This window comes from Streptodolium elevatio (genome assembly GCF_053592165.1).
Map to the genome: position 1 here is coordinate 1 of NZ_JBSFVE010000035.1, position 57,671 is coordinate 57,671.

General features: G+C 72.6%; 47 protein-coding genes, 3 pseudogenes and 1 riboswitch (1 of these 51 running past the window's edge). Of the genes and pseudogenes, 29 read left to right on the forward strand and 21 right to left on the reverse strand.

Annotated features, from left to right (window positions below; translation table 11 throughout):
* Positions 1-207 precede the first annotated feature (207 nt).
* Positions 208-354 carry a hypothetical protein gene (locus ACWD12_RS37750; protein WP_450103401.1) on the forward strand — a complete coding sequence of 49 codons (147 nt, stop codon included), beginning with the start codon at positions 208-210 and terminating at the stop codon, positions 352-354.
* A gap of 21 nt (positions 355-375) precedes the next feature.
* On the opposite strand, the gene ACWD12_RS37755 is transcribed toward ACWD12_RS37750, so the two are convergent.
* From ACWD12_RS37755 to ACWD12_RS37765, 3 genes are all read right to left on the reverse strand, one after another.
* Positions 376-1,494 (reverse strand): acyl-CoA dehydrogenase family protein, encoded by a 1,119-nt coding sequence (locus ACWD12_RS37755; protein ID WP_450103402.1) that lies wholly within the window; start codon positions 1,492-1,494, stop codon positions 376-378.
* Between the two features lie 218 nt (positions 1,495-1,712).
* Positions 1,713-2,216 carry a nucleoside deaminase gene (locus ACWD12_RS37760; RefSeq protein ID WP_450103403.1) on the reverse strand — a complete coding sequence of 168 codons (504 nt, stop codon included), beginning with the start codon at positions 2,214-2,216 and terminating at the stop codon, positions 1,713-1,715.
* A gap of 575 nt (positions 2,217-2,791) precedes the next feature.
* Positions 2,792-3,562 (reverse strand): NAD(P)-binding domain-containing protein, encoded by a 771-nt coding sequence (locus tag ACWD12_RS37765; RefSeq protein WP_450103404.1) that lies wholly within the window; start codon positions 3,560-3,562, stop codon positions 2,792-2,794.
* 165 nt (positions 3,563-3,727) lie between these two features.
* Between ACWD12_RS37765 and ACWD12_RS37770 the strand changes: the two genes are divergently transcribed.
* The 4 genes from ACWD12_RS37770 (at position 3,728) to ACWD12_RS37785 (ending at position 7,142) form a co-directional block, all read left to right on the forward strand.
* A complete protein-coding gene (locus tag ACWD12_RS37770) occupies positions 3,728-4,219 on the forward strand; it encodes a hypothetical protein (protein ID WP_450103405.1) in 492 nt (163 codons plus the stop codon).
* Between the two features lie 75 nt (positions 4,220-4,294).
* A complete protein-coding gene (locus ACWD12_RS37775) occupies positions 4,295-4,612 on the forward strand; it encodes a DUF3759 domain-containing protein (protein ID WP_358350851.1) in 318 nt (105 codons plus the stop codon).
* Positions 4,613-4,932: 320 nt separating this feature from the next.
* Positions 4,933-6,168 carry an SUKH-4 family immunity protein gene (locus tag ACWD12_RS37780; protein WP_450103406.1) on the forward strand — a complete coding sequence of 412 codons (1,236 nt, stop codon included), beginning with the start codon at positions 4,933-4,935 and terminating at the stop codon, positions 6,166-6,168.
* 239 nt (positions 6,169-6,407) lie between these two features.
* Positions 6,408-7,142 (forward strand): rhomboid family intramembrane serine protease, encoded by a 735-nt coding sequence (locus ACWD12_RS37785; RefSeq protein WP_450103407.1) that lies wholly within the window; start codon positions 6,408-6,410, stop codon positions 7,140-7,142.
* Between the two features lie 155 nt (positions 7,143-7,297).
* Here the strand turns inward: ACWD12_RS37785 and ACWD12_RS37790 are convergent, their stop codons facing one another.
* The 3 genes from ACWD12_RS37790 to cynS all read right to left on the reverse strand — a co-directional run bounded on the left by ACWD12_RS37790 (position 7,298) and on the right by cynS (position 10,585).
* Positions 7,298-8,833: an MFS transporter gene (locus tag ACWD12_RS37790; RefSeq protein WP_358350859.1), complete on the reverse strand. Its 1,536-nt coding sequence runs from the start codon at positions 8,831-8,833 to the stop codon at positions 7,298-7,300.
* 75 nt (positions 8,834-8,908) lie between these two features.
* A complete protein-coding gene (locus tag ACWD12_RS37795) occupies positions 8,909-9,634 on the reverse strand; it encodes a TetR/AcrR family transcriptional regulator (RefSeq protein WP_450103408.1) in 726 nt (241 codons plus the stop codon).
* Between the two features lie 501 nt (positions 9,635-10,135).
* Positions 10,136-10,585: a cyanase gene (gene cynS, locus ACWD12_RS37800; protein ID WP_450103409.1), complete on the reverse strand. Its 450-nt coding sequence runs from the start codon at positions 10,583-10,585 to the stop codon at positions 10,136-10,138.
* 159 nt (positions 10,586-10,744) lie between these two features.
* Between cynS and ACWD12_RS37805 the strand changes: the two genes are divergently transcribed.
* The 3 genes from ACWD12_RS37805 (at position 10,745) to ACWD12_RS37815 (ending at position 13,172) form a co-directional block, all read left to right on the forward strand.
* The gene (locus tag ACWD12_RS37805; RefSeq protein WP_450103410.1) at positions 10,745-11,356 is read left to right on the forward strand and encodes a TIGR03086 family metal-binding protein; all 612 of its coding nucleotides are present in this window, start codon (positions 10,745-10,747) and stop codon (positions 11,354-11,356) included.
* 116 nt (positions 11,357-11,472) lie between these two features.
* Positions 11,473-12,414 (forward strand): ATP-binding cassette domain-containing protein, encoded by a 942-nt coding sequence (locus tag ACWD12_RS37810; RefSeq protein ID WP_450103411.1) that lies wholly within the window; start codon positions 11,473-11,475, stop codon positions 12,412-12,414.
* Positions 12,411-13,172 carry an ABC transporter permease gene (locus ACWD12_RS37815; protein WP_450103412.1) on the forward strand — a complete coding sequence of 254 codons (762 nt, stop codon included), beginning with the start codon at positions 12,411-12,413 and terminating at the stop codon, positions 13,170-13,172. The genes ACWD12_RS37810 and ACWD12_RS37815 overlap by 4 nt, the downstream gene beginning before the upstream one ends.
* A 79-nt stretch (positions 13,173-13,251) precedes the next feature.
* Here ACWD12_RS37815 and ACWD12_RS37820 read toward each other — a convergent pair whose 3' ends face one another.
* The 3 genes from ACWD12_RS37820 to ACWD12_RS37830 all read right to left on the reverse strand — a co-directional run bounded on the left by ACWD12_RS37820 (position 13,252) and on the right by ACWD12_RS37830 (position 19,039).
* Positions 13,252-16,398 (reverse strand): BTAD domain-containing putative transcriptional regulator, encoded by a 3,147-nt coding sequence (locus ACWD12_RS37820; protein ID WP_450103413.1) that lies wholly within the window; start codon positions 16,396-16,398, stop codon positions 13,252-13,254.
* A 178-nt stretch (positions 16,399-16,576) separates the two neighbouring features.
* Positions 16,577-17,860 carry a TerD family protein gene (locus ACWD12_RS37825; RefSeq protein WP_450103414.1) on the reverse strand — a complete coding sequence of 428 codons (1,284 nt, stop codon included), beginning with the start codon at positions 17,858-17,860 and terminating at the stop codon, positions 16,577-16,579.
* A gap of 174 nt (positions 17,861-18,034) precedes the next feature.
* Entirely contained in the window at positions 18,035-19,039 is a 1,005-nt protein-coding gene (locus ACWD12_RS37830) for an LLM class flavin-dependent oxidoreductase (RefSeq protein ID WP_450103415.1), read from the reverse strand.
* Between the two features lie 250 nt (positions 19,040-19,289).
* Positions 19,290-19,535: riboswitch (cobalamin riboswitch) on the forward strand.
* Positions 19,536-19,643: 108 nt separating this feature from the next.
* Here ACWD12_RS37830 and ACWD12_RS37835 point away from each other — a divergent pair.
* The 14 genes from ACWD12_RS37835 (at position 19,644) to ACWD12_RS37900 (ending at position 36,207) form a co-directional block, all read left to right on the forward strand.
* Positions 19,644-21,365 carry an ABC transporter substrate-binding protein gene (locus tag ACWD12_RS37835; protein ID WP_450103416.1) on the forward strand — a complete coding sequence of 574 codons (1,722 nt, stop codon included), beginning with the start codon at positions 19,644-19,646 and terminating at the stop codon, positions 21,363-21,365.
* On the forward strand, positions 21,362-22,399 hold the full coding sequence (locus ACWD12_RS37840; RefSeq protein ID WP_450103417.1) for an ABC transporter permease: 1,038 nt from the start codon (positions 21,362-21,364) through the stop codon (positions 22,397-22,399). The genes ACWD12_RS37835 and ACWD12_RS37840 overlap by 4 nt, the downstream gene beginning before the upstream one ends.
* 121 nt (positions 22,400-22,520) lie before the next feature.
* A complete protein-coding gene (locus ACWD12_RS37845) occupies positions 22,521-23,339 on the forward strand; it encodes an ABC transporter permease (protein WP_450103418.1) in 819 nt (272 codons plus the stop codon).
* Positions 23,336-24,265, forward strand: a complete 930-nt coding sequence (locus ACWD12_RS37850) for an ABC transporter ATP-binding protein (protein WP_450103419.1) — start codon at positions 23,336-23,338, stop codon at positions 24,263-24,265. Before ACWD12_RS37845 ends, ACWD12_RS37850 begins: the two co-directional genes overlap by 4 nt.
* On the forward strand, positions 24,262-24,942 hold the full coding sequence (locus ACWD12_RS37855) for an ABC transporter ATP-binding protein (RefSeq protein ID WP_450103420.1): 681 nt from the start codon (positions 24,262-24,264) through the stop codon (positions 24,940-24,942). Before ACWD12_RS37850 ends, ACWD12_RS37855 begins: the two co-directional genes overlap by 4 nt.
* Before the next feature lie 353 nt (positions 24,943-25,295).
* A complete protein-coding gene (locus ACWD12_RS37860) occupies positions 25,296-26,573 on the forward strand; it encodes an ATP-grasp domain-containing protein (RefSeq protein WP_450103421.1) in 1,278 nt (425 codons plus the stop codon).
* Complete coding sequence (locus tag ACWD12_RS37865; protein ID WP_450103422.1) at positions 26,570-27,496, forward strand: Rossmann-like domain-containing protein; 927 nt, start codon at positions 26,570-26,572, stop codon at positions 27,494-27,496. The genes ACWD12_RS37860 and ACWD12_RS37865 overlap by 4 nt, the downstream gene beginning before the upstream one ends.
* Entirely contained in the window at positions 27,493-28,557 is a 1,065-nt protein-coding gene (locus ACWD12_RS37870; protein WP_450103423.1) for a PLP-dependent cysteine synthase family protein, read from the forward strand. The genes ACWD12_RS37865 and ACWD12_RS37870 overlap by 4 nt, the downstream gene beginning before the upstream one ends.
* Complete coding sequence (locus tag ACWD12_RS37875) at positions 28,554-29,687, forward strand: dipeptide epimerase (protein WP_450103424.1); 1,134 nt, start codon at positions 28,554-28,556, stop codon at positions 29,685-29,687. Before ACWD12_RS37870 ends, ACWD12_RS37875 begins: the two co-directional genes overlap by 4 nt.
* Positions 29,684-31,057, forward strand: coding sequence for an MFS transporter (locus tag ACWD12_RS37880; RefSeq protein WP_450103425.1), 1,374 nt, complete (start codon positions 29,684-29,686; stop codon positions 31,055-31,057). Before ACWD12_RS37875 ends, ACWD12_RS37880 begins: the two co-directional genes overlap by 4 nt.
* Before the next feature lie 80 nt (positions 31,058-31,137).
* A complete protein-coding gene (locus tag ACWD12_RS37885) occupies positions 31,138-32,760 on the forward strand; it encodes an ABC transporter substrate-binding protein (RefSeq protein WP_450103426.1) in 1,623 nt (540 codons plus the stop codon).
* Positions 32,757-33,707, forward strand: coding sequence for an ABC transporter permease (locus ACWD12_RS37890; protein ID WP_450103427.1), 951 nt, complete (start codon positions 32,757-32,759; stop codon positions 33,705-33,707). The genes ACWD12_RS37885 and ACWD12_RS37890 overlap by 4 nt, the downstream gene beginning before the upstream one ends.
* Entirely contained in the window at positions 33,704-34,525 is an 822-nt protein-coding gene (locus ACWD12_RS37895; protein ID WP_450103428.1) for an ABC transporter permease, read from the forward strand. Before ACWD12_RS37890 ends, ACWD12_RS37895 begins: the two co-directional genes overlap by 4 nt.
* Complete coding sequence (locus tag ACWD12_RS37900; RefSeq protein ID WP_450103429.1) at positions 34,522-36,207, forward strand: ABC transporter ATP-binding protein; 1,686 nt, start codon at positions 34,522-34,524, stop codon at positions 36,205-36,207. Before ACWD12_RS37895 ends, ACWD12_RS37900 begins: the two co-directional genes overlap by 4 nt.
* 287 nt (positions 36,208-36,494) lie before the next feature.
* Here ACWD12_RS37900 and ACWD12_RS37905 read toward each other — a convergent pair.
* The 5 genes and pseudogenes from ACWD12_RS37905 to ACWD12_RS37925 all read right to left on the reverse strand — a co-directional run bounded on the left by ACWD12_RS37905 (position 36,495) and on the right by ACWD12_RS37925 (position 40,448).
* Positions 36,495-36,969, reverse strand: a pseudogene (locus ACWD12_RS37905) (YxiG-like protein).
* A gap of 330 nt (positions 36,970-37,299) precedes the next feature.
* Positions 37,300-37,650 (reverse strand): hypothetical protein, encoded by a 351-nt coding sequence (locus tag ACWD12_RS37910; RefSeq protein WP_450103445.1) that lies wholly within the window; start codon positions 37,648-37,650, stop codon positions 37,300-37,302.
* 65 nt (positions 37,651-37,715) lie between these two features.
* Positions 37,716-38,378: an RNA polymerase sigma factor gene (locus ACWD12_RS37915; protein WP_450103430.1), complete on the reverse strand. Its 663-nt coding sequence runs from the start codon at positions 38,376-38,378 to the stop codon at positions 37,716-37,718.
* Positions 38,379-38,729: 351 nt separating this feature from the next.
* Positions 38,730-39,656 (reverse strand): DUF4328 domain-containing protein, encoded by a 927-nt coding sequence (locus ACWD12_RS37920; RefSeq protein WP_450103431.1) that lies wholly within the window; start codon positions 39,654-39,656, stop codon positions 38,730-38,732.
* Positions 39,657-39,953: 297 nt separating this feature from the next.
* Positions 39,954-40,448, reverse strand: coding sequence for a hypothetical protein (locus ACWD12_RS37925; protein WP_450103432.1), 495 nt, complete (start codon positions 40,446-40,448; stop codon positions 39,954-39,956).
* A gap of 361 nt (positions 40,449-40,809) precedes the next feature.
* On the opposite strand from ACWD12_RS37925, the gene ACWD12_RS37930 reads away from it, so the two are divergent.
* Positions 40,810-43,692: an RNA polymerase sigma factor gene (locus ACWD12_RS37930; RefSeq protein ID WP_450103433.1), complete on the forward strand. Its 2,883-nt coding sequence runs from the start codon at positions 40,810-40,812 to the stop codon at positions 43,690-43,692.
* Between the two features lie 31 nt (positions 43,693-43,723).
* Here ACWD12_RS37930 and ACWD12_RS37935 read toward each other — a convergent pair whose 3' ends face one another.
* From ACWD12_RS37935 to ACWD12_RS37945, 3 genes and pseudogenes are all read right to left on the reverse strand, one after another.
* On the reverse strand, positions 43,724-44,449 hold the full coding sequence (locus ACWD12_RS37935; RefSeq protein ID WP_450103434.1) for a hypothetical protein: 726 nt from the start codon (positions 44,447-44,449) through the stop codon (positions 43,724-43,726).
* A gap of 80 nt (positions 44,450-44,529) precedes the next feature.
* A pseudogene (locus ACWD12_RS37940) lies at positions 44,530-45,433 on the reverse strand (serine hydrolase domain-containing protein).
* Between the two features lie 462 nt (positions 45,434-45,895).
* A complete protein-coding gene (locus ACWD12_RS37945) occupies positions 45,896-46,639 on the reverse strand; it encodes a methyltransferase domain-containing protein (protein WP_450103435.1) in 744 nt (247 codons plus the stop codon).
* Positions 46,640-46,944: 305 nt separating this feature from the next.
* Between ACWD12_RS37945 and ACWD12_RS37950 the strand changes: the two genes are divergently transcribed.
* The 3 genes from ACWD12_RS37950 to ACWD12_RS37960 all read left to right on the forward strand — a co-directional run bounded on the left by ACWD12_RS37950 (position 46,945) and on the right by ACWD12_RS37960 (position 50,268).
* On the forward strand, positions 46,945-47,985 hold the full coding sequence (locus tag ACWD12_RS37950) for a response regulator transcription factor (RefSeq protein ID WP_450103436.1): 1,041 nt from the start codon (positions 46,945-46,947) through the stop codon (positions 47,983-47,985).
* A gap of 99 nt (positions 47,986-48,084) precedes the next feature.
* A complete protein-coding gene (locus tag ACWD12_RS37955) occupies positions 48,085-49,185 on the forward strand; it encodes a class II histone deacetylase (protein ID WP_358350966.1) in 1,101 nt (366 codons plus the stop codon).
* 117 nt (positions 49,186-49,302) lie between these two features.
* Positions 49,303-50,268, forward strand: coding sequence for a hypothetical protein (locus ACWD12_RS37960; RefSeq protein ID WP_450103437.1), 966 nt, complete (start codon positions 49,303-49,305; stop codon positions 50,266-50,268).
* A gap of 58 nt (positions 50,269-50,326) precedes the next feature.
* On the opposite strand, the gene ACWD12_RS37965 is transcribed toward ACWD12_RS37960, so the two are convergent.
* The gene (locus ACWD12_RS37965) at positions 50,327-51,631 is read right to left on the reverse strand and encodes an enoyl-CoA hydratase-related protein (protein WP_450103438.1); all 1,305 of its coding nucleotides are present in this window, start codon (positions 51,629-51,631) and stop codon (positions 50,327-50,329) included.
* On the opposite strand from ACWD12_RS37965, the gene ACWD12_RS37970 reads away from it, so the two are divergent.
* From ACWD12_RS37970 to ACWD12_RS37980, 3 genes and pseudogenes are all read left to right on the forward strand, one after another.
* Positions 51,603-53,093, forward strand: a complete 1,491-nt coding sequence (locus ACWD12_RS37970; RefSeq protein ID WP_450103446.1) for a 3-hydroxyacyl-CoA dehydrogenase family protein — start codon at positions 51,603-51,605, stop codon at positions 53,091-53,093. The genes ACWD12_RS37965 and ACWD12_RS37970 overlap by 29 nt on opposite strands.
* A gap of 93 nt (positions 53,094-53,186) precedes the next feature.
* Positions 53,187-54,288, forward strand: a pseudogene (locus ACWD12_RS37975) (acyl-CoA dehydrogenase family protein).
* A gap of 22 nt (positions 54,289-54,310) precedes the next feature.
* Complete coding sequence (locus tag ACWD12_RS37980; RefSeq protein WP_450103439.1) at positions 54,311-55,369, forward strand: TIGR03617 family F420-dependent LLM class oxidoreductase; 1,059 nt, start codon at positions 54,311-54,313, stop codon at positions 55,367-55,369.
* Between the two features lie 54 nt (positions 55,370-55,423).
* Here ACWD12_RS37980 and ACWD12_RS37985 read toward each other — a convergent pair whose 3' ends face one another.
* The 3 genes from ACWD12_RS37985 to ACWD12_RS37995 form a co-directional block, all read right to left on the reverse strand.
* Positions 55,424-56,182, reverse strand: coding sequence for an SDR family NAD(P)-dependent oxidoreductase (locus tag ACWD12_RS37985; RefSeq protein ID WP_450103440.1), 759 nt, complete (start codon positions 56,180-56,182; stop codon positions 55,424-55,426).
* Between the two features lie 64 nt (positions 56,183-56,246).
* On the reverse strand, positions 56,247-57,296 hold the full coding sequence (locus tag ACWD12_RS37990) for a phosphotransferase family protein (RefSeq protein ID WP_450103441.1): 1,050 nt from the start codon (positions 57,294-57,296) through the stop codon (positions 56,247-56,249).
* On the reverse strand, positions 57,293-57,671 hold the 3' portion of the coding sequence (locus tag ACWD12_RS37995; protein WP_450103442.1) for an acyl-CoA dehydrogenase family protein. It continues 815 nt past the right edge of the window; 379 of the gene's 1,194 nt are visible here — the last part of the coding sequence; its start codon lies beyond the right edge, outside the window; the stop codon is at positions 57,293-57,295. Before ACWD12_RS37995 ends, ACWD12_RS37990 begins: the two co-directional genes overlap by 4 nt.

Consider the following 57,671-nt stretch of genomic DNA (forward strand, 5'->3'; position numbering starts at 1 on the left):
GCTCGGCCTGGGTTTGGCCGGGCAAGGTCCGCAACGCGGCGAGCGTGCGTGCCACGGCCCGCGGGCCCGGCGAGAATTTGAAGACACGACCTAGGCCGCCTCGCCCGCCTGCGCCGGTGTCGCGGCGCGGGTGGGCCGGGAGGCCGGTGCGCTCTAGTCCGCCGAACTGGCCGCAGCGCGCAAGCAGTTGGACGTCCGGGTGGCCGCATGCGCCAACTCCGGGCGGCCACCAGCGCCTTGGGGAGCCTCGTCGACTTCATCCTCATGCTGGAGCGGCTGGCGAACCGGCCGGCGGCGAGCACCGGGAAGACCGCATGCGTCCACGAATCGAGGATCAACTCGGCTCATTGGTAGAGCACTTCGCCCTCAGGGCGGCTACTGCGTCGTATCGGTCTGGCTGCCCATCAGGCGCTTGCCGAGCATGTCCCGGCAGACCTCGACCGAGAACGCCATGAGCGCGCCCGCCTGGGCGTCGCGGAAGTGCCGTTGGATCGGCGAGGACCGCAGATAGCCGGAGCCGCCCCCGACCCGAAGGCCGAACTCGGCGATGTCCTTGGCGACTTGGTTGGCGTAGAGCTTCGCCTCGACCGCCGCCTCCAGGGCACCCGGCGCGTTGTGGTCGGCGAGCCAGAGGGAGCGTTCCGCGAGCGTACGCGCGGCCAACAGCTTCACGTGCGAGTCGGCGGCGTCGAACTGCACCCACTGCAGGTCCCCGACCGGCTTGCCGGTGGTGGGTACGACGCGCTTACGCGCATGCTCGGTCAACGCGTCGAGGGCGGCTTCCGCGACGCCGATGGAGAGCCAGGGCAGGCCGAGCGCGATGATGTTCGGCGCGAGCGGGTCGGTGATCAGGCACCGATTCTCCTGGCGCAGCAGGGTGTTGCGGAAGTTCAGGAGCTGGCTGCGGGTGCCGCGCAGCCCCATCGAGTCCCAGATCGGCACCATCTCGACGCTGTCGTCGCTCGGTACGCCGAAGAACCCGGGGCCGTCGTCGAGCAGCGCGTTGACCAGGAAGTGGTCCGCGATCTCACACCCGGACACGAAGCGCTTGGCGCCGTCCAGCTCGTAGCCGCCGGCCACCGGTTCGGCCCGTTGGAGCGGCATCAGGAACAGGTTCCCGCCGGTGGGTTCGGACAACGCGTTGGCGAACCGCTTCCCGTCCCGCAACTCGTCGGCGTAGAAGTGCGGCCCGTACGTGACCAGGGCCTGCGCGGCCCCCAGGTGCATCATCCACACGCATGCGGTCGACGGGCAGGCCTTGCCGACGATGCGGAGGATCTCGCCGAGCGCCTGGTACGACAACCCGGCCCCGCCCCGGTCCACGGGCATCGCCGCCATGTCCAGCCCCGCTTTGTGCAGGGCCGTCAAGTTGGCGATCGGCAGTGTCGCTTCGCGGTCGTGCTCGTCCGCCGCCGCTGCGAACTGCGGGGCCAGGTCCCGCGCCGCGTCCACGAACCGCTGTTCGCCCTGGGAAACCGCAAACGGTGAGGTCACCGGCCCAGCTTAGGCGGAACTCCCGGCCGAGGACCGCAGGTCGGCCGAAGCCTCACCGGTGAACGCAAGCGCCCCGGCACATGCCGGGGCGCTTGCGTTCGAGATGGTCGATCGTCCGACGACGAACTCCGGTCCGTGGACGGGTCGTCCGTGTTCGACGCGCTCTCGGCAATCGACGCGCCCGCGGCAGTCGACGCGTTCTCGTACTCGATGCGTTCTCAGTAGTCGATGCGGTCGGCCTTGGCGAGCCACGCGTCGAACGGCGCCGTGCGGTTGGGCAGGTCGAGCTGCTTGACCGGCGTGGGCCACATCGACGCCGGCTTCTTCTCGAACAGGTCGTAGAACTTGCGGTCGTCGAAGCCGGCCGTCGCCGCGTCGTGCCGGTCGGCGGCGTACACGATCCGGTCCAGGCGCGCCCACAGCGCGGACGACAGGCACATCGGACACGGCTCGCACGAGGTGACCAGGACGCAGCCCTCCAGCGAGAACCTGTCCAGCTGCTTGCAGGCCGCCCGCATCGCGCTCACCTCGGCATGTGCCGTCGGGTCCAGAGTCGCGGTGACCTGGTTGCTCCCGATCGCGACCACGGCGCCGTCCATGGCGATCAGTGCGCCGAACGGGCCGCCGCCGTTCGCCACGCTGGTGGTGGCCAGCTTGATCGCCTCGTTCATCCAGGCGTGCTCGAGTTCCTGAATGCTCGCTTCTTGGGTGTGCGCGGTCACAGTTACTCCTATCGGAGAGGATGGGGGCTCCCGGCTCCCCCGCCCGTGCGCGAATCCGCACCGGCGACAAGTCGGGGCAACAACAACGTTCCGCGGGCTCCGCCGCGCGATCACTGCGGGCGGTGGCGCCCGCCCGCGATCGTCACGGCGGGTCGCCGCAAATGTGCTTTGGTGGGACCGGAATGTACGTCAGGTTCAAATCCGTCGCGTTGCGCGCAGTCCAACTGCACCACCTGTGACGTCCGGGGCCATGCCCGGCGCCTCGGTGAGTGTGGCTGTGGGCCGAGTGTGTCGATGCCACCGCGTCACTCACCCCTCGCTTGGTTGTGGTCCCCGCTTGCGTGTCCGGTTTCCCGTGTCCCGTATCGCGTGTCCCGTATCGCGTGTCCCGTGTTGCGGGTCTGTATCTCGCATCTCGTATGAGGGAGTACACAGCCAATCGGGGGACCTCAGGTAGGGGTGGAAGACATGAAGACGTCGACAGGCCGACACCTGCCGTTCGTAGACTTCTACAAGATCGGCCCGCACCCCCGCAGCCGAAGCCGAGCCGATTGCCGCCCGGTTCGTCGGCCGGTTCAGCCCTGCCGCAGGACGGCGAGCAAGTCGTCGAGGGCCTTGTGGAGGGCTTCGGAGTTGGCCGACGTGAACCACGTCGTACGAATCCGTTCGTTGCTGCCGTTCGGGGTCTCGTGGTCGGCCGCGAGCTGCTCCAGGGAGCGGGTCCCGTCGCCTAGCGTGCCCGCAAGTCCCTGGAACAGGCCGCGAACGTAGCGGTCCGCGTCATCTGACCGGACGCCGTGCTCGACAGCCCATGAGGTGAGTGCGGCGAGGAAATGGTACTGGGTGGTCAGCGTTCCGGTGACGGTGGAGAAGACGTCGAAGGCGGCCTCGTCCGCGACCGGGAGCGCGCCGCCCAAGCGGTCGAAGAGAGCGTCCACGACCGGATGCGAGGGACAGGTCACCGTGACCGAGCGGCGCTCGCGAATGGGCGGCAGCGGAATGGCGCGGACCAGCGCGGCGTCGGTGGCCAGCGTCCGGCGCAGGTCCTCGTTCGCGACGCCGGCCATGACGTTGACCACGATCTTGTCGGCGCCCACGGCCAGACCGGCGAGTGCTTCGTGGCGGTCGGGACCGCGTACGGCGATGATCACGAGGTCGGAGCGGTCCACCACCTCCTGGTTGTCGGCGCACACCTGGACGCCCGCGTAGCGCGCCGACAGCTCGGCGGCGGCGCGGGCTCCCCGCGGGGACAGGAAGACTTCCGGCGCCTGCTCGTCCCCGCCACTCAGGCCCGCGACGATCGCCCGGCCGATCTCGCCGACTCCGATGACGCCGATCCGCTGCATGCTCGACCGTCCTTGTCCCACGTCGTGGCGGCGACCCGGGCGGGCCCGGGTCCGTGATCGCTCCAGGATGGCAGCCGACCTGGATGAAGGCGCGCGGACACGGCTTGCGCGGACACCACGCGCCACCGACCGGTTGGGGGCGCCCCTGGCGGGTAGCGGTCAGGCATGGGTATCCACCCGTCGGCCGCACGTCACGCGCAATTGCGCCTGGCGCTGGCGCTGCGCGAGTTCGCTCAGGACGACGTGGGCGAGCCGATGCCGCCGGTCGCCGAGGCCCTGGTGGAGGCGGGCGCCGGGGACTATCCGCTCCTGGTCGATCACGCCCACGAGTCGGGTTTCAGCCTGTGCCTCGGGGAACCTCCCATGACCACGGCACAGCTTCTCGTCCGTCGCGGGCTCGTCGCCGCCCTCACCCTGGTCGGCGACCGCCAGAGGTGGCTCCTGCCCACGCCGATGGACCCGATGGGCGCCTGGCTGGCGGCCGCGGAGCTGCACGGCATGGTGGTGGTCGAAATCCTGCCGCCGGGGACCTGGCCGGTGTACGGCCGGGGCTGCTCCGAGCGCGAGCGCGTGCGCCGCTTCAACGCCCGGTTGCGCCTCGCCACCGAGAACGCGGCCGTCCTGCACGGCGCCGCGACGCTGGTCGGCGACACCTGATCGGCGACAAAGGGGATCATTTCCCGGCGTGCGGGTAGCCGTCCCCTGCACACGGAGGACCACGAAGGAGCAGCCATGGCCCTGTTCGCAGACGACAGCGCGGAGGCCGCGCGCTTCCACGAGTGCCGGTCGGCTCCGCACGGGGAGCGGGTCGACGCCGACCTGCTGGCCCAGGCGGGGGCGTACGCGGGTGCCATGGCCTGGGACGGGCACGTCGCGCACCACGGCCGCCCGGGCACCCTGGCCCGCGCCCAGGACCTGGCCGTCCAGGCCGCGGACGCGTTCATCGACGAGACGGCCAAGGAACGCGCCCTCGACGACGATGCCGTACGGACCGCCAAGGACCAGGCAGCCGAGAAGCTCGGCGGTCTCCTGCGAGCCGAGTACGCCTGACTCGACAGCCCGGCCGGGCCCCCGGCCGGACACCCCGGACCGGGCACCCTGACTCGACCGCCTGACCGCCGGGCCACCTGGCCACCTGGCCACCTGGCCACCTGGCAGGACAGTCTGACCCGGCCCCTGACACGACACCCGACTGCCCGCCTCGACGCCGCCCGCATGCCGTGCGCAGGGTGGATGCCCGGCAGCACGCCGCCCACCAGGCGGGTTGAATGGGCGGACGCGGCCCGCCGAACCGGCGGGCCCTCGTCGTAGGCGCGCAAGCGTACGAACACGCAGGTGTGGCCGGGGTGGGAAGACGTATGCGGGTGCCCGTGACCAGGGGTGCGGTGGACGAGTGGTTCGGAAACGACGCGATGCTGCGCGTCACCGGGGCGGACCGGTTGCCGTCCGCACTGACACACGGGGCGTCCCGCGGCTTCCTCGCGGACATCGGACTGCCCGCCTGCGTCCCGCACTTCGAGGTCACGCCGGACACCGAGGCGCTGGACCGGGTGCTCGCGGAACAGGGGGCCGAGCGGATCCCACCGGGTGCCGCCGCGCTCGTCCGCATCGGCGAACTCGGCGCCGACTTCGTGGCCGTGGACGGCGCCACGGGCAAGGTGTGGCTCGTCGACAAACGGCAGTCGTACCCGGCGGGGTACCCGGCACGGATGCGCCGAGACCTGCTCGCGTCGGATTTGTCGGCGTTCGTCCACGCGCTGCACATCGTGTACGTGACAAGCCGCGGACCGCGGGAGGCCGATCCGCGCGGGTTGGCGGCGTACACCAGGCTTCTGGACGACGCGCTCGACCGGATCCGCGAAGTCGACCCGGCGGTGTTCCGCGAGGACGGCCATGCGCCGGTCTGGAGCGCCCTGCTGGCGATGTGGGCGCTGCCTTGGGGAGTCACCCGACGCACCGGCGGCGCGGGGCACGAGGGCGACGAGGGCAGGCCGGGCACTGGGCTGATCTTCGACGTCGGGGCGGATCTGGTCGCCGACACAGGCGTACGCATCGACTTCGCCACGAGCGCATGGCCTGCCGCGGTGGCCCACGAACCGACCTCGCGGTTCCTCGCCGAGGTCGGCCTCCCGCGCAACGAAGACCTCGTCCAGTTCCACGAAGATCTGGCCTCCGCGCCGCTGACCCACGAGGAACGGTCGCCCGACGTCTTCGGCCCGAACGGCGGGCCGGTGTGGGAGCGCGACCTCGCGATGCGCGACCACTTGTCCCTGGGGCCGTTGGGCTTCTGGTGCACGGTGTTGCTGGACGGCGCCACCGGGCGGATCACCGCGGTCGGCCACGAAGACCCGGAGTGGCCGGCCCCGTTGGTCAACTCGGACATCTCCGTGTTCGGGTACGCGCTGTGGTCGGCCTCCCGCCTCGTCCGCATCGGCGCCACCAACGCCCGCCCGAGCGCGGACTGGCAGGTCTTCCACGCCTATTGGCTCTGCTGCGACATCCTGTCCCAACTGCTGCGCGCCGCCGATCCGGAGGCCTGCGACGACGAGGACAACCTGTGGCAGACGGTCATCGACGACGGCCACAGCTCCTACTTCGACCGGTAGGCGGGAAGTCCCGTGGGTGGAAGTCCCGTGGGTGGAAGTCCCGTCCCGTAGGCGGGAGGTCCCGTAGGTGCAAGACCTGTAGGTGGAAGACCCGTATGCGGAGAGGCCCGTACGCGGGAAGACCCCCACGCAGAAAGGTGCCCGCGGGAAGACGCGCGGGAGCAGGCCGAGCCTGTTCCGCCCGACCCGAGAAACGCCGATGCTTCCCAGCCGCCTCACGATTGCTGGACCATGCATGTGTGAGGACCGCCGGAGGCGGCGGTCCCGCAACGCCTGTGGAGGTCATGGTGTCGCCGCTCGGATCCGCCGTCCCGTTCCGCGGGCTCGTCAGCTCGTTCTTCGTCACGGTGACCCTGCTGGCCGTCCTCTGGGCGCTCCAGGTCTACAACGTCGCCACCGACGATTCGCTGCTGCCGCACGGGATTTCACCGCGCGACAAGGGCGAGCTCCCGGACATATTGACGGCGCCCTTCCTGCACTTCGGCTTCGGGCACCTGATCTCCAACACCGTTCCCGTCGCCGTGCTGGGCTTCCTGTGCGCGACGCGCGGCGTGTCCCGCTTCGTCGGCCTGACCCTGGTCATCGTCGTGGTGGGCGGCCTGGGCGTATGGCTCACCTCGCCCGCGAACTCCGTCACCGCCGGTGCCAGCATCCTGGTGTTCGGATATTTCGGCTACCTGCTCGTCCGCGGCTTCCTCGACCGCAAGCTCCTGGACATCCTGATCGCGTTCGTCGTCACCGGCGTGTACGGCTGGTCGATGCTGATGGGTGTGCTGCCCACCGCCGACCACGTGTCCTGGCAGGGCCATCTGTTCGGATGCGTCGGCGGCGTCGCGGCCGCGTACATCTTCCGCCGTCGCCGCGACAAACCCCGCGAGGCCGACGGCGGCTCCCGGACCGTCGGCGCCCACCGGACGACGGCGGCCGGCCCGCGCCCCCTGTCGGACGAGCTCAAGGACCTCGGGCTTCTGTAGCGCACAAGCCGAACGGCCGCCGGAGGCGCAGCGGGGGTCACCCGCTTTTCCTCCGACGGCCGTTCGGCTGTCTCCGCGCACCGCGTCAGGCCCGGTACGCCTCGATCACTCCGCCCAGGTCGGTCCGTTCCGGCCGCTCGTCCGGGCCGCCGCGCTCAGTGCGCGAGGACCGGGATCGCGAGCTCGTCGGTCGCGTCCTCCCCCGTGGCGGCGTCCTTGTCGCCGGACGTGACCACGGTGCTGCCGCCGTGGCCGCCGTTGACGAAGGTGAACGCGATCAGCGACGCGAGGGCCAGGATGCCGACCGCCCACCAGATCGCGGTGGCGTACCCGTGCACCATGGCCTCCAGCTTGAGCTGTTCGGCCGCGCGGCCCGCGTGCGAGGTGGCGTACGCGGTGGTCGCGCTCGCCGCGACGGTGTTGAGCAGTGCCGTACCGATCGCGCCGCCGACCTGCTGCGAGGTGTTGACCATCGCGGAGGCGACACCGGCGTCGCGGGCCTGGACGCCCTGGGTGGCCATGCTCATCGCCGGCATGAAGGCGGTGCCCATGCCCAGTCCGAGCAGCAGCTGCGCCGGCATGATCAGGCCGACGTACGAGCTGCCGACCTCCAGCTGCGTCAGCATCAGCATGCCGATACCCGCGGTCAGGAAGCCCGGCCCCATCAGCAGCCGGGGCGGCACGCGGGTCATCAGCCGGGCGCCGATCTGGGTGGAGCCGGTGATCATGCCCGCGATCATCGGCAGGAACGCCAGGCCGGTGACGACCGGCGAGTAGTCCTTGACCACCTGGAGGTAGTAGGTGATGAACAGGAACATGCCGAACATCGCGATGACGGCGAGGCCGAGCGAGAGGTAGATCCCGCCGCGCCGGCGGTCGGTGACGACGCGCAGGGGCAGCAGCGGCGCGGCCACCCGGCTCTCCACGAACACGAAGGACGCCAGGAGCACGACCGCTGCGGCGAACAGGCCCAGCGTGACGCCCGAGGTCCAGCCGTCGGACTCGGCGCGGGTGAACGCGTAGACCAGCGAGCCCAGTCCGAGCGACGACAGCACCACACCCGGCACGTCCATGGGCGAACGGTTGCGGCCGCCGGCCGGCTCACTGATCACCGCGATGGCGCCGAGCGCCGCGACGACGGCGAACGGGATGTTGACGAAGAAGGTCCAGCGCCAGTTCATGTACTCGGTCAGCACGCCGCCGAGGATCAGGCCGACGGCGCCGCCGCCGCCCGCGATGGCACCGAAGATGCCGAACGCCTTCGCGCGCTCCTTGCCGTCGGTGAACATCACCGCGAGCAGGGACAGCGCGGACGGGGCCAGCAGCGCGCCGAACACGCCCTGCAGCGCACGGGCGCCGAGCAGTAGACCGGTGTTGGCCGCGAGGCCGCCGATCGCGGAGGCGACCGCGAAGCCGATCAGGCCGACGATGAAGGTCCGCCTGCGCCCCCACAGGTCGGCGATGCGGCCGCCGAAGAGCAGCAGCCCGCCAAACGCCAGGGCGTACGCGGTGATGACCCACTGCCGGTTGCCGTCGGAGATACCGAGGTCGGCCTGGGCCGACGGCAGGGCGATGTTCACGATGGTGCCGTCGAGCACCACCATGAGCTGGGCGAGGGCGATGAAGATCAGCGCTTTCCAGCGCCGGGGGTCGGGCAGGGACGTCTTGGGCGGAACGGCTGTTTGTGACATGGGGGTACTCACCTGGGTGTGGGGTGTGTCGTGCGGGGGAGGTCGAGGACGGGCGCGCGCCTGGGCGCCGGCGGGTCAGCCGTTCCCGTCCCGGTTCGCGTGGCCGGGTGAACGGCGGTTCGCGAGTTTGTCCGCGTGGCTTTCGGCCTGGCCGATGCCCCGCAGATCGCGGAGTTCCACGGCCGAGCCGGTCAGTTGGGTGGGCTGGAGGTCGCGCAGGCCGTCGAGCATGATGTCGAGGTGGCGGTGCACGAACTGTTCGTTGGCCGTGCAGCGGGTGCCGGGCAGCGGGCGGGCGAGGTGGGTGATGACCATCATCAGGTCACCGGCGCCGACGTCGGCACGCAGTTGACCGGACGCGTGCGCCCGGCCGACCAGGACGCCGATGACACCGTCCAGGCGCTCGCGCATCGCGACCATGTCCGGATGGCTTTTGTCGATGTCCTCGGAGAGCAGGGGGCACACCGCGGCGACCTTCTCCTCGGCCGCGCCGTGCGCGAAGCGGCGCAGCGCCGCGAACGCGTCCGGCTCCTCGGCCGTCGCGGCTTCGCCGCTGCCGACGATGCGCTCCAGTACGGAGAGCACCACCTCGTGCACGAGCTCGCGGCGGTCCGCGAAGTGCCGGTACAGCGTCGCGTTGCCCACGCCGGCCCGCCGCGCGACGTCGTCGAGCGGCACGTCGGCGCCGAACTCGACGAACATCTCGCGGGCGGCGCCGACGATGCGCTCCCGGTTCCGCCGGGCGTCCGCGCGCAGGCGGGGCCTCTCGCGTACGACGGCTGCCGTCTCGACACCATTCACGCCTCGGCCCTCCTCACTCGTGTCCGCCCGGTGCGGGAAAACGGGGACTCGCTCCCCGATTGCGTTCACACGGGTAAACGGACACGAAGTCCCCGGATATTTCATACGCCGACCGTGTCCCGGGTCACACCGGGAAATGTGCCCGGCCCGACACGCCCAGGACGGCCCGCGGGAGGGTCCGCGGCACAGCTTCCGCGGCCCGGCGCCCCGCGGTCGCACGCGCGCGTGACCCGATTCTGCGCATCGAACGCCGCCAACAGGTCCAGGGCACTGGCCTCCCTCGCCGCCTTCAGGAACCGCCTTGACACCGCCTCCAGTTGCGCGGGATCCGGGGTCCGCGGCGCCATGAGGAGCGTCGAGGCGATCGCGATTCCCTCGATCGCCAGGGCGCGCAGAACCGCGTCGTGGTCGACCGCCGGCCCGCTGCCTCGCCACCGGTTCACCGCGTCAGCCGTTCACCCGTCATCCATCACCCGGGTAGCCGGTCAGCCGGTCAGCCGGTCACCACTTGTAGTCGAGGAACTTTCCGTCGAAGGTGACGACCACACGGTCACCGTCGGGGTCGGGGCGGCGGGAGATGTCGACCTGGAAGTTGATCGCGCTCATGATGCCGTCGCCGAATTCCTCGTGGATCAGCTCCTTGAGGGCGGGTCCGTAGACGGACAGCGCCTCGACGAAGCGATAGACCGTGGGGTCGGACATCACCTCGGGTGCGGAACCCCGGCTCGGCTGGAGTTGCAGGCTCTCGGCGACCTCGTCCTCGAGGCCCAGAAAGGCGCAGGCCCGCGCGGCCTGCTCCCGGGTCATCGGGTGCTGGCCGAGCAGCGCGGCGGTGGTCCAGACGAGCGGCGCGCCGAGTTCCTTGGCGATCTCGGCCCAGGTCAGGCCGCGCCGGATCCGGGCGGCGGCCACCAGGGCAGCGGCGTCGGACTTGCTCATGATGGGTGTCATACCTGACTCCTTCGAGGCCGAGCGATGAGTTCGCGGACCGCGATCAGTCTCTATCTGCAGGCGTTACACCCGCATTACGCCCGCGCGGGCATGCCACCGACGCGCGGCAGGTCCCGGCCCCGCCGCAGACCGACAGAACCCGACAAAGGAGCCCCTGCCATGACAGCGACCGAGCTTCCCGCCACCCCCGGCCCCGACTTCGGACCGGCTGTCAAGCTGGTCGCCGACCTCGCCGCGCAAGTACGGGACGACCAACTCGACGCGCCCACCCCGTGCGAGGACTACCGGGTGCGCCACCTCCTCGGCCACTTTGTGGGACTCACCGCCGCCTTCCGGGACGCCGCGCGGAAGGATCTCGGACCGTCGACCGCCACCGACCCGGGATCGACCACCCCGGACGTCGACGACGACTGGCGTACGGTCCTGCCCCGGCAGCTCGACGAGTTGGCCGACGCCTGGCGGACCCCCGAGGCGTGGGACGGCATGACGCAGGCCGGCGGGCTCACCTTCCCGGCCGTCCTGGCGGGACGCGTGGCGCTCAACGAAGTGGTGATCCACGGCTGGGACCTGGCGCGGGCGATCGGACAGGAGTACCCGGCCGACCGGGCGAGCCTGGAGTGCTCGTTCGAGATGCTGGCGCCGAGCGCGGACGCGGACGCCGAGACGCGCGGACCGCTCTTCGGCCCCGCGGTCCCGGTGCCCGCCGACACCGGTCTTCTCGACCGCGTCATCGCCCTCTCCGGCCGTACGCCGACCTGGGCCCGCCCCTGACACCGAGGCTTCGGGTCCCGTCGGCCGTCCTTGTCGGCGGATCCCCTGCCCTGCCGTCAGGAGCCGTGTCAGGGGCGTGACAGACGGGTGACAGGACCGGCCGAGAGCGTAGGCGCATGACGAGTTCGGCGATTGCGGTTTCAGGCCTGCGAAAGGCATACGGGGACAAGGTCGTGCTCGACGGCATCGATTTCGATGTCGCGGCGGGGTCGGTCTTCTCCATGCTCGGCCCGAACGGGGCGGGCAAGACGACGACGGTGAACATCCTGACGACGCTGATGGCGGCGGACGCCGGCACGGTGCTCGTGGCCGGTCACGACGTGACCGCCGCGACCGCGACCCGGGCGGTACGCGCCGCCATCGGCGTCACCGGCCAGTTCGCCGCGGTGGACGACTTGCTGTCCGGCCGCGAGAACCTGCAGATGATGGCGGACCTGAAGCGCGTCCGCTCCCCCCGCCTGGTGGCGCAGCTCCTGGAGCGGTTCGACCTGACGGAGTCCGCGGACAAGCTTGCCGCGACGTACTCCGGAGGCATGCGCCGGAAGCTGGACCTGGCGATGACCCTCGTCGGCGACCCCCGGATCATCTTCCTGGACGAGCCGACCACGGGCCTCGATCCGCGCAGCAGGCGCACGATGTGGGGGATCGTCCGCGAACTGGTCGCCGACGGCACCACCATCTTCCTCACCACCCAGTACCTGGACGAAGCCGACCAGCTCGCCGACCGGATCGCGGTGCTCGACCAGGGCCGCCTGGTCGCGCACGGCACTCCGGACGAGCTCAAGCGGCGGATGCCCGGCACGCACGTCCGGCTCCGGTTCACCGATCCCGCCGACCTCGACACGGCGGCGCGGATTCTGGCCGGCTCCACGCGGGACGACCAGGAGCTGACCCTGCGGGTGCCCAGCGACGGGGAGTCGCGGTCGCTGCGCGCCCTGCTGGACGTGCTCGACGAACACCTGCTCAACGCCCGGGAGTTCGCGGTGCACACACCGGACCTCGACGACGTTTTCCTTGCCCTGACCGGGCGCCCGAGCGCGGAGGCGATCGCAAAATGAGCAGTGTCTCGACGGCGTGGGCCGACTCGGCCGTCATGCTGCGCCGCAACATCAAGCACAGCATGCGGAACCCGGTCGTGGTGTTCAACTCGGTGCTGTTCCCCATCGTGATGATGCTGATGTTCGTCAAGGTGTTCGGCGGCGGCTTCAGCGTCGGCGAACCGTACATCGACTACGCGACGCCGGGCCTGCTCGTGATGGCCGTCAGCTACGGGCTGGGGGCCACCTCCACATCCGTGAACGACGACATGCGCAAGGGCGTCATCAGCCGGCTCAAGGTCATGGACGTCTCCCGGGGCGCCGTGCTGACCGGGCACGTCGTCGTCACCGCGGTGCGGTGCACGGTGGCCTGCGCGGCCATCGTCGGGGTGGCGTTCGCGCTGGGGTTCGACCCGTCCGCCAACGCACTCGAATGGCTCGGTGTCATCGGCCTCGTGGTGCTGCTGAGCGTGGCGGCCGGCTGGCTGACCGTCGCCTTGGGGTTGGCCGCGAAGACGCCGGAGTCGGCGGGTCTGGCCACCGTGCCGCTGATCATGCTGCCGTTCCTGAGCAGCGCGTTCGTCCCCGCGGACACGATGGGTTCCGGCGTGCGGCAGTTCGCCGAGTACCAGCCGTTCACCCCGGTCATCGAGACCCTGCGCGGCCTGCTGGCGGGCGACCCGTCCGGCGGCGACGCGATGGCGGCCGTCGCCTGGTGCGTCGGGTTCGTCGTCGTCGGGTACGTCTGGTCGGTCGCGTCGTTCAGCCGTCGGGCGTAGCCCGCCTCGGGGTTCCCCGGGCCGGCACGACGCCGACCCGGGGTTCGCTCGGGCGTTCACTCATGTGCTCACTCGGGTTTCACTCGGCGAGCGTGGCCCCGACCAGCCCCGGCCAGTCCGCCTCGGCGCCCTCCCGAGCCGCCTCGGCGAACCGCCCGTCGCCGAGGCGGCTTCGGGCCGCCTGCTCGATCCGGGCCACGTCGGGGTTCGCGCGGTCCGGCAGCCCACGTACGGCCGCGCTCGCCGCCAGAAGCCGCACCGCCTGCTCCGGCTCGTCGCGGCGCAGCGCCAGATCCGCGACGCCGACGATCGCCTGCGCGATCCCCAGAATGTGGCCGGTTTCGACGACCGCGTCGAAGGCCGCCGCGCGGTGCGCCCGGGACTCGGCGAGGTCCTCGGAGAGGTAGCCGAGTACGTCGTGCGTCACCGCGCGGATGTGCGGCTGCTCGGCCTCGTCGCCCAGCAGGGCCGTCGCGACGCCGATCTGCCGGTACGCCTCCTCGTCGTCGCCGGCCCACCGGGCGAGTCCAGCCCGCGCGAAGGCCAGTTCGGCCAGCGCGTCCGGCCAGGTGACCCGTTCCGCGATCCGGCCGGCCTCGGCGACGGCGGACGCACACGCGTCCCGGTCACCCGACAGCCAGTGCAACTGCGCCTGCCGGGCCCGCATCCGGATGACGTCCTCGCTGCCGCCGACCTCGGTGCACACCTCGATCGCCTGCTCGAAGTACTCGCAGGCGCGGGCGAACTCGCCGCGCACGGCGAACTGGTCCGCGAGCTCCGTCAGGGCGAACGAGATCCCGAACCGCTCGCCGAGCGCCCGGAACTCGGCGAGCGCCGCCGCCAGGTACGCCTCCCCGTCCTCCCCCTCCCGACCGAGCACGATCCGCATCTTGCCCATGTGCAGGCGGGCCAGCGCGCGCACCCACGGGTCCTCGTCGTCGAGCAGCGGTTCAAAGGCGGTCAGGAACGCGTCGGGCCCGTCCAGCAGGCGTTCCATCGCGCCCATGATCGCCAGGAGCGGGTATCGCCCGGGACTGCGCCGGCCGTGGCGGTGCGCTTCGCGGATCCACTCCTCCGCCTCGTGCTCGTCGCGGCGCCCGGAGCTCACGAACAGCACGACCAGCGCGTACACCATGGCCCGGACGTCGTCCCCGGCCTCACCGGGCATCCTGGCCGCGGTGCTGAGGAGTTCGAAGCCCTCGGTCTTGTGCCCGGCGAGCCACCAGTACCAGCCGCAGCCCGCCGCGATCCGCATGGTCGCCTGGGCGTCGCCGGAGGCGAGGGCGCCGCGCACCGCCGCGGCGATGTTGTCGTGGTCGGCGTCGAGGACGGCCAGCCATTCGAGTTGTTCGGCGCGGCGCAGGTGCGGCTCCGCGGTCTCGGCGAGATCGGTGAAGTAGGCCAGGTGCGCGAGGCGTGCCTGCTCCGACTCCCCCGCCTCCGCGAGGCGTTGGGCGGCGTACTCCTTGATCGTGCCCATCATGCGGTAGCGCGGCGCGCTGTCGCCCTCGGCGCGCAGCAGCGACTTCTCGGTCAAGGCGGTGAGGAGTTCGAGCACCTCGTCGCGGTCGACCGTCTCGTCCGCGCACACCCGTTCGGCCGCTTGCAGGCTTGCCCCTCCGGAGAACACCGACAGCCTGCGCAGGACCGTGCGTTCGGCGTCGCTGAGCAGTTCCCAGCTCCAGTCGACCGCGGCACGCAGCGTCTTGTGCCGCGGCAGGGCGGTACGGCTGCCACCGGTCAGCAGGCGGAACCGGTCGTCGAGCCGATTGGCCAACTGGTCGACGGACATGGTGCGCAACCGGGCCGCCGCCAGTTCGATCGCCAGCGGCATCCCGTCGAGCGCCCGGCACACACGCACCATCGTGGCGAGGGTGTGCGGGTCGCCCGCGAGGTCGCGGCGTACCGCGCCGGCCCGGTCGCGCAGCAGTCTGATGGCGGGTGAGGCCTCGATCTCTTCCGGGCCGGCGTCGTCGGCCGGCAGGCCCAGTGCTTCGACCTGCCACAACGCCTCGCCGGTGATGCCAAGGGGTTCACGGCTGGTGGCCAGGATGCGCAGCCGACGGCACTCGCCGAGCACGCGGTGCGCGAACACCGCGGCGGACTCGACGACATGCTCGCAGTTGTCCAGGATCAGCAGGGCGTCGCGGTCGCGGATCGCGGCGACGAGCCGGTCCGTCAGCTCCGTGTTCGGGGCGCCGCCGAGCAGGGCGTCCCGCAGGCCGAGCCCGGCGAGCGTCGCCTGTGCCACGTCGCCGTCCGGGCCGATCGCGGCGAGCTCCACGAGCCAGACGCCGTCCGGCAGATCGCCGAGCAGGGTACGCGCGGTCTCGGTGGCCAGCCGGGTCTTGCCCGCGCCGCCCGGGCCGATCACGGTGGTGAGGCGGTGCTCGGTGACGAGTCCGCGTACCGCGGCGACATCGGCGCCGTTGCCGACGAAGGTGGTCAGCTCGGCGCGCAGATTGGTCTTCGGGCTCTCCTCGCGCCGCCCCAACTCGCCGCGCAGCAGCGCGACATGCAGCGCGGCCAGCTCCGGGGACGGGTCGGCGCCGAGGGCGTCGGCCAGTGCCTCCCTCGTGCGCTGGTAGACGAGCAGTGCCTCGTTGTCGCGGCCGGCGGCGACGAGGGCGCGCATCAGTGCGGCGGCGAGGCGTTCGCGCACCGGATGCGCGGCCACCAGATCGGTCAGCTCGGTGACCATCCCGGCGCCGCGGCCGAGCGCGATCTCGGCGTCGACCCGCTCCTCGGCGGCGGTCAGACGCAGTCCTTCCAGGCGGGCGACCGCGGTGTCGAACGCGGGGCTGTCGGGGAGGCCGACGCCCTGCATGGCCGCGCCGCGCCACAGGTCCAGGGCCTCACGCAGGAGCCGGGCCCGACGCGCACCGTCCTCGGCCCGGACGGCCTGGGCCTCGCTCACGAGCCGTTCGAACCGGACGGCGTCGACGGCGTCCGGCTGCAGCCGCAGCCGGTAGCCGTCCGTCTGCCCCTCGATCACCCCGTCCGGCAGGACCTTCCGCAGCCGGGAGACCAGGCGCTGCAAGGCGTTCGTGGCGTCGGCGGGCGGCAGACCGCCCCAGATCCAGTCGACGAGCGACGCCTTGGGCACCGCACGGCCCGGTCGCAGGGCCAGGGCGATCAGCAGTCCGCGCAGTCGTGCGCCCGGCACGTCGACCGGGGTTCCGTCGTCCGTGCGCACCTCGAATGGACCCAGCATCCCGATCTGCACCCGCCGAGTTTGCCACGGCCCGCCGTTTCCCCGGCAAGGGCGGCCGGGGCGCGCGGAGCATCGGCGCTCACCGCGTCACTGCATCACCGCTTTTCCGCTCACCGCTCACCGCTCAGTGCCGACTGGTCGGCGCTGAGTGAGTGGTGCCGAGTGCCCGGATCCCGGCCTGGTGCCCGGCTCAGGTCTTGCTCGCCGCGTGCCACTTGAGGCCCCAGCCGTACGCCACGTCGACGGCCTGCTGTTTGAACATGCCGCCGGAAAGAACGATGTACTTCGCCTCACGCCGTACGACCAGTTCACCGCCGATGTTCTCGATCAGGGCGATCGCCGCCACCGGCGCGGGCACCGTGCATTCGTCGAGCCGCACCTCGACGGGCGGGCCGGCCGGCGGATAGAGCGTGGCGACCCCGTCGAGTCCGGCGAAGCTCTCGGCCCCCTGGTAGACGGCCACGAATATCAGGAGGCGCTTGATCTCGGCGGTGCGGTCGAGGTTGACGGTGAGGTTCTCGCCGCCGCCCCGGCTCCCGCCGGTCCGGTCGTCGCGGTCCAGCCGGACGTAGGGCGGCTCGTCGAACGAGCCGAACTGCTCGTCGATGGGGTGGATGATGCCCTTGTCGCCGTTCTGCAGTTCCCACAGGCAGGACAGGTCGAGGTCGATGTCGTTCGGGTTCACCGCCCGCGGGCCCCTCCGCAGCAGACCGCGCGAGTGTGGGCGGGCGCTCCAGGAAAGGTTGACCCGCAGCGCGCCGGACGTCGCACCCTGCTTGGTGAGCGAGACGGTCGGCGCGGTCTTCGTCAGCGTGATCTTCGACAGCGAGACCGGCGCGGGCGGAGGTGGCGGTGCGGGCGATGCGGGCGGTACGGGCGGCAAAAAGCTCGGCGGGGCGGCTTGCGGGGGCGGCGGCGGGGTCACCGGCACGGGTGCGGGCTCCGGTTCCTCCGCGACGCTGATGCCGAAGTCGGTGGCCAGCCCGGCCAGGCCGGACGCGTAGCCCTGGCCCACGGCGCGGAACTTCCACGTCCCCTTGCCGCGGTAGAGCTCCCCGAGCACGAAGGCCGACTCGGACGTGGCGTCGGAGCTGTCGAACCGGGCCAGCTCGGAGCCGTTCGCCGCGTCCAGCACCCGGATGCAGAGGCCGCGTACCTGTCCGAACGTCCCGCCGTCGGCCGAGGCCGCCAGCACCACGGCCGTGATGTCCTGCTCCACCGAGGCCAGGTCCACCGCGAGGGTGTCGACCGCCTGCGCGCCGTCCTGGCGCGTGCCTTCGTAGCGGACCGCGCCGCGGGGGTGCGAGGGCTGGTTGTAGAAGACGAAGTCGTCGTCCGACCGGACGCGGCCGGCCGCGGTCAGCAGCAGCGCCGAGGCGTCCACGTCGGGGCTCCCCGGGCCGTGCTGCCGGCCGAGCTCGACCCGTACCGCGGCGGCGGGCACCGGTACGTTGGCACCCTTGCTCATCGACATCCGAGCCCTCCCTCACATCAGGTCCGGGAAGCGTACTTAGCGGGCAATCTTGCGGCACCCCGGTGCTCCGAAAAGCGCGGATCCCGGACAACCCGCGCAACGCCGAACCCTCGCAACGCCGACCCACGCAACGCCGAACCCATGCGCCCCCAGGCCGCGCGAAACGCGACGCCGTCACGCCGGGGTGCGCGCACGCCCGACCTGACGGGCAATCAGCTCCATTGCCGGGAGGACGAGGCGCAGCCCGAGCCGAACCGGCTGGGTGTGGCACAGCAGGTCCGTCGCACCGGGGAGCCCGGGGTCGCGGGCGAGTGCGGCGGCCACCTGGTCCGGCGCGCCGTACGCGAAGGCTCCGGCGGCCAGGTAGGCGTCCGGGTCGAAGCCGTCCGGGTAGCGCCCGGTGCGGACCCCGTCGTCGATCCAGTCGCGCAGCCGTGGCGCCAGGACGGCGCGCGCGAGTTCGGCGGGCTCCGATGGGAACACCGGGCGCGACACCGCTATGCGCGCCGTGCGTCCCGCGGCCTCCATGCGGCCGCGGTAGCCGTCGGCGAGGCGCGCGTATTCGGTGTCCTGGGCGTACGGGCCGTCGGGGCCCGGGCCGCGCCGCCCGTACATGACGCCGAGGCCGAGACGGGCGGCACGGTCCATGCCCGCCGGGGAGCCGGCGCCGAGCCACACCCGTTCGGACAGTCCGGGTGCGGGCGGTGTGAGGCGGACCCCGCCAGGGAGTTCGCGTCCGTCGAGCGCGTCGAGGAGTACGGGCAGCAGGCCGTCGAGGACATCGTGGCGGCGCTCGTGGTCCAGGCCGAACGCGCGGGAGGCGGTGGCGTCGGCGCCTGCCCCGAGGCCCAGTTCGAGGCGTCCGCCGCTCAACGCGTCGACGACGGCGGCGTCTTCTGCGAGCCGCAGCGCGTTCTCGGCCGGGCCGACGACGACCGCGGTGCCGAGGCGGATGCGGGTCGTGTGCTCGGCGATGGCGGCGAGCAGGACCAGGGGCGACGGGAGAGTGCCGCCCTGGGCCCCGAAGTGATGTTGCGCGACCCAGAAGCTGTGGAAACCCAACTCTTCGGCAGCGACGGCGAGTTCAACGGTCTCGCGATAGAGGGCCCGGGGTGGGCCGTCGGCGGAGACGTGGGTGATCCAGCCGAGTCGGGGCAGGCTGCGGGGGCGGTGGTGCATGGACGGTCCCGGGGTCGTGGTGCGTCGGGCGGCACGGCGGGCAGGCTGTGGACGGGCTTGTGGGCGGGGGGGTGTCGGCGGACGCGTCGGACGGACTTGCCGGCACGACTTGTCGGAAGGGTCCGGCAGGGTTGTCGCCGGATCGAGGGCGGGGCGGCGGGCTGTTGGCGCGTGAGCGTACCCGCCGTGTCCGGGCGATTCGTCGCGGACGCCCGGACCGCCCGGGTGCGGCGGGCAAGATCGATGCCGCTACCGTGGTGCCCGCATCGGTTCGCCCTCCGTCTCGTGCGGCAGGGCGTCGCAAGAGGGAACCCGGTGGAAATCCGGGACTGCCCCGCAGCGGTGAGTGGGAACGACCGCCGTCATGAGCACTGGACCGCCCACGGTCCGGGAAGCGACGGCCAGTAGGTCCGGGCTGATGCCTCGTTCGGGGGACGAGGCGCGATGTGCCCGGGTGCCCGCGAGTCCGAAGACCTGCCGACGCCCGTACGCGGCATGCGTGCGGTTCCAGCCGGACCCCGAGGGCGGGTCGTGCGGAGGCCGCTCGGCCGTGCGCTCACTCGCCTTCCGGTTCCGGTGCCCGGAACTCGCGAAGGAGAGCGCCATGGCATCCCCCGACAGACCCGCGTCCGCGTTCGGCGGCCGCTTCCGCAACCCGTTCTCCCGGCTGCTGTCCCGCCGGACGACGCGCCGCCCGACGGACCGCACAGACGACCGTACGAACGGCCGCGCAACCAGCCGCACGACCGGCCGGGCGACCGGGCAGGCCGGGCTCGCCGTAGCTTCCGTCGCCGCGTTGGCCGTGCTCGCCACCGGGTGCGGGAGCGGTGGCGACTCCGCGGCCAAGCCGGCGGGCGCCGCGGCCGAGAAGCCGCTGACGATCTACAACTCCTATTCGATCGCGGGCCTCGATCCCGTCGGCACCGGGACGAACTGGCTGTTCGACTGGGGCGTGGCGGAGAACCTGATGGAGGCCGGCGAGGACGGCGTCGTCCGCCCGTGGCTGGCGCAGTCGGTGACCCAGGGCAGCCCGACCGAGTGGCGCATCACGCTGCGGCCGGGCATGACGTTCCAGAACGGCAGGCCGGTGGACGCGGAGGCGGTCAACCGCGCCCTCACCCGGCAGATCGCCAGGTCCAAGGCCGTGCGCACGTACCTGGCCGAGGGCTCGACGGTACGCACCACGGGCCCGCTCGACCTGGTCCTGACCACTCCCGCACCCAACGCCGCGGTCCCGGCCGCGCTGGCGGCGCGCGACACGTCGCTGCAGATCTACGACACCGAGGCCGTCGAGGCGGCGGGCGGCGACTCCGCGAAGATCGTGAACGCCGGTGCCTTCACCGGGCCGTACGCCGTCACCGCGTGGACGCCCGATCTGCTGAAACTCGCCCGGTACGACAAGTACTGGGCCGGCCGGCCCAAGCTCCCGTCGGTCACCGTCAAGGTGGTGCCCGACGAGCAGGCCCGGATCGCCGGCGTGCAGTCCGGCGAGGCGCAACTCGCCTTCTACCCCTCACCGGACGCGGCGCTCACGCTGGCCGGTCGCACGGACTCGGTGCTCAGGACCTCGCCGAAGGCGCTCCAAGCGCTGCTGATCGACATGAACCTCACCGCCGCGCCGTTCGACGACGCCCGGGTGCGCCGCGCGTTCGCCCGGGCGATCGACTACCGGGAGTTGGGCGAGGACGTCGCCAAGGGCTCGTTCGCCACCGCGACGGGTCTGTATCCGGAGGGCTACCCCTACGCGGCGGCCACCCAGCACACCGACCTCGCCGAGGCGAACCGGCTGCTGGACGAGGCGGGTTGGGCCAAGGGCAAGGACGGCGTCCGCGGCAAGGACGGCAAGCGCCTGACGGTCCGCTTCGTCACGCAGGCCCAGGGGCCGGAGACGAACGCCCTTGCGGTGGTGATCAAGTCCGAAGTGGCGAAGGCCGGTTTCGACCTCCAGATCGTGAACGCCGAGGACTCCGCGCGCACGAAGGCGGACCTGGGCGCGTGGGAGGCGTCCATCGGGCTCAACGGCTCGCTGTCCGGCACGGCGGACCCGATCCAACCGTTCCGCGCGCGCTGGACGACCGGCGGGTCGGCGAACGCCCAGAAGCTCTCGGACCCGCGGGTCGACGCGCTCGGCGACCGCCTGTTGACCACGACCGACCAGGCGGCCCGCGAACAGCTGCTGCGCGAGGGCCAGGCAATTCTCAGCGACCGGGAGGCGTACGTGATCGCCGCCACGTACAAGCAGTTCGCCGTGGTGGCCGGCGGCGACTGGACGGGGTACCAGGTCTCCAACGTACGGAGGCATCTGCGCTTCGACACGGCGCCGTGACATCGCGTGCCGCAACGGCGGCTCCCGGCGGCGGACCCGCCGCGCCGGGAGCCGTCCCGCGGGCCCTGCGCAGCGCACGCGCGGCGGCGGGTCACCCGATCGCGCGGCGGCTTCTGTCCGTTCCGGTCACCGTCGCGGGCGCGGCGCTGCTGATCTGGGCCCTGCTGCCCCTTGCTCCCGGCGACCCGGCCCGGATGACGCTGACCGCACAGGGGGTCCCGGAACCGACGCCGGATCAGCTCGCCGCCACACGCGCCGAGTTGGGTCTCGACCGTGCCCTGGCCGGGCAGTTCGGGCACTGGCTGGCCCGCGCCCTGCACGGGGATCTGGGTACGTCGTACCAAAGCGGCCGCCCGGTGCTGACCGAGCTCGGCGAACGGCTGCCCGCGACACTGCGGCTGGGCAGTGCCGCCCTGCTGTTCGCGTTGGCGATCGCGGTGCCGCTCGCGCTCGTCGCCGCGGCCTTCCGGCGCCGTTGGCCGGACACCCTCGCCCGCGCGCTCGCGCTGCTCGGGGCCGCCCTGCCGGGCTTCGTCGTGGGTCTGATCCTCATTCAACTCGTGGTGGTCCAGGGCGGCTTCGGCTCGGTGGTGCGGGACGGTACGTGGGCCGCGGTGTGGATGCCCGCGCTGTGCCTGGCGTTCGGCATGTTCGACGTGTGGTCGCGTCTGCTGCGCGGTGCCCTGGTGGACGCGATGGACAGCGGATGGGCCGCCTCAGTGATCGCCCGCGGCACGGGAAGCCGGAGACTGCTCCTGCGGCACGCCCTCCCGAACGCGCTGCCGCCGCTGATCCACGCCGTCGCGGTGAGCGCCGGAGCGCTGTGGGGCGGCGCGGCGATCGTCGAGACGGTGTTCACCTGGCCGGGCGCCGGCTCCTACGTCGTGTCGTCGGTGAAGGCCCGCGATCTGCCGGTGATCCAGGCGTTCGCGGTGCTGGCCACCCTCGCGTACGTCGCGGCCGGCCTGCTCGCCGACCTGCTGGCCGCGCTCGTCGACCCGCGCCTGCGCGGCGACGGCGCCAAGGGGGTGTGACGTGCCCAAAGCCGCCGCCCCGGACACGACGCCGCCGGCACCCGGTCGCGCGACCCCGGCACTCCGCCATACGGCGGTCTCGCTCCGGCGCGCCGCCGCCACGCTCCGGCACGGCCCCCTCATGGCAAGTACCCTCGGCCGCACCGGACTCGGACTCGCGGGGCTCGCCCTGCTGTTCGCCGTCCTCGGCCCGGTCGTGGCGACCTATCAGCCGGACGCCATCGACCTGGGCGCGAAGTTGCGCCCGCCGGACGGCGAACACTGGCTCGGCACCGACCAGTTCGGCCGTGACCAGTTCGCCCGGCTGGTGGCCGGGACCCGCAGGTCGCTGTTGGCCGCCTTCACCGTGCTGGCCGGCTCGTGCACGGTGAGCCTGGTCGTCGGCGTGGCGGCAGGCCTCGCACGGGGGTTCGCCGACGCCGTCCTCATGCGCGTCGTCGACATCGTCCTGGCGATCCCGTCCCTGGTGCTCGCGCTCGCGGTGGTCGGCGTGCTGGGCCCCGGATTCGGCAACCTCCTTCTCGCCCTGGTCATCTCGTCCTGGGCGGCCAACGCCCGCATCGTCCGCGCCTTCACCCTCGCCGTACGCGACCGCCCGTACATCGCGGCGGCGCGCCTCGGCGGGGCCGGACCCGCACGGATTGCCGTCGGCCACGTGCTGCCGGCCGTCGTCCCCCGGCTCCTCGTCGTGGCGACCCTCCAACTCGGCGGCTCGATCGTGTCGTTGGCGGGCCTGTCGTTCCTCGGCCTGGGGGCGCAGCCGCCCACCGCGGAGCTCGGCGCGATGCTGGGCGACGCCCGGGCGTTCGTCACCGTCGCGCCCTGGCTGCTCGCCGCCCCGACCACCGTGGTCCTGGTGGTCACCGCGGCGGCCACCCTGGTCGGCGACGCGGTCCGGGACGCCACCCATCACTCCGCGGTCGAGGAGGTGCACCCGTGAGCGGCCCGGGGGCCGGAACCGCCGAACTCGACGTGGGCGGACTGCGTGTGACGTACCGGAACGGCGCCGCCGCCGTGCGCGGCGTCGACCTGGCCGTCGGCGCCGGCGAAGTCCTGGGGCTGGTCGGCGAAAGCGGCAGCGGCAAGTCGACCGTGGCCCGCGCCGTGCTCGGACTCATGCCACGCGGAGCGGCGGTCACCGGGAACATACGCGTGGGCGAACGGGAACTCGTCGGCGCGGACCCCCGCGCGTGGCAGGCCGTCCGCGGGGATGTGATCGGGTACGTCGGGCAGGACCCGTTCGCGGCCTTCGATCCGCGCCTGAAGGTGGGCGTGTCGATCGCCGAGGCGTGGCGCGCGAAGGGACGGACGCCGCCCGCTGGTACGATCCCGGAGCGCCTCGCCGCCCTCGGTGTCCCCGACGCGGACGCCGCCGCCCGCCGCCGCCCGCACACCTGGTCCGGCGGCATGCTCCAACGGGCCGCCATCGCCGCCGCGACGGCCTTGGCGCCGCCCCTGGTGGTCGCGGACGAACCGACGTCCGCACTCCACGCGGACCTCGCCGACGCCACCCTGGCGCACCTGCGCGCCACCGGCGCCGCAGTCCTGCTCATCACCCATGACCTGCGTCTCGCGGCGCGCCACACCGACCGCGTAGCGGTGATGTACGCCGGACGGATCGTCGAAACCGGTGACTCCGGCGAGGCGTTGTCCCGGCCGAGACACCCGTACACGCAAGCCCTGTTGGCCGCTCTCCCCCGCACCGGACATCCGCTGCCCGAGCCGCTTCCCGGCGAACCCCCGTCTCCGCGGCGAGGCGCCGACGCGGGTTGCCCGTTCGCCCCGCGCTGCCGCCGCGTCCGGGCGGAGTGCTCGGACGACGTCCCGGCACCGATCGACGGGGTGGCCTGCGTGGCGGCGCGATGACGGACCCGAGCACCGAGCCCGTCGTCGTCGCACGGGACTTGTGGCGCACGCACGGGCGCGGCCCACGGGCGCACGATGTCCTGCGCGGCACGGAACTCACCGCGCTGCCAGGAGAGATCATCGGCATTGTGGGACGGTCAGGCTGCGGCAAGAGCACCCTGCTGCGCATCCTCGCCGGCCTGGAGCGGCCCGACCGGGGAAGCGTCTTCTGGAACCCCGGCACGCGCGCCGGGCGTCCCGCGCCGGGAAGCGTCGCCGCGGTCTTCCAGGACGCGGCCGGCAGCCTCGATCCGAACTGGAGTATCGCGCGCAGCGTCGCGGAGCCGTTGGCCCGGCGTCTGACGCGGCAGGCGCGGCGCGCAGTGGCGCTGGAAGCGCTGCGGTCGGTGGGGCTCGGCGATCTCGACCCGTCCCTGCGCCCCGCACGTCTGTCCGGCGGTCAGTGCCAACGCGTGGCATTGGCAAGGGCGTTCGCGGCCCGACCGGGACTGCTGCTCGCCGACGAGCCGACGTCCGCCCTCGACGCCTCGGCCGCCGCTGGAATCCTCCGGCTGTTGCGCAGAGCCGCCGACTCCGGAACCGCCGTCGTCCTGGTCACCCACGACCGGGACGCGGCCGCCGCACTGACCACGCGCCTTCTGGGCATGTCCGACGGGGTCCTGACCCACATCGGCTGAGCCGGGCCGGACCATCCCAGCGGGCGCGCCGGGCGGGGTCGATGCAACTTGGCACGCCCCTACCCTCCGACGTCGCACCTCAGCCATCGCCCCAGGCACCCGCGACGATCCCGAGCGCGGCCACGACCGGCCCGCCGGCGGCCGACGACCTGCCACGAAACCACCGCTCCGACGCAGCCGCTCCCCCGCGCCCTCACTCCTGCCGCCCGATCATCCCGATGCGCCACCCACCGCGGCGGTGAAACGTCGGCGGCCCCGCGTTTCACCGATCCGACTGGACGCGGCCCCGCGGGATGGGCTAGAAATCTCTCTGAAAACGATAATGGTTTTCATTCTCTTTTAGGAGGGGCGGGATGGGACATCTCCTCGTGGTGGAGAGCTGGGTGGGGGCCATGAGCACGCTGCTGCCCAGGGCAATCCGCGAAGCCGGGCACACCTTCACATTCGCGACCCGCGACCTGGGGCACTACCTCCAGGGCGAGCCGGGCGCCGGAGGCGTGCACCCGCTGCTGTCCGGCGGCAACGTGGTGACCACCGAAACCAACGACCTGGCGCAACTGCTTGCGACCGTCGAACGGCTGCACGCGGCAATGGAGTTCGACGGGGTCCTGTCCTCGTGCGACTACTACCTGCCTGCCGCGGCGGCCGTCGCGGCGCGGCTGGGCCTGCCGGGGGCCTCGGTCCAGGCGGTGGAGCGCGCGTGCCGGAAGGACCGTACGCGCGCGGCAATGGACGACGCCGGGCTGCCCGGGCCCCGGTACGCCGTCACCGAGGGCTGGCGCGAGACGGCCGCCGCGGCTCGTGGGCTGGGGTACCCGCTCGTGGTCAAGCCGGTCGACCTGTGCGCCGGGATGTTCGTACGCGAGGTTGCCGACGAGAGTCAACTGCTGCACTCCTGGCGGTCCCTGGCCGAGTTCCCGGTCAACGCCCGCCACCAGGAGCGGGTTCCGCTGCTGCTGCTCGAGGAGGTGCTGGACGGCCCCGAGGTCAGCGTGGAGACCGTCACCTGGCAGGGCCGCACTCATGTGGTCGGCATCACCGACAAGTCGCTCGCGGCGGCACCGTGGTTCGTGGAGTCGGGCCACATGTTCCCCGCGGATCTCGGCGCCGCGGACCGCTCGGCGACCGCAGACGCCGCGGTTGCGGCCCTGGCCGCCGTCGGTTACGAACACGGCGTCGCACACACCGAGTTCAGGCTCACCGCGGCCGGCCCCCGGCTCGTCGAGATCAACCCCCGGCCGGCCGGGAACCGCATCACCGAGCTGGTGCGCCGCGTCACCGGCATCGACCTGCCGATGGCCGCCGCCCGGCTGGCGTTGGGCGAGAAGCCCGACCTGGCGCCCGCGGACACCGGGGTACGCAGTGCCGCCGTTTCCTTCCTGCTGCCCGAACTCCCCGGAACCCTGGCCGCATCGCCCGCCGCCCCCGATCCGTGCGACGCTCCCGACGTCGTGGAGTGGCAGGTCAAGCCCGCCGGGACGCGGGTCGGCGACGGCCGCAGCAACAACCACTACCTGGGCCACGTCATGGTGCTCGACCGCGACGGCGCCGGGGCACGCACGCGAGCCGAAGAGCTCCTCCGAGGCGTCTCCGTCGAGATCACCCCCGATCCGGAACCGGCCGCGGCATGACCCGGCGAAGTCTCGGCGTCGGTCCGGCCGTCCGCACCGGCTCCTCGCCCGAGCCCGAAGTCCCGCCGACCGTCGATGCCTTGCTGCATGCCGCCGTATCAGGCCTGCTCGGACCCGACCCCGCGCAACTGCGCGTCGGCACCTGCTTCGTCACGCGACAGGGCGTACGCCATCACGGCCGCCTGACCGGCTACCGCAACGACGTGGTGAGCCTGCGGGTCGGGGCGGCCGTGGGTTCGTGCGCCCTCGAGCCCGGCGAGGTCCCGGACGACACCGTCCTCGGATGCGCGGGACAGGACGTCGCGGCGTTGCTCGCGCATCCGGCGCGCGCCATCCGCGTGGCGACGCTGGACGCCTACCTGATGCACCTGCGGCCGCATGCCGGGCACGCCGACGACACGGTCCGGATCCCGTCCGGCGACTCGCTCGACAAGTCGCGGACGCGGGCGTCCGCAGTCGTCGACCTGCTCCCGGCCACGCCCCCCGCCCGGGTGCTCGTGGTCGGCGTCGTCAACTCACTGCTCGCCGAGTTGCGCGAACGCGGCTTCCGGTACGTCCCATGCGACCTGCGCTCCGGGGTCACCGAATGGGGCGAGGCACACGAGCGCGACGCCACCGGCCACCTCGACGCCTGCGACGCGCTCCTGGCGTCCGGAATGACGCTCGGCAACGGCACCTTCGAACCTCTCGCCGCGCACGCCCGCGCGACCGGCAAGCCGTTTGTGCTGTTCGCCCAGACCGCGAGCGCGGTCGCGCCGTTCTTCCTCGGGCACGGCGTCACCGCGGTCTCCGCCGAGCCCTACCCGTTCTTCTGGCTCGACGGCGGACCGACCGCCATCCATCGGTACCGCACTCCAGTGCGCCCGCGCGGCGCACGGCCGGCCCCGCAAACGACTCCCATCGTCCGTGAGGAGACCTGGTGAACGCGGCTCTGCTCGCCCTGGTCGGGAACACCCCGCTGACCCGCATCACGGCTCCGCTGCCGCTCCCGCACGCCGGGTTCTGGGCGAAGCTGGAGGGCCTCCAGGCAGGCGGCATGAAGGCCCGCGCCGCCGTCTCGATGCTGCGCGCCGCCCGGGCCCGCGGCGAACTGCGCCCGGGGGACACCGTCGTCGAGTCCACGAGCGGCACCCTCGGCATCGGCCTGGCGTTCGCCGGGCAGGCCCTCGGCCACCCCGTCGTCCTGGTGGTGGACGCCGAACTGGAGCCCGAGATGCGGGCGATGCTCACCGCGTACGGCGCACGGCTTGAGGTCGTCACGCGCCCGCACGCCGTCGGCGGCTGGCAGCAGGCCCGGCTCGACCGGCTCGGCAACCTCCTGCGCGACATCCCCGGCGCATACTGGCCCGACCAGTACGGCAACCCCGACAATCCGGCCGGGTACGCGGGCCTCGCCCGGGAACTGGTCGCCGCCCTCGACGGCCTCGACGTGCTGGTCTGCAGCGTCGGTACCGGCGGCCACAGTTCCGGCGTGGTCCACGAACTCCGGTGCCACTGGCCGAGCTTGCGGTTGATCGGCGTCGACACCGTCAACTCCGCCATCTTCGGCCGCCGTCCGGGGACCCGGCTCATGCGTGGCCTGGGCAGCGGCATCCACCCGCGGAACGTGGCGTACCGGCAGTTCGACGAAGTGCACTGGATCGGCCCCGCCGAGGCCGCCGACACCTGCCGCCGCCTCGCCGCCCACGCATTCGTGACCGGCGGCTGGAGCACCGGCGCGGTGGCCCGCGTCGCGGCGTGGGTGGCCAGGACCGAGGCCGGCGCACGCGTGGCAGCGGTGTTCCCGGACGGCCCGCACCGGTACGCGCACTCCATCTACGACGACGCGTACTGCCGCCACCACGGACTCTTCGGGTCGACCGCGCAGCACCCCGTCGAGATCGCCTCGCCGCGGGCCGCCGCAAGCGCCACGTGGGCGCGCTGCGGCGCCGTCACCGATCCGCTCGACCCGGCACCCGCGGTGCACCACGGAGCTCCGGCATGAAACTGACCTGGACCAGCGCGCCCCTGCCGATGCGTGAGCCGTTCCGTATATCCCGCTCGGTGACGACCACACGCGACGCGTTCACCGTGACCCTGCACCACACCCCACGGTCCGCCGAGCGGGCGGCGGCTCGCCGTCCGGACTCCGATCCGGACGACGCGGTCGGGGACCACGGCGCGGACGGATCCGGACACGGGGAAGTCGTGACCAGCGCGCGCCAGGGGCTCGGGCCGGCGCGCATCGACGCCCTTTTGCGCCGTGTCGCGCGCTGGGCCGACGCCCGGCCCGACCTCGCGACGCTGCTCGCCCGGCTGCCGGAACTGGCCGACGGCCCCGGCGCACCGCTCGCGGACGCGCCGGGCGTACTCGCAGCCGTCGACGCCGCGGCACACGACCTGTGGGGGCGCGACACGGGACAACCCGTCCACGCGCTGCTCGGGGAACCGGCCTTTCGGCCGACCCCGACCGCGTACACCATCGGCATCACCTCCCCCGCCGCAGCCGCCACCCGGGCCCGCCGACTTGCGGAGCGCGGTTTCACGGTGCTCAAGGTCAAGGCCGGGTCGCCGAATCCGGCCGACGACCTCGCCCGTCTCGCCGCGGTCCACCGGGCGGCACCGGGAGCACGCGTCCTGCTCGACCCGAACGGCGCATGGTCGCCCGACCAGGCCGTCCGACTGCTCGACCGAATGGCGGAGTTCGCGGTCGAGGCGGTCGAACAGCCCGTCGCGCCGGGGACACTCGACCGGTTGGCCTGGGTCGCGGCCCGCAGCCCGGTCCCGGTCGTCGCGGACGAGGACGCGCGTACGGCCGCCGACATCCCGCGCCTCGCCGGGGTCGTCCACGGCGTCAACCTCAAGCTGGCCGAGTGCGGAGGCATCGCGGCCGCGGTCCGCTGCGCCGAACTGGCCTCCGCGCACGGCCTGGACGTGATGTTCGGCTGCCTGGCCGCCAGTTCGCTCGGCCTCGCCCCCGCCGTGCACCTGGCCGCCCGCGCCCGGTGGATCGACCTCGACGGGCACCTGCTGATCGCACGCGACCCCTGGACCGGGATCGGCGGCGAGGACGGCGTCCTGCGGCTCTCCGGCGCACCGGGCCTCGGCGTGCGGCGCCGCGCGGAGGCGCCGTGACGACCCGACGGCTCTACCGTTCCTTCCCTCTGCCGGTTCGGCTCCTGCTCGTCAACCAGTTCGGTGTCAACACCGGGTTCTACCTGCTGGTCCCGTTCCTCGCCGGCTACCTCGCCGACGATGTGGGCATGTCGGCCGCCCTGATCGGCGTGGTCCTCGGCGTACGCAACCTCAGCCAACAAGGCATGTTCCTCCTCGGCGGCAGCGCCTCGGACCGGCTCGGCGCGCGCGGTGTCATCATCGCCGGGTGCGGCCTGCGCACGGTCGGGTTCGGGCTGTTCGCGGTGGGCGACTCCCTGGCGATCCTGCTGACCGCGTCGGTTCTGTCCGGGCTCGCGGGGGCGCTGTTCAATCCCGCGGTGCGCGCGTACCTCGCGGACTCCGTCGAACCGGACCGCCGGGCGGAGGCGTTCGCCTTGTTCAACGTGTTCGCGAACGCCGGTGCGCTGGCCGGGCCGCTGCTCGGGGCTGCCATGCTCGTCTGGCACTTCCGCGCGGGCGCGGTGGTGGCCGCGGCGGTGTTCGCGGTGCTGACCGTCGCCCAGGCGTGCGTGCTGCCGGCGCGGCCGGTGTCCCGCAGCGGACGCACGGTGACCGCCGACTGGCGACTGTGCCTGGGCGACCGGCGGTTCCTCGCCTTCACGTTCGCCTTGTCCGGGCTCTATGCGCTGCAGAATCAGCTCTACCTCGTACTGCCCATGGAAGCCGAACGCGCCACCGGGCACGGCGGTGCGACCGCGGTCCTGTTCCTCGTCTCGACCGGCGCCACGCTTGCCTGGCAGGTAAGGGTGACCCGGCGCGCGTCCCACGTCCGGCGCGGTCGGGCCATCGCATGCGGAGTCTCCTTGATGGGCGCCGCGTTCCTGGTCCCCCTCGCCGCGCTGCCGCTGACCTCGGGGCCGTCCGGTGGCGGGGGCGGCCTGGTCGTCGCGCGCATGCTGCCGGTCTGCGCCGCGGCGTTGCTCCTGGCCTTGGGGGTGATGGTCGCCCAGCCGTTCGTGATGGAGCTGATCCCGGCGTACGCCAGAAGCGACCTGTCGGGCACCTACTTCGGCGTCTTCTACACCGTGTCGGGCGTCATCGCCGCGCTCGGCAGTGCCGCGGTCGGGCAGGCCGCCGACCTGGGCGGCGGCACCGGCGGCTGGACGCCGTGGGCCGTGTGCGCGGCCCTCGGCTTCGGGTCGGCGGCGGCCGTGCTGCGGCTCGACCGCAGAGGCGCTCTGGCACGCGAAGACCCCAGGGCGGACGACGACACCGCGGTCAGGCACGACGCCGCGGGCGGCGGACCGGACGGCGGACCGGACGACGGACCGGACGACGACGCCAAGCCCTCGCAACCCGGTGACCAGGGGCGTCCCTCCCGGCACTGATCCCTTCCCCCGGCCCCGGCATGACCGGCTGCCGGAGGGACGGCTCGACCCTCCCGACCTGTTCCCGCGAAAGGTGCTCCATGCGTTCCCATGCACGCTTCCCCGACCGTTCCCCGCTTGCCTCGATCGGCCACCGCCCGCTCGAAGCGTTCCGTCCCGCCCTCTCCCGCAGGCGCTTCCTGGGTGGCTCGCTGGCGGTCGCGGCCGCCGGAGCCGCGCTCGCCGGCTGCGCCGCGGACCGGTCGGCTTCCCCCGCGAGTGCGAACTCCCGTCCCCGGCCCGGTGGTCGCCTGCGCGCGGTGTTCGCGGGAGGCGGGGCGCAGGAGACCTTGGATCCGCACCTGGCGAACCTGTTCGTCGAAGCGGCCCGCGCCAAGGCGATGTTCGACAAGCTCGCGGACCACGGCCCCGACCTGTCGGTCGTCCCGCGTCTCGCGGAGCGCTGGGAATCGGACGCCTCGCTGACCAAGTGGCGCGTGACGGTGCGCCCGGCCGTCTACCACGACGGGCGTACCGTGCGCGCGGCCGACGTGCTGTACAGCTACGGCCGCATCCTCGACCCCAGGCGGAGCTTTCGCGCCAAGCCCAACCTGGGCGTCATAGATCTGGCCGCCTCCCGGGCCGTGGACGATCGCACCGTGGAGTTCACGTTGAAGCGACCGTTCGCGGAGTTCCCGAACGTGCTGGCCGCCTTCGGCGCGTACATCGTCCCCGAGGGCGCGGATACGTTCGAACGGCCTGTCGGATCCGGTCCGTTCGTGTACTCGTCCGTCGAGCCGGGACGCTCGCTGCTGCTGCGCCGCCATGCCGACCACTGGGACGGCGCGGCGTACCTCGACGAACTCGAGTTCGTCGTCGCGAACGAGGAATCGGCACGTGTCAACGCCCTGGTCGGCGGCCAGGTGCACTATGCCCACGAACTCAGCCCCACTTCGGCGCGCATACACCGCGACAGCGACCGCATCTCGGTCCTCCGCCTGGCCAACAGCGCCATGCAGGCCTTCGCGATGAAGGTCGACCGCCCGCCCTTCGACAACCGCGACCTGCGCGAGGCGATGTTCCTGCTGGCCGACCGGCCGTCCCTGGTGGAGACCGTGCTCGCCGGCACCGGACAAGTGGGCAACGACCTCTTCGGCCGCGGATACCGCTACTACGCCGACGAGATACCGCAGCGGGTCCGCGACCTCGACCGGGCCAAGTGGCTCGTGGAACGATCCGGCGCGGCGGGCTCGACCATCCGGCTCGACACGTCGGAGGCGGCCACCGGGTTCCTGGAGGCCGCAAGTGTCTTCGCCGCGCAGGCGCGTGAGGCCGGGCTCCGCCTGGAGCCGGCGGTCGGCAACAAGGACACGTACTGGAAAGACACCAAGGACGCCGGCGTTCTGTCCTGCTTCCGTTCCGGTGCCATGCCCATCGAGACGCACATCGCGCAGCGGCTGCTCACCGGATCGACCACGAACGTCACCAAGTGGGCGAGGCGGGACTTCGACGCGCTTTACGACACGGCGGTGAGCACCGCCGACGAGGCGGTCAGGCGCCGGACGTACCTGGACATGCAGCGCCTGCTGCACACCGAAGGCGGTTATCTGGTCTGGGGGTTCGCCGACTGGCTCGTGGGCACCGCCAAGAATCTCGCAGGCGTCGCCAACGCACCCGCGAACACGTTGGACTGGGCGCGCTTCGACAAGGTGTGGCTGGCGTGAGCCCCGCGCGGTACGCGCTGCGCCGCCTGGTGCTCGGACTGCTGCAGGTCCTGACCGCGGCAAGCGCGGTGTACGCCCTCACCGAGGCACTGCCCGGCGATGCCGCGGTAGTACGCGCCGGCGACAACCCCGACCCCGCACGCATCGCCGCACTGCGCGATGAACTCGGTTTGAACGTATCGGCCTTCGACGGGTTCACCGGGTGGCTCGCGGGCATCGCGCACGGCGACCTCGGCACCTCGCTGGCGTCCGGCCGGCCGGTTGCGCAGGAGTTGGCGCGCGGGCTCGCACCGACAGCGCTGCTCGCCTTCGGCACGCTGGCACTGGTCGTACCGGTCGCGGTGCTGTTGGGCGCAGCCGCCGCGGCACGCGAACGCGGGCTGCTGGACCGAGGGCTCACCGTGGTCGGTGTGGCGCTCTACTCCGTACCGGAGTTCGCGTTGGCCGTGGTACTGGTGGCGGTGTTCGCACTGCACCTGGGTTGGCTGCCCGCCACCGCGGTCGGCGCGGGCTCCGACCTCACAGCCGAACCGGCGTTCCTCGTCCTGCCGTTCGTCGTGCTGGCGATCCGCCCGGTGTGCTCGCTGGCCCGGTTGGTACGCGTCGGGCTGCTGGACGCCTACGCGTCGGAGCACGTCAGGCACGCCCGGCGTCTGGGCCTGTCGTCGCGCCGCGTGCTGTGCCGGCACGCGCTGCCCGGGGCGCTGGCCCCGGCCGCGCAGCACCTGGCCCGGACCGCGGACTGGCTGCTGGGTGGCGTGGTCGTGGTCGAGGCGGTGTTCGTGGTCCCGGGCCTGGGCACGGCGTTGGTCGATGCCGTCGCGGCCCGTGACGTCGCGGTGGTGCAGGGCCTGGCAGTGGTCTTCGCGGCCACGACGGTCGCCGTCAACCTGTTGGCCGACCTCGCGGCCTTCCGTCTCGCGCCGCGAGCCGGGGTCGCGACGTGACCGGCGCACCCGAGCATCCTCGACGCCGCCGTGCCTTCGTCCTGTGCGCTGTGGTCCTCCTCGGACTCCCCCTCATCTGTGCCCTCTTGGGACCGTGGCTCGCCGACCCGGCCGACCCGCGCTCGGGCGCCTACGCTCCGCCGAGTGCGGACGCGTTGCTGGGCACCGACTTCGTCGGGCGCGATGTGGTGGACCAAGTCCTCCTTGGCGGGCGCACCGTGGTGCTGGTGGGCGGCGGCGCGGCGGTCGCCGCGTACATCGTGGGGGTTCCCTGGGGGATGTGTGCGGCTGCCGCGCGGCGGCGGTGGGTGGACGAGGTCCTCATGCGGCCGCTCGACATCCTGCTGTCCGTGCCGTCGCTGCTGACCCTGCTGCTGATCGCGGGCCTGAGCCGGCCCGGCCCCTTGGTGCTCGGCGGGGTGGTCTCCCTGATCATGCTGCCGGAGGTGGCCCGGATCAGCCGGGCGGCGGCGTTGGCGGCGGCGTCCGGCCCTGCCATGGAGGCCATGTTGCTGACCGGCGAGTCGTGGTGGCGTCGCAACTTCCGCTACCTCGGTGGCACGGTGCTCCCGACGCTGTCGACCGATTTCGGCATGCGCATCGTGGGCGCCCTGTACCTGGTCGCGTCCGCGGCCTTCCTCGGCGTCGGTGTGGCACCGGACGCGGCCGACTGGGCCGTGATGGTGGACCGCAACCGGCCGGGACTGTTCCTGCAACCGTGGGCCGTCCTGGTCCCGGCGCTGCTGGTCACCGCAATGTCCGTCGGGCTCAATCTGCTGTTCGATCAAGCCCTCCACCGTCGCCGGGAGACCACGTGACGTCAGAATCGGTCCCCGTCGTATCCGTCGTCGATCTGCGTGTCGGCGTCGCGGACCGACTCCTGGTGGACGGCCTCTCCTTCGACCTGCACCGCGGTCGCGTCCTGGCGCTGGTCGGGCCGTCGGGCAGCGGCAAGACCACCGGGGCGGCGGCGATCCTCGGCGAGTACCCGGCGCGAAGCGTGGTGGGTGGAACGGTGACCGTGGACGGGAAGGCGGTGTCCGCCCGGGAGCCTGTCCCGCCGGGCCCGGTCGCCTACGTTCCGCAGCACCCGGCGGGCGCACTGGCACCCGCACTGCGCATCGGACCGGTACTGCGCGAGATCGCCCGCCGCCATCTCCCGGCCGCCGAACTTGGCCGCCGGGAAAGGCGCGTGCTCGTGCGTGCGGCGGTCGCCTCGGCATTGCGTCAGGTGGGTCTGCCCGACGACGGGTCCCTGCACCGGCGGTTCCCGCACCAGCTCTCCGGAGGGCAGCAGCAGCGGATCGTGATCGCCCACGCCCTGCTGGCCCGTGCGCGCGTGGTCGTCGCGGACGAGCCCACCACCGGGCTGGACGCCGTCCTACGCCGCGAAGTCGCTGACCGTATAAGGGTGTTGGCCGACGACGGGATGGCGGTGTTGCTGCTGAGCCACGATCTCGACGTGGTCCGCCGCGTCGCCGACGACGTACTCGTGCTGGACCGGGGGCGGCAGGTCGAGTACGGGACCGCCGAGGCGGTCCTCAGCCGCCCGTCCGCGCCCCTGACCCGGGCACTCGTCGCGGCGGACTGCGGACGCGCCGCGCACCCGGCCGAGGCCGTGACGGTCCGAGCAGCCGATGCCGCCGCCCCGCGGGCAGCGGCCGATGCCGTCGCCGCCCAGGCAACGGAAGGGCCGGACGACGGCCTTCCGGACTCGTCGAGCCGGTCCGTCGACGGGCTCGTGGTCTCCGAGTTGTCCGCCTGGTACGGCGGTCGCCGACGCGCGGACGCGCTCAGCGACGTCTCACTGCGACTGACCCGCGGCACCTCGCTGGCCGTGGTCGGGCGGTCGGGCAGCGGCAAGACCACGCTGGCGCGCTGCCTGGTGGGTCTGCACCGGGACCGGCGCGGATCGGTATGCCTGGACGGACAACCGCTGACCGCCTCGGCCGCGGACCGGAGCCGCGGCGAACTCGCCCGCGTGCAATACGTGTTCCAGGACGCCCGGGCCTCGCTGGACCCCCGCCGCAGCGTGCTCGACCAGGTGGCCCGGCCGGCCGTACGCCTGCGCGACGCCGATCCGCGGGCCGCCGAGGACCGGGCAGTGCGGATCCTCGCGGCCATGGGTGTCGACGAGGCCATCGCACGACGCCGCCCCCAGGCACTCTCCGGCGGCGAACTGCGCCGGGCTGCGCTCGCCCGCGCACTCGCGGCAGACCCCGACGTCCTGGTCTGCGATGAGATCACCGCGGGCCTGGACCCCTTGGCCCGGGACGCCGTACTCGACCTGCTCGACACCCAACTCCGCGTCCGGGGCCTCGCTTTGCTGGTCATCACCCATGAACGCGCGGTCGCCGCCCGGCTCGCCGACCGCATCGCGGTCATGGATTCCGGGCGCATCGTCGACGAGGGGCCGGCCGCCGAACTCCTCGACCGCCCGACTCACCCGCTGACGGCGGCACTGCTGTCGGCCGACCTCGCGGCGGCCCCGGCGCCTTGACGCGTTCTCCGGCGGGCGGCGCGACGTACGGCGGTCTCCGGGGCACCGGGGCACCGGGGCACCGGGGCGAACCCCTTCAGTGTGCGCCCGGCGTCGGCGGGCAGGCCGGGGCGACGCGCTCCTACAAAGTGATCGGCGCGTTCACCATGCCGAAGCCGAGTCCGAACACGGCGTACGAGGTGATCAGCAGCGCGGTCGGCGTGTCGTCGCGCCTCCCGGCCGTGCCGTCCGTCGGCGCCCGGGCCGCGGCCCGCGTACAGTCCCCGCGGCAGAGCGGCGGAGCGGTGTCATTCGGTGACGAACGGCGCGTATCCCACAGGGACTTGATTCACCTGAAGGTCGGAGAAGACCAGGTTCAGGTTGTGCGCATTGGTCTCGATGCGGACCTCGTGGAACTCGATCCCGAGGGCCTTCGACCAGCGCCGGGTCGCCGCCGAGCCGGGAAGGAGCCGGGCTCCGGGATACAGGCGGTGCCACTTCACACCCCAGACGTACCCGTCGAGGTCGGCGCCGGTTTCGTGGACGATGAGCCGGTCGTCCAAGGACGACCTTCCACGTCTCCGGCTGTACCGAAGTCTCGCACCGCGCTTCGACGCAGTACCGGAAGAGGTACCGCAGGTAGGCCGGTGCGACGCCGCTACGGGGATCTGCCGTCATGTAGACGATGAACTCGTAGTCGCGCATGTAGTCGGTGTATCCGTGGTGCACGACAGCGTGGTCGAAGATCTCGTCCAGCAGTTGTTCTAGTACATCGGTGTCCATACCGCCGTTGATACCGCACTCCGCCCTCCGGAGTGCCGGTCCGAGGCGGCCGGCCGCGCCACGGGCATCGACCGGTCCGCACCGGCCCTACGGCATCGCAGTCAGGGCCGCGGGACGTGCCGGACAGGTGGCCGCCGTCGCCGTCGGCCACCTGCCCGGACATCTACTTGCGGGGCACACCGTCAGGCCGTGGCGAGTGTCGCACCCGAGGACCGCGGAGCCGCACTGTTCCCGCCGACGAGACAACTCGGCGGCCGGGCGGGCGGCATGGCGGACGGACAGCGCCCCGAGGGCATCGCCCAAGATCCCCAGGACGTCCTGCCGCGATTCTCACCTCCCTGGGCGAACATGTGTCCCCGGACGCGATGACCGCGGCCCCGGGTCCTCGGCCTCCTGCCGCGGCTTGCCGAGGGTGCACACCCCGTCGTCGCACTGACGTTCCAGGCGACCGCGGGAGATGGTCTGCGCCAACCCGATCAGCCAGCACGTGGGGCAGCCGCGAAACGCCACCAGTGCCGGCGGCGCCGCGAGCAGGGCGACCGGGCCTGCGACGGGAACCAGGGCGATCGCGCCGACGATCAGCCCGACTCCGATGACGCCGCGGGCCAGATGGCGCGGAACGGAGCGGCTGGCGAAGTTCGTCGCCGGTGCCGCGGGGCGTACGGCGGCCGCCCGGGCCACCGCTCCCGGCGCGGACCGTACGGCATGCGCGGTGCCGTCCGCGTGCGCGGTGTCATCCCCTGCGTTCACGATTTCCACGGTCCTGGCTCCTTTCCGATCGGTCGGCCGACGACCGCGGCCGGCACCTCGTCCACCGCACCGGCTCCACCTGCTCCATCAGCTCCATCAGCTCCAACTGCCGGGTCGCCCGCCGCCAGGGCCTGGCGCAGGGCCACGCGTGCCCTGTGCAGCCGCGACTTCATCGCCGCGTTGCTCAGACCGAGCGAACGGGCGACCGTCCTGCCCGGCAGGCCCTGCACGTCCCGCATGATCAGCACCTGCCGCTGGTCGCGCGGAAGAGCGCTCACCGCGGCCGCGATCAGCTCCGCTTCCAACGAGCGCAGCACCGCGTCTTCGGCGGACGGTTCCGCGTACGTGTCCGTCTCGCCCGGCGCCCGGTCGCTGCGCGAGACGAGCGTGCGTACATGCCGGAGGCACTCGTTGCGCACGATTCGGAACATCCACGACGCGAGCGCGCCGCTGGCCCGCAAGGTGCCGATCTTCCGGTAGAGGATGATCAGCGCCTCCTGCGCCGCGTCCTCCGCGTCCTGCGGCGAGGCGCACAGCGACATCGCAAACCTGCGCACATGGGGCTGCGATTCCATGACGACCGCGGTCAGCGACGTGATGTCACCGTCCTGGGCGGCTTTGATCAGCCGCTCGTCCGGCCAGGAAGGGCGTGGGTTCATGTGCCTACTCATATCGGAACGCCTCCCGCGCGGGTCCCGCACAGGCCCTGGTCAGCTGCGGCTCTTGTAGCGCCGCGTCAGGTGCCAACTGCACGCACCCACCAGTAGAGCCCCGATCACAATCAGGCCGACAACCATGGATGTTCCCTCCCGCTTCCCCCGGCCCGTTCGGCCGGTACACGAACAAGAGGCGGCAGGGACCGAAAAGGATTCCGCACGGGCCCAAGTTTTCCGGGAGCCGTGGAACAGGACCGAGGCCGGGAGGGTCGAACCCTGTAGAGACCGATCCGGCGTAGGCCGCCCAGGGGTTCGCCGGGGCGGCCTACGCGGTGCTGCGGAAGCGGTTGTGGATCAGGCGCCGCGGGCGGCCTGGGCGGCGCTGATGCGCCGGACGACCATGATCGCGAGCACGCCGGCCACGACGAGCAGGCCGTACCCGGCGGCCAGAAGCCAGTCGGCCGTCTGCCACGCGTCGAGGTCCTCGGCCTTCGTCAGCTTGGGCATGCCGTCCTCGTTGCCGTCGTCGCCGCGGGTGAACGTACCGGCGAAGAACAGCACCTCGGAGACCACGAAGACGAGCCACCACGCGAGGATCAGGGTCTTGCCCGACCGCTGCTCGGCCGGTGAACCGGTCGGCTCGGAGCCGCGCCAGACGTCGTCGACGACGAGCTTGGGCAGTACGAGGTTCGCGAGCGGGACGAACCATCCGCCGATCGCCCACCCGGCACCGAGCTTGCCGTGCGGCGGCGGCCCGAACAGTTCGATGTTCTTGCGCGCGCGGTGCAGCCAGATCATGAACACGATGCCGGCCGCCAGGAAGACCAGCATGCTGATGCCGGTCGCGCTCACGAACGCGTCGGCGTCGTCGGCGTCCTCCTTGGACTTGAGTTCGCCGTCCAGGACGTCGCCGACCAGCATGGCGCGCTGGACGTACGCGAACACCGACAACACGGCGCCGGCGATCGTGATGCCGATGAGGACGTTGAGCGCGGTGACCATCGAGCTGACCCGGCGGATCTGGCCCTGGCCCGGACCCTGCATGCCCCAGTCTCCGGGCGGCGGAGGTGCGGCCGGGTAGGGCTGGCCGTACTGCTGCCCCGGGTAGGGCTGTTGGCCCTGGTACTGCTGCCCCGAATACGGCTCGCCGCCCTGCTGCCGGCCCCCGTAGGGCTGCTGACCGGGCGGGTACCCCTGCGGGGACCCCGCCGGGTTCTGCTGACCTGCCCCCGGACACCCGACGGCATGGGTTCCCTCGCCGCCGCAGTACGGACATGCCATGAGTACTTCCCCCTCGAAGTCGGCCGATCGGACGGTACGGATCTCTTACCGCGGGCGGGTCGTGACGACGCGGTCCGCGAGCCACAGCCCCCGTTGCGGACCACGCAGCAGTACTACCCGGGAAGTCGGGACCAAACGACACGCCGAGACCGCTACTTCACCAGCCCTCGCATCGGCCGCACGCGCCGCCGCTGTTGCCCGGACGCCCGGCACTGCGGCCGGCTGACCGAGGAAGCACACCCTGGGCCGACTCCCACCCATCGCCTTGACGGCCTCGAGTTTGGACACCCTGCGGGGTCAGCAGTCGTGGAAGGCGCGGGCGTCCGCGTTCAGACCCGAGCAGAACTGGTCGATGTCGCTGGAGACTTCCTGGCGCGCGTACAACAGCGCGGCCACCAAGACCGCAAACCCGACGATCGCAACCAGCACCCGGCCGTACGACGCGGCCGACGCGTGCTGCGCACGGTCCGGACGGCGCGGCGCGAAGACAAGAGGCACGCCCTCGCCGTAGTCGTACCGGCCGTCGACGGTGCAGTGGTAGCGGTTGCCCGCCCGGTCCGCGTAGCTGACGTCGGTCACATCGACGTAGTAGGTCTCCCAGCGGTTGCGCCCGTTCGAGTCGGTCACGGTCCGCGTGCGCGCTTCCCGCCGGGTCGCAACGGCGATGCCGGTCGTACGCACGCCCGCGCTGCGCAGGCGCGCCACCCGCAGCGCGGTCAGAACGATCACGATGGGGCCGGTGATCCAGGCGGCTTGAAGGGCGAGGGTCAGCTTGTCCACGTGTTCTTGCATGAGCCGAATTCCTTTGCCGGGACGGCGGCGTCCGGACCGGTCCGACTGTCGGCCGGGCCGCATGCCGTACGGAGGCCGCGGAGAGCGGCCGGTTCACCGGGGACGTGGCACGGGATCGCCGCATCTCTCGGGTTCCGCGGAAACTTCTCGTGGAACTTTTCGCCCAGCTCTCTCGGCGGAACTTTTGGGGTAGTTCGAGGCCTTTTATGGCTCGCCGCTTGCCGCTGCCGACGCCCGCGTTTCGGATCGGCCTGCCAACCGGTCGGCGGTCTCGGATAATTGCTCCACCCGAGTTGGAGAGAACGGGCTCCCTCGCACCACGTCTCCGGTGACTCACCACGTCGCCTTCGAGGAGGGTGTGATGACACAACCCCACCCGGACGACCGCCCCCACGGCGGGATGGCGTCCGAACACGCGCAGCTCGCCCCGGACTTGGCCGCGGACACGACGGCCGACGCGTGGGACGAGACCGTCGGCACGGGCGCGGGAATAGCCGCGGACGTATCCGCGGATCTGACCGCGGAAGTGACCTCCGACGGGTCCTCGGACGACCAGTGGCAGCGCCTGCGCGCCGGGGACGAGGCGGCCCGCATCGCGCTCTACGAGAAGCACCATGAGGGGCTGCGGCGCTGGTTCCGGGCAAAGCTGCCGTCCGGCGTCGACGCCGACGACTGCGTGAGCGAGGTCTTCGTCCGCGCACTCGACGGCATCGCCAGGAACGCCGACATCAGGGACGGCGTCGACCAATGGTTGTGGGGCATCGCCCGCTACGTCCTGATCGAGCAGTTCAGGGCGAAGAAGCGGCGCACCGACGCGGAGTTCGAGGACGGCGACCCCGCTTCCGAGGACTCTCCCGCGCGCGCCGTGGGCGTCGCCGCCGGACCCGCGGAGCCGGGCCTGGTGTACGGCAAACAGCAGGCGTTCGACGCGCTCTTCGACGCGGCGGCCTCCCTGTCCCGTGCCCAACGCACCGTCGTCAGCGCCTACTTGGACCGGAGCCTCGCCGAGATGCGCGAGTTCAAGGGCGCCGAACTGGCGGCGTACCTGGACTGGCCGGACAAGAAGGTGCACACCGAGCTGAGCCGCGGGATGTCCAAAGTCTTCGAGCAGATCGGGCTCCTGGCCGCCGCGCGGGCGATGCGCTCGTGCCCCGGCTACCGCGAACTCACGGAGCCACACGGTCCGTTGCACTCCCTGTTCGCCGACGACCGCACCGGGCCCAGGTTGGTGCCGACTCGCAAGGAGTATGCGGCGCTCAAGAAGCACGCGCCGGTGTGCTCACACTGCTCGACCGTGATGCGCGACGCCGTGTGCGAGAAGCAGTGGGCCCTCGGACCGGGCATCGCTCTCGTCGCCGCCCAGCAGAACGCGGACGACGACCAACGCCGCCGGACAGTCCTGGCCTGGTGGACGGGTCGCGGCCCCGCCGCCCCGGCACGTACGCTCCCTCCTCCCCCGGCGGCCGGGGCGGCCGTCGAGGGCGCCGTCGCCGACGTCGGGACGGTGTTGGGCGGCGCGGGCTCGACCGGCGCCGGACCGTTCGCCGCGGTCGGCCGGGTGGTCCGGACGGCGGCGCAGAGCGTGGCGCGCCCGGTCGCGTCCGCCGCGCGGACGACGAGCGACGCGATGCTGCGGCAGGCCTTGCGCGTACCCGGGGTCAATTCCGCGGTGAACGCGACGACCCGCGTCGCGGCCGAGAACCCCTTGGCGGTGCGCGTCGGCGGCGCGTTGGTGGCGTTGGGGACGGCTGCCGCGGTGACCTTGGCGGCGGTCGCGCCCGGCGACGCGTCGCAGGCGGCGAGCGGGTCCGGCCGTCCGGAGGCAGGAGTCTCGGCGCCCCCCGACGGCGGTACGGGCGAGGGAAGTTCTCCCCCCGGAACCGAAAGCCCGGCGCCGACCGGGAGTGCTCCGACGCAGTCGGGACCGCCGGGCACCCTGCCTCCGCCCGGGGGCGGATCCACCACTGGGCCTTCGGGAACCGAAACGGGCACGCCCGCCGCGACGAATCCCGACGGGACCCTCCGGAGCGAGAACCCGGCGACGTCCCCAACTGGCCGGGGATCCAGTGGTGTTGGCGGCGACGGCGGCACCGGCAGCCAGGGCAACGGAGACGGGAACGGCGGCGGCAACGGATACGGGAGCGGCAACGGAACCGGCGGCAACGGAAACCCTGTGGTCGATCCCCCGCCTCCTCCCCCGCTCACCATTCGCGCGACCTGGGGCTTCTGGCAGCTCCGCTACCCGGACGACCCCGTCGGCACCACACGAGACCTCGGCCCCTCCCCCCAGCATCCGGGCAACGCGGAGAGCAACTGGACGTACGGTTCCTGGCGGCTCGGCGCGCAATCGGGCCGGAAGGCGCAGGTCACGCACGTCGCGACAGGCAGGCACGTCATCACCCTGCCGGATGTGGGTGCGCCCGGCGGCGTCGCCCACGCCGCCGTCAACGTCTTCTCCGACACCGGAGCGTCCTGCCAGACCGTGTCATGGTGGCAGCAAGGGGTCGACGAGGCCGTCGAGGTGGCGTGCTTCGACCGCTTCGGCGCGCCGGCAGACGTACCGTTCACCGGGATGTTCCTCGGCGGCACCCAGAACGGTCCGAACACGCTCGGGGTTTCGCGCGGGTACGTCCACGCGTCCGACGCGGCGGCCGGCCGCCAGGAGCCCGCACCGGCGTCCCGGCAGAACACCGGGGCCGTGACCCGGACCGGAGCGGGCAGCTACACCATGACTGTTCCGCCCGGCACGTCGACGGTGCAGGTGACTCCGGTCGGTACCGCGGCACGGCACTGCGCGGTCACCGGCCTGGGCGGCGGCACCGCGTCGATCGCGTGCACGACGTACGCGGGCCTCCCGGCCGACACCGGCTTCGCACTGAGCCACACCGGTGGCCAGAGCCTGCTCGACGACCGGCGCGTACCGCACGGCGTCGGCCTCGTCGCCGCCGACTCTCCGGCCGCCGCCGCGCCCACGGTCACCGCACCGTGGATGTCCCGGCCGGGCAACGCCTCCGTCACACGGACCGGGACCGGCCGGTACACCGTCCGCTTCGACGTCGGCTACCTCTCCAGCTACACGCACGTCACCGCGACCGGCGGCGGCTACTGCTCGTCCGTGATCCGTAACGACTACGCCGCCAAGAACGACGTCACCCTGACCGTCGCCTGCTTCACGGCGTCGGGCGCCCCGGTGAACTCCGGTTTCCAGGTGACCTACATGACCGCGTCGCCGCAGTATCCGTAGGCCCCGGGCGCATCAACGGCAGGTACGCGGCTCAGTGGCCGACGGCGGGCTCGAAACAGCCGGTCTCCGCGAACCTGCCGTTGACCTTCACCGTGAAGTTCGCCTGCTGCACCCAGGCCGTGACACACGCGTCTCCACCGACGCGAAGCGCGATCCTGGCTCCCTCGGGGGTCACGTAGTGGTCCACCTCGTGGCGGGGCGCCATCGGCTGCACGGAAAGCGTGCCGCCGAGCGGCTCACCCGTGGGGCCGGTCCGCTCCTCCTCGTACCCGAGTCGGAGCAGCGCCTCGCGTACGGTCCGGGGATCCCAGGTACGCGCTGTCCACAACTGCCTGAGCACCGGCTCGATACGCGCTGCCTCACGCTGCGCAGCGGCCTCATTCGCGGCCGACATCTCGCCCGGTCGGCGGTAGTCGTTGTTGGCGCCGTTGTGCGGGGCTCCGTCGACGATCCCCGGCTCGACGTACGCGGGCGGCCCCAGCGGGGAGGCGGCGGTCTCGCTCGCACCCGCGCTCTCGCTCTCGTTCGCGGCGGCACTCGGCGCAACGCTCCGTGCCGTGCTCGGAGCAGTGGTGCTCGGGCCGGTTGCGTTCGGGCCGGTTACGTCCGGGCCGGTGCTCCGGGCGGCGGCGCTCGGCGCGCTGACCGCCGCGTCCGTGCCCCGCTGCTCACCACAGCCGGTCAGCAGAAGCGCGGCGCCGAGAAGGCCGGTGGCCGCGGCGACATGTCCGCGCCGCTCCGGCGCCAAGATCCCCATGGGTGCAACCATCCCATGGCCGCCCGACAGCAGGATCGGCACCCGCCGCACATCCGTGACGGCGCCGCGTTCCGCAACACTCAGGGCGTGGCCATGAGCATGAGTCCGCGCAGGGCGGAGTACGCGGTCTGCACGAACGCGCCCGTCAGCGTCGGACCGGTGTTGGTCATGGCCGCAAGTGCGGTGCCGCTTTGCGGGGCGAACCCGAGGAAGGCGACGAACCCGCGCGTGGCACCGGCATGGAACACCACGCTCTGGCCCCCTACTTGGCGCGAGTTCCAGACCAGGCACAGTTCGTCGCCCGAACGGGCCCGGCTCAAGCGTGGTTTCCGCACCTCGCGCAGCGCGTCCGCGATCGGCGGCGCGCCGATCGGTAGCGCGCCTGTCGATAGCGCGCCGGCCTGCGGTGTGCTGGTCGGCGCCAGGTGGGCGGCCAGGTACCGCAACATGTCGTCCCCGGTCGAGCGGAGCGCGCCCGCCGCGGGCAGTCCGGGGATCCGCCACGGCGGCAGCGGCCGTCCGCGCCGGTGCCCGACGGCCTGCGCCACGGGATCGGGAGCGCATCCGGTCGCGGTGAGGCCGAGCGGACGGCAGACACGTTCCGCCAGCAGTTCCGGGTAGGTCCGTCCCGCCGCCCCGGCCAACAGGCGACCCAGCAGCGCCACCCCGTAGTTCGAGTAACGGACCCTGCTGCCGGGCCTGTTGGTGACCCGGGTGCGCGGGAGGGCGGCGCGGAACAGGTCGTCGGAGAATGCGGCGTACGGATTGTCCGACCAGTTCGGCAGGGCACGCGCGGCCAGCCCCGGCGGCAGTTCTGGGCAGTCCCGACGTGTGAGTGGCCAGGTGCAACAGCGTCATCGGACCTCCGGCGGCGACCCTGGGGCGGCATCCGGCCGGGAGGTACGCGTCGACCGGGTCGCTGAGGCGCACCTCCCCTCGCGCCACCGAGTCCGCGAGCAGCAACGCGGTGAAGGTCTTGGTCACCGAGCCGATCTCGTACGCCGTGGGTTGCGGATGACGCGTCCAGCTCGCGCGACAAAGTGGCGGTGCCGGCGATCACCGCGACGACTGCGGTGTGTTCGTGGTCCCGGAACGCCTCTGCGGGGTCGTCCTCGACCGGATCGGTGTCGCGCGGCCTCGTCCTCCGCGAGCAGCGTGGTCAGCGCCGACGCTCGACCGACGAGGCCACGGCCTCCGTTGTCGGGTGCAGCTTGGTGAGCATGAGATCTCCTCACGATCGAACGGCGTCCGGATGGCGCCGTCTCTTCAGAGTCACAAATCATGATCGAGGTCGCCAGCCGACACGGTTGGTTGGCACGCCGGACGGACGGGCCCGGGATCGCCGTTCTTCCGAGTCGGAGAACCGGGCGCCGGAGGGTACGGGTTGCGGCCGGACGGCGCGCACGCCGGCCTGGCCCAAACGGGTCGTGGCCGCGCCCCCGGCGGTCAGAGTTCGGCGACGAGGAGGCGGTAGCCGACGTCGATGCTGTCCAGTGCCAACAGATCGGCGTAACGGTCCTGCCAGCGACCGGTGTTCAGGTCGTCCTCGAGCGCGGCCAGGCCGGGCGCCAGGGCGGCGTCGCCGGTCTGCGCGAGCATCGAGATGCCGGCGCGTACCCGGGGGTCAAGGTACGCCTGCGGCCGCCGCCAGAACGCGGCACCGAAGCCGTCGGTGCAGTCGTGCGGGATGGGCACGGGCTCCTGCCGTGCCCCGCCCAGCAGTTCGGCCACGACGTCGGTCGGCATGGCCCGCTCGTCGTCGAACGCGGCGGCCTGCGGGAGGTAGTCCCGCACCAGCCAGAACCGTTCGCGGAACACCTGCTGGTCCCACGTCAGGACCACGATGCGGCGCCTGGCGATCCGGCGCAGCTCGGCGATCCCGGCCTCCGGATCGGTCCAGTGGTGGATGGTCAGCAGGGCCATGACGGCATCGGCGGCGCCGTCGCGCACCGGCAGGCGTTCGGCCACCGCGCGCACGGCGGGCGCGGCACCGGGCGGCCGCTGCGCGATCATGACCTCACTCGGCTCCACCGCGAGGACCGTCTGAGGCGGTTCGTACGAGCCGCTGCCGGCCCCGATGTTGATCACGTCGGACGCGTCCCCCAGCGTCGCATGGATCTGCGCGGCGATCCGCGGATCCGGCTGCCGGGTGTGGACGTACGAAGTGCCGATCGTGTCGTAGATGTTCATGGCCCAAGTATCCGGATGGCCCGATCACCCCCGCGGGCAGCCCCCACCCCGAACACCACTACCCACCAGGCCGGTTGACCACCGTCGCCAACGCCGGACCCTGGTGACGTCGATGACGGATCTGGCCTGTTTCCCGCTGATCGGGGCGTCGGCTGCGCTTGCCGTCTTGCCGATCATCCTGGGCCACTTGGCGGTGGCTCGTGGGGCTCGGTGGGGCGGGGAGCTTGACGGCGCATTGTTTGCGGTCAAACGATGTACCTCCATCGGCGGCGGGGTCGGCGCCGGGCGGGCACGAGGAGGCGGACATGGACAGACGTACGGTCGCCGCGGCGGTCGGGGTGGGCCTTGCCCTCAACCGGCCCGGCGGTGCCGACTGGAGACAGGCGTTCGACGCGCTCGCACTCGCCCTGCCGGAGCTGAGCGCCGTGCAGGTCACGGGCTGGGACCCGGTCGCGTCGCGCTATGCGGTGGTCGCCGAGCAGGGCTACCCGAGCGGCGTCTCGGCCGACCTGACCGGCATGCCGGGAACCGTGTGGGGGCGGCTGCTGCGCAATTCGGACCTGCCGCTGCTGATGGACGACGAGGGCCTCGGCTTCCGGAGCTCGCCGCACTATCGCGACTGGCTCGCACCGGCCGGCTACGACGACGGGCTCGGTGCCTGCCTGCGCGACGAGGCAGGGCGGCCCGCCGGGTTCATCCAGATGAGCGCCGGGCGCCCGGCGGCGTTCGGGGAGGCGGCGCGGGCCTTTGTGGCGGAGGTTGCGGCGTTCCTCGTACCGCATGTCGACCCGTGCCTGAGTCCGCAGGTGGACGCGGCGTACGGCCCCGACTGGACGGGGAACCGGGTCACTCCCGACGGCCGCGTGCTGCCGCTGCGCGCGCGGCCGGAAGGGCCGGCCGCGCAGGACGCCGGGCTCCGCTCGCTGGCCGTCCGCTTCGCGGCGCTGCGCGAACCGCGCCTGGAGTTCCTGTGGCCCGTCGGCCGGCGGTGGCTCCAGGCGGTCCTGCTCGCCGCCGGGCGGTCGTCGTACGCCGGGGCGGTGCTGCTCACGCGCGCGTATCCCAACGAGAGCGGCCTCACCATGCGCGAGGTCGACGTGCTCACCGCCATCGCCGCCGGGCACGCCAACCCGGTGATCGCGGACCGGCTCACCATCGGGCGCCGCACGGTGGAGACGTACGTGGAACGCCTGCTCGGCAAGCTCGACTGCCGCTCGCGCAGCGAGTTGGCCGCCGTCGCGGCGCGCAACGGCCTGGTGCGCCCGCGTCCCGGGTCCGGGGACCTGGGCGACCTCACCTCGTTCACCCGCACCGCGTCCCGCCGGCGGCACCCATCGGTGGCCTGACGCGCGAACTTGTCCGTGAACTCACGGACCCGCCGCCCACCTCGCGCGCCCGAGGCTTGCATCCCCAACGCCGGACCGCGATGCGCCGAGGAGGCCGCCATGACCACCGGATACGTCTACCACGAGATCTTCGGCTGGCATGACACCGGAACCCACGCGGGATTGTTCCCCTCGAACCCCGCCGCCGGGCTCCAGCCGCTGGTCCACGTCGAGAACGCGGAGACCAAGCGCCGCCTGCACGAACTCCTGGTGGTCTCGGGGCTCGCCGACCAGCTGGTGCGGCTGGCACCGCGCGCGGCCACCGAGGAGGAGATCCTGCGCGTGCACGACCGCGCGCACCTCGACCGGGTGCGGGCCGAGAGCCTGCTGCCCAAGGGCGGCGACGCGGGCGACGGCCTCAGCCCGTTCGGCCAGGGCGCGTACGAGATCGCGGCGCTCGCCGCGGGCGGCGCCATCGTGGCGGTCGACGCGGTGCTGGACGGTGTCGTGGACAACGCGTACGCCCTGGTGCGGCCGCCGGGCCACCACGCCGAACCGCAGACCGGCATGGGCTTCTGCATCTTCGGCAACGTCGCCGTCGCGGTCCGGCACGCCATGGCGGCGCGTGGCATCGAGCGCGTCGCGGTCCTCGACTGGGACGTGCACCACGGCAACGGCACCCAGAAGGCGTTCTACGCCGACCCGGACGTCCTGACGATCTCGCTGCACCAGGACGACGTTTTCCCGCCGCGCAGCGGGTACCGCGACGAGCGCGGCGAGGGGGCGGGGCTGGGCTCCGCCGTCAACGTCCCGCTCCCGGCCGGTTCCGGCGACGGGGCCTACCTGTACGCGATGGACACCGTGGTCGTCCCCGCGCTCCGTGCCTTCGAGCCGCAACTCGTGCTGGTCGCCTCGGGGTTCGACGCCAGTGCGATGGACCCGATGGCCCGCCAGATGGTCACCTCCGAGGGCTACCGGGCACTCACCGAACGCCTGCTCGACACCGCGGCCGACCTGTGCGGCGGCCGGGTCGTGATGTCGCACGAGGGCGGCTACAACCCGTCGTACGTCCCCTTCTGCGGCCTCGCGGTGATCGAGGCGATGGCCGGAGTCCGCACGCTGGACGACCCGTTCCTCCCGATCGTCTCCGGCTTCGCCGGCCAGGACCTCCAGCCCCATCAGCGCGAAGCCGTCGACGCCGCCCGGTCGCTCCTCAAGTGACGGCGGCGCCGCAACGCGCGGTGCCGGGGCGGCAGTCGGACGATCGGCGCGGCGGTGCGAGCCGCCCTGCCGAACCGGCTCCGACCGGCGGACCCCGACCGGGTATCGTCGGCACGCATGGGTTTCGACACAAGCTTCCACCCCGTTGACCTGGCCCTCGTCCAGGACCGCCTGCTGCCGTACATCGCCGGGGTCGGCGACGACGACGGCCTCGACGACCTCCTCGACCGGGCGGTGGCCGTCCGCCGGACGCGGTTCGAGGCCAAGCAGTGGGCGGTCGGGGCGATCGACGCCGCCAAGGGGCTGGGCGTGGACGCGTTCGACACCAGGCTGCACGTGTGGGGCCGCCCGTTCTTCGTCACCGGGGACGATCCTGCGCAGGTCGTCCACGACATCGGGCGCTATCTGGCCGCCACTCCGGAGGAAGTCCCGGCGCTCGCCCGCGAGATGCTCGACCGCCTGCACCCCGGGCTCGCCGCGCACGCCACCCCCTCGACGGAAGGCGTCATCCCCGAGGCGGGGGCGCTGCGCGAGCACATGTCGTGGCGCATGCGGATCCTGCGGGCGGCCGGCGCCGCACTGCGCTCCGGCGCGCCGACCGTACGCGATCCCGACACCGGGCGCGAACACCCGCCCGGTGTCCTCATCGACAGCGAAGTCCCCTTCAGTGTCGTCGAGTTCGCGGCCGTGTTCCACCCCGGCTGGATGTCGCGGGGGTACACCTGGCCGACCCGGGTGTGTGCCACCGCGGGCGTCGACGACGTCGGCTTCGGCCTGCCGACTCCGCTGTACGACGCGCTGGCCGAGGTGTTCCCGAGCCGCGACTGGGCGGCGGAGCCCACCATCACCGGGAACTACTCGGTAGGCGGCCTGGTCCCTCCGCACGCGGTCGCCGCGGCGCGCGCCAATCTGCGCACGCACCGCGACGAACTCCTCGCCCCCGCACACGCCGACGGCTGGGGCCACGACCTGGCCACGGACCTGACCAAAGTCGACGAGGCCATGGCGTACGCGGAGGCGCACGGCTTCGCCTTCTGCGAGGCCACCGAGATCTACAGCGGCATGGAGGGCTCGCTCAACTGACGCGCCGGCTCGCGCCACGGGAACGTCGGCCCCACTCGACCGGGCGAAGCGTGGCGCGTCAGGTGCGGGCGCCGAGGCCGAAAGCCTGCCGGGCGACGAGTCCGCGCATGGTTTCGGAGGTGCCGCCGCCGATGGTCTCCAGGATCGCCTGCCGCCACATGAACTCGATGTCGGTGCCCTTGACGAGCGCCTCCGGCGAGCCGAACTCCATGGCCGCACGGGCGATTTCCTGGGCAACCGTGGTTCCGGCGAGCTTGTGGTACGCGGCCGGGACCGCGGACGGCTCACCGGCGATGATCTCGCCCAGCAGCGCCAGGGCCAGTGCCTCGACCTCCGCCACCCGCACCGCCAGTTCGGCCAGGCGTCCGCGGACCGCCGGGTCCTGGCCGAGGCCCGCGTCCTCGACCCAGCGGACCAGGTCCTGGAGGTCGCGCCGGAGCCGTTTGGGCGGGAACTGCACGTGCCGCTCGACGGCGAGGGCCGACCCGACGACCTGCCAGCCCTCGTTCTCCGCGCCGACGCGGTCCGCGACCGGGACGCGCACATCGTCGAAGCGGACCTCGTTCAGGCGGCCGCCGTCGTGCGTCGGGATCGGGGACACCGTGACCCCTTTGGGCTCGCGGCCCTCGCTGAACGCCCGCGGCCCTTCCTTGGAGTCGGGGTGCGCCCAGTGCATGCGCAGCAGGGCCCATCCGTACTCGCAGGCCTGGGCGTAGCCCATTTCGAGCGAACCCCAGACCGCCTGCTGCGAAAGCGACACCGCGGCCGGGGAGTTCTTGGCGATGCTGCGGGCGATTTCCTCGGCCGTGTCCATGAGGCTTTCGTGGGCGACGAGTTCGTCGGCCAGCCCCAGCTGGTAGGCGCGCTCCGCGGGCATGCGGTAGTCCTTGCCCATCAGCGTCATCCGCAGCGCGGACCCCAGTGGCAGGCGCTTGGCCAGGCCGATGTTCTCCATGGCGCCCACCAGCCCGACGTTGACGTGGCTGTCCATGAAGGCCGCCCGCTCGGAGGCGACGACGATGTCGGCGTCGACCACGAAGTGCAGCCCGGCGCCCGCCGCGAGGCCGTTGACCGCGCAGATGACCGGCTTCCACACCCGGTTCTGCCGCGGCGACCAGAACACCTCGTCGGTGAGGGGGCCGGTGCCCGTGCTCATCCCGCCGCGTCCGGCGACGACGTTCACGTCGGCCCCCGTGCAGAAGTGCCGGTCGCCGGCTCCGGTGACGATGGCGGCGCGGATCCACGGGTCGTCCCGGACCTCGCTCCACACCGCCCGCACCTGCGGCATCATCGTGCCGGTCAGGGAGTTCCCCTTGTGCGGGCGGTTGAGCGTGATGTACTGGGCCGCGACCGCCGGACACACCGTCGAACTGTGCGACGCCCGCCCGGAATCCGTGCCCGAGGTACTCGCCTTCGTCGAGGACATGCTGCGGCGGGCGGTCCGGAACGGGCGGATGACCTCCGAGGACGCCGCGGACGTCCGGGGACGGCTCGTGCCCCTCCACTCGCCGACCGCTCCCGGTCCGGCGGTGGACCTGGTCGTCGAGGCCATCCACGAGGACCTCGCCGCGAAGATCGCGATGTTCCGTGCGCTGGAGGAGGTGCTGCCCGCCGAGGCGGTCTTCGCCACCAACACCTCCTCGCTGACGGTCACGGTGATCGGCGCGGGCCTGTCGGATCCCTCCCGGCTCGCCGGGCTGCACTTCTTCAACCCCGTGCCGCTCATGAAGATCGTCGAGGTCGTTCCCGGCGCCCGGACCCGACCGGAAATCCCGCACATCCTCGCCGAGTTCGTCCGCCGCAGCGGGCATGCCGCCGTGGTGGTGGCGGACACCCCCGGCTTCCTGGTCAACCACGCGGGACGCGGGCTCGCGACGGAGGCGCTGGCCCTGCTGGAGGAGTCGGTGGCGGACGCGGCGGGGATCGACCGCATCGCGCGCGACGTTCTCGGGCTGCGCATGGGGCCGTTCGAACTCATGGACCTCACCGGGTTGGACATCACCGCGGCTGTCACCGACACGATCTGGCGGGGGTTCGCGCACTCGGACCGGCTGCGCCCCTCCGTCGTCGCGGCCAACCGCGTCGCGGCCGGTCTGCTCGGACGCAAGACCGGGCGCGGCTTCTACACGTACGGCGACGGAAATGCCGAAGTCCCGCCCGAGCCGCCCGTCGACGGCGACGCCGAACGCCCGGTGTGGGTGGCAGGCGACGGCCCGGATGCCGACGCGTTGCGCGCCGCCCTCGCCGGGACGGGTGCGGCTCCGCGCGGCGGCCCGGTCCCGCCGGCCGACGCGGTGGTGCTGGTCCCCACCTGGGGAACCGCCGTCGCGGCCGCGGTGGCGGCCGCGGACCTGCCCCTGCGGCGGACGCTGGGCGTCGACCCGCTGTCCCTGGCCGCATCCCGCCGTGTGCTGGCGGTGACCCCCGCGACCGACCGCGCCGCGGGCCGTGACGCCCGAGCCGTCCTCGCCCGCGCCGACCCGGGCGGCGTGCCACGGACCGTCTCGGTCGTACGCGACACCGCGGGCTCGGTCGCGCAACGGCTGCTCGCGTCGATCGTCTCGGTGGGCGCCTCGATCGCCGAGCGGTCGATCGCCGCACCGCGGGACATCGACGCCGCCGTCATGGCCGGACTCGGCTACCCGATGGGGCCGCTCGGCTGGGGCGACACCGTCGGTCCGCGGCGGATGCTCGCACTGCACGAGGGCTTGCACCGCACCACCGGCGATCCGCGCTACCGGCCGACCCGCTGGGTCGCCGAGCGGGCGCAACTCGGGCTGCCGCTCGCCGAGTCGGGCGCGTCGCCCGACGACGGCGCGTACTGACCCCGCCCGTTGCTGCCGCCATCACACCAAGGAGGAGGAGCTTTGCGCTCACGGGACTTCGGCCTCACCACGACCCAACGCGAAATCAGGGCCATGGCCGCACAGTTCGTCGACCGCGAGGTCGCCCCGCACGCCCGCGAGTGGGACCGCGCCGAGCGGGTCGACCCGGACATCGCGAAGAGGCTCGGCGAACTGGGCTTCCTGGGCCTGATGATCCCGGAGGAGTACGGCGGCGTGGAAGCCGACATGCTCTCGTACGTCCTGGTCACCGAGGAACTCGGACGCGGCGACTCCTCGGTCCGCGGCATCGTGTCGGTGTCCCTCGGGCTGGTGACCAAGACCATCGCGGCGCACGGCACCGACGAGCAGAAGCGGCAGTGGCTGCCGCGGCTCGTACGCGGCGAGGTTCTCGGCTGTTTCGCGCTGACCGAGCCCGGGACCGGATCCGACGCGGCGTCGCTCGCCACCCGGGCGGTACGCGACGGCGGCGACTGGGTGATCAGCGGCGGCAAGACGTTCATCACCAACGGCACCGCGGCCGAGGTCGCGCTGACCTTCGCCCGGACCGACGAAACCGGCATCACCGCCTTCCTCGTGCCGACCGCTTCGCGCGGCTTCACCGCCACGGAGATCCACGGCAAGCTCGGGCTGCGCGGCCAGGCGACCGCCGAGATCGGCTTCGACGCGGTACGCGTCCCGGATTCGGCCCGCCTCGGCGAGGTCGGCAAGGGCCTGGCCATCGCGCTGGGAGCGCGGCCGCGTCTCGGTGGCGGCCGGAGCCGTGGGCGTGGCCCAGGCCGCGGTCGACGCGGCCGTGCGCTACTCGACGGAACGGACCCAGTTCGGCCGGCCGATCGCGGGCTTCCAGCTCGTGCAGGAACTCCTCGCGGACTCCGAGGTCGACGTCCGGGCGTCCCGCCTGCTGACCCATCAGGTCGCGCGAATGGCGGACGCCGGCATCGGTCCCAAGGGGTACGCGGTGGACGCCTCGACGGCGAAGTACCACGCGGGCGAAACGGCCGTCCGGGTCACCAACAACTGCCTCCAGGTACTCGGCGGCTACGGCTACATCGACGAGTACCCGCTCGGCAGGTACCTGCGGGACGCACGCGTTCTCACGCTCTACGAAGGCACCAGCCAGATCCAGAAGCTCATCATCGGACGCGCCCTCACGGGCGTGAACGCGATGGCCTGACACCGCAGGAGAAGCCCGCACCATGACCACTCCCCCGCACCCCACACCGCCCCCTCTGAAACTGGACGTCGGCACCGGCGCGTCACCCGGCGCCGCGGACGCCGCGATCACCGCCGAACAGCGCGGCGTCGACCGGGTCCTAGTCCCCGAGACCGCGCAGGATCCGTTCCAGCTGCTGGCCGTCGCCGCCTCGCGTACCTCCAGGATCGAGGTCGCCACGGGTGTGGCCATCGCCTTCGCCAGGACTCCGATGACGCTGGCCTCCAGCGCCTGGACACTTCAGCAGATCTCCGGGGGCCGCGCCGTGATCGGCCTGGGGTCGCAGGTGAAGGCCCACATCACCCGCCGGTTCGCCATGCCGTGGTCCCAACCGGCCGCGCGCATGCAGGAGTTCGTGGCCGCCACCCGGGCCGTCTGGCACAGCTGGCAGACCGGCGAGAAGCTGGATTTCCAGGGCGAGTTCTATCGCCACAGCCTGATGAACCCGCTGTTTGACCCCGGCCCGGTAGCTCAGGGCCCGCCCCTTGTGCTCGTCGCGGCCGTCGGGCCCCGGATGGCCGCGGCGGCCGGAGCGGTCGGCGACGGCGTGATCTGCCACCCGTTCAGCACCGTGCCGTACGTCGCCGCGCAACTCGCCCCGCGGGTCCTTGCCGCCCGAGCCGAAGCCGAAGCCGCACGGGCGCCCTGGACCGGGCGGCCCTTCGAGATCGCCGGGAACGTGCTGGTCGCCACCGGCCGTACGGAGGCGGAGTACGAACACGGCCTCGCCGGTATCCGGGAGCGGATCGCCTTCTACGGGTCCACCCCCGCGTACCGCGGCGTGCTGGAGCATCACGGCTGGGGCGCGCTGCAAGAGGAATTGCGCACGTTGTCGCTCGCCGGGCGGTGGGAGGAGATGGGGCGGCTCGTCGACGACGACGTGCTGAACGCGTTCGCGGTCGTCGCCGAAAGCCCCGCAGCGGCAGGCAAGTTGATCCGCGAGCGCAGCACGGGTGTCTACGACCGGGTGTCGGTGTCGCTGGCGGCCGGCGCGGATCCGGATCTCGCCTTGGACGTCCTCGACGGCGTCCGCAACGGGTGACGTGGCGACCGATGTACGAACGGGCGCGCGGCGGACGCACGCCTGGAGCACCCGTCAGGAGATCGTCAGGCCGCCGTCGACGGTCAGGGTCGTGCCGGTGACGTAGCCGCCAGCGTCGGATGCGAGGAACAGCACTGCGGCGGCGAGTTCCTCGGCGTCGCCGAGGCGAGGCACGGACAGGCCGCCGAGGCGGTCCGCGAGGTAGCCGTCCGGGTACTGGTCGGTCATCTCGGACGCGAAGAACCCGGGTGCGACGGCGTTGACCCGGATGCCCCGGCGGCTGCTCCACTGGGCGGCGAGGTCCCGGGTCAGCCCCAGGAGACCGGCCTTGGACGCGGCGTACGCGGTTTGCGGGAGGCCTGCGGTGACCAGGCCGAGGATGCTGGAGATGTTGACGATGGAACCGCCCTCCCGCATCACGCCCCCGGCGGCCTGCGCCATCCAGTACGCGCCGGAGAGGTTGACGTCCAGCACCGACCGGAACTGCTCGGGGGTCTCCCGCACCGCGGGGACCGCGGTGCCCACTCCGGCGTTGTTGACGAGCACGCGGACCGATCCGAACTCGGCGGCCGCGGCCGCCAGCGCGCGGCACTGCTCCGGCACGGAGACGTCGGTCGGCACACACAGCGCCCTCTGTCCGGCCTTCGCCACCAGCTCGGCGGTCTCGGCGAGTTGCTCGGCCCGGCGCGCGGCCAGGACGATGTCGGCGCCGGCCTCGGCGAGAGCGCGCGCGATGACCACGCCGACGCCCGAAGACGCTCCGGTCACGATGGCGACCCGGCCGTCGAGCCGGAAGCGGTCCAGGATTCCCATGTGCACTCCTTCTGGTGGATGGGGTGTCGGGGCGCGGTGTCGGGGCGCGCGGTCGGTGCGGCGGTCAGACGGATCCGGTCAGCGCCCGCAGACCGGCCGCCGCGAGCGGCGCGGGCGCCCGGCCGACGGTCTCGAATCCGGAACCCCTGGTGAGCCCGCCGCGGAAGCGGGCGTGGATGCCCTCGGCGATGACCGCGGTCTTGAAGTAGCCGAGAGCGACGTGGAACCCGAGGCCGGTCACGTCGCGGCCGGAGGTCTCGGCGTAGCGCCGGGCCAACTCCCCCGGCCGCGGCAGGCGTTCGCTGGTCGACGCGGCGGCGCCGGCCAGCACCGGCGCGAAGGCGGGGTCCGCGTACGCCACATGCAGGCCCAGGTCCGCGAGCGGGTCGCCGAGCGTCGCCATCTCCCAGTCGACGACGGCGCGCACCTCCTCCGGATCGTCCGGGGCGAGGATGGCGTTGTCGATCCGGAAGTCGCCGTGCACGATCGCGAAGCCGCTCTCGCGCGGACAAGTCTCGGCGAGCCGTGCGTACAGCCTGTCGATGTCCGCGAGTTCGCGGGTGCGTACGCGCTGCCATTGGTCGTACCACCGCGCGACCTGGCGGGAGAGGTAGCCCTCGGGCCGTCCGAAGTCCGCGAGTCCGATCTCGGCCGGGTCGACGGCGTGGAGGCGGGCCAGGGTGTCCACGAGGGCATGGGCGCAGCCCGCGATCCGGTGGTCCGGCAGCCGGTGCAGCTGCTCGCGGGTCCGGATGACGGTTCCCGGGACGTACTCGACCACCGAGAACGGCACACCCAGCAGCGTGTCGTCGGCCAGCGCCACGGCTCGCGGCACCGGGACGGCGCTGTCCGCGAGCGCGGAGACGACCCGGTATTCGCGGGCCATGTCGTGCGCGGAGGGGGTCAGCCCGCCCAGCGGCGGGCGGCGGACGACCCAGGTGTTCGCGCCGTCGGTCGCCTTGTAGGTGAGGTTGGACCGGCCGCCGTGCAGGAGTTCGGCGGTCAGACCGCCGCGGAAGCCCGGCACGTTGTCCGCGAAGAACCGCTCCAGGACGGCCGGGTCGAGCCCGTCGGTGCCTGGACGCCCGGCTTCGCCGACAGAGCCCGCGCTCATCGGGCATGCGCCGCGTCGTGGCGCCGGACGACGCGGCGGGCGATGGACCAGCGGTGGGTCTCGGAGGGGCCGTCGTAGATCCTGAACGGCCTTGTCTCGCGCAGGAATCGGCCGAGCAGTACGTCGCCGGACACGCCGAGGGCGCCGCAGATCTGCAGCGAGCGGTCCACCACCCGCCAGACCGCTTCGGCGCAGAAGGTCTTGGCGATGGAGGTGGACTGCGCCCCGGACCCGCCCCGGTCGAGATCGGCGCAGGCCTGGAGAATGAGGCCGTGCGCGGCGGCGATGTCGATCTCGTTGTCCGCGATCATCGCCTGGACCATGCCGAGTTCGGCCAGCCGCGAGCCGAAGAGCTCGCGTTCGGCGGCCCTTGCC

Excerpts from the sequence above, each read along its gene's own strand:
- ACWD12_RS37750 (WP_450103401.1), top strand. The coding sequence starts at position 208 with ATGCGCCAACTCCGGGCGGCCACCAGCGCCTTGGGGAGCCTCGTCGAC.
- ACWD12_RS37765 (WP_450103404.1), bottom strand. The coding sequence starts at position 3,562 with ATGCAGCGGATCGGCGTCATCGGAGTCGGCGAGATCGGCCGGGCGATC.
- ACWD12_RS37770 (WP_450103405.1), top strand. The coding sequence starts at position 3,728 with ATGGGTATCCACCCGTCGGCCGCACGTCACGCGCAATTGCGCCTGGCG.
- ACWD12_RS37775 (WP_358350851.1), top strand. The coding sequence starts at position 4,295 with ATGGCCCTGTTCGCAGACGACAGCGCGGAGGCCGCGCGCTTCCACGAG.
- ACWD12_RS37790 (WP_358350859.1), bottom strand. The coding sequence starts at position 8,833 with ATGTCACAAACAGCCGTTCCGCCCAAGACGTCCCTGCCCGACCCCCGG.
- cynS (WP_450103409.1), bottom strand. The coding sequence starts at position 10,585 with ATGACACCCATCATGAGCAAGTCCGACGCCGCTGCCCTGGTGGCCGCC.
- ACWD12_RS37805 (WP_450103410.1), top strand. The coding sequence starts at position 10,745 with ATGACAGCGACCGAGCTTCCCGCCACCCCCGGCCCCGACTTCGGACCG.
- ACWD12_RS37810 (WP_450103411.1), top strand. The coding sequence starts at position 11,473 with ATGACGAGTTCGGCGATTGCGGTTTCAGGCCTGCGAAAGGCATACGGG.
- ACWD12_RS37815 (WP_450103412.1), top strand. The coding sequence starts at position 12,411 with ATGAGCAGTGTCTCGACGGCGTGGGCCGACTCGGCCGTCATGCTGCGC.
- ACWD12_RS37825 (WP_450103414.1), bottom strand. The coding sequence starts at position 17,860 with ATGTCGATGAGCAAGGGTGCCAACGTACCGGTGCCCGCCGCCGCGGTA.
- ACWD12_RS37830 (WP_450103415.1), bottom strand. The coding sequence starts at position 19,039 with ATGCACCACCGCCCCCGCAGCCTGCCCCGACTCGGCTGGATCACCCAC.
- ACWD12_RS37835 (WP_450103416.1), top strand. The coding sequence starts at position 19,644 with ATGGCATCCCCCGACAGACCCGCGTCCGCGTTCGGCGGCCGCTTCCGC.
- ACWD12_RS37845 (WP_450103418.1), top strand. The coding sequence starts at position 22,521 with ATGGCAAGTACCCTCGGCCGCACCGGACTCGGACTCGCGGGGCTCGCC.
- ACWD12_RS37855 (WP_450103420.1), top strand. The coding sequence starts at position 24,262 with ATGACGGACCCGAGCACCGAGCCCGTCGTCGTCGCACGGGACTTGTGG.
- ACWD12_RS37860 (WP_450103421.1), top strand. The coding sequence starts at position 25,296 with ATGGGACATCTCCTCGTGGTGGAGAGCTGGGTGGGGGCCATGAGCACG.
- ACWD12_RS37865 (WP_450103422.1), top strand. The coding sequence starts at position 26,570 with ATGACCCGGCGAAGTCTCGGCGTCGGTCCGGCCGTCCGCACCGGCTCC.
- ACWD12_RS37875 (WP_450103424.1), top strand. The coding sequence starts at position 28,554 with ATGAAACTGACCTGGACCAGCGCGCCCCTGCCGATGCGTGAGCCGTTC.
- ACWD12_RS37885 (WP_450103426.1), top strand. The coding sequence starts at position 31,138 with ATGCGTTCCCATGCACGCTTCCCCGACCGTTCCCCGCTTGCCTCGATC.
- ACWD12_RS37915 (WP_450103430.1), bottom strand. The coding sequence starts at position 38,378 with ATGAACCCACGCCCTTCCTGGCCGGACGAGCGGCTGATCAAAGCCGCC.
- ACWD12_RS37920 (WP_450103431.1), bottom strand. The coding sequence starts at position 39,656 with ATGGCATGTCCGTACTGCGGCGGCGAGGGAACCCATGCCGTCGGGTGT.
- ACWD12_RS37925 (WP_450103432.1), bottom strand. The coding sequence starts at position 40,448 with ATGCAAGAACACGTGGACAAGCTGACCCTCGCCCTTCAAGCCGCCTGG.
- ACWD12_RS37930 (WP_450103433.1), top strand. The coding sequence starts at position 40,810 with ATGACACAACCCCACCCGGACGACCGCCCCCACGGCGGGATGGCGTCC.
- ACWD12_RS37935 (WP_450103434.1), bottom strand. The coding sequence starts at position 44,449 with ATGGGGATCTTGGCGCCGGAGCGGCGCGGACATGTCGCCGCGGCCACC.
- ACWD12_RS37945 (WP_450103435.1), bottom strand. The coding sequence starts at position 46,639 with ATGAACATCTACGACACGATCGGCACTTCGTACGTCCACACCCGGCAG.
- ACWD12_RS37950 (WP_450103436.1), top strand. The coding sequence starts at position 46,945 with ATGGACAGACGTACGGTCGCCGCGGCGGTCGGGGTGGGCCTTGCCCTC.
- ACWD12_RS37955 (WP_358350966.1), top strand. The coding sequence starts at position 48,085 with ATGACCACCGGATACGTCTACCACGAGATCTTCGGCTGGCATGACACC.
- ACWD12_RS37960 (WP_450103437.1), top strand. The coding sequence starts at position 49,303 with ATGGGTTTCGACACAAGCTTCCACCCCGTTGACCTGGCCCTCGTCCAG.
- ACWD12_RS37970 (WP_450103446.1), top strand. The coding sequence starts at position 51,603 with ATGTACTGGGCCGCGACCGCCGGACACACCGTCGAACTGTGCGACGCC.
- ACWD12_RS37980 (WP_450103439.1), top strand. The coding sequence starts at position 54,311 with ATGACCACTCCCCCGCACCCCACACCGCCCCCTCTGAAACTGGACGTC.
- ACWD12_RS37985 (WP_450103440.1), bottom strand. The coding sequence starts at position 56,182 with ATGGGAATCCTGGACCGCTTCCGGCTCGACGGCCGGGTCGCCATCGTG.
- ACWD12_RS37990 (WP_450103441.1), bottom strand. The coding sequence starts at position 57,296 with ATGAGCGCGGGCTCTGTCGGCGAAGCCGGGCGTCCAGGCACCGACGGG.